Below are 57,671 nucleotides of genomic sequence, written 5' to 3'. Positions count from 1 at the left end.
GACTTTGACCTGAGCGAAAGCCTTGGCGACTCGGATGTGTATCTCCGGTTCGGCGATGCGTTCACGCAGGACGGCTGGGGAGCGGCCGTGCATGAAGTGACGGTGAAAGCGGACGGAGAGACGATCGCCCAATTCACTGCGGGTACTGCGGAGGAAGAAGCGTTCCTGTACGACAGGGACGGATCGCAGGTGTCCGAGGGGCAAGGCGGGCATCGCTTTGCCGACAACGGCCGCTATTTCATCTACAAGTTTACGCCGCCGGCCGGCGCCAAGCAGTTGACCACTTCGGTCGAAATGTGGAATCAATACAAAGTTTCCGTCAGCAGCGTGCAGCCTGTTTCCTCGGAGCAGAAGGAGCCTTACGGCTATCTCCGAGATTATGCGGTAGCCAATAAAGCGATGGTGTTCTGGCTGGATTCCAACGTTCCGGAGCAACGGGAGCTCTTCGAAAAAATATTGTCCGATGTGAAGCCGGGCACGCCTTACCTTGGCTGGTTCAGCAACGACGTCGACGGCGAGTTCAGCGGCGTCGAGATTACTTCGAACCACGGCGTTTACGTGCTGGCTGCGGACTGGTTCAGCAATTTGACCGTATTCTCGGGAACGAAAGCGAATAAGCCGAAGCCTGCCGCAGTAAAGACACCGAAGCTCGAAAATAAAATTTACGTAACCTATACGTTCAGCGAAGGCGACAACTTCCAATACAATCAGCATCGCATGCGGATATTGTGGGATGATCCGAGCCGCGGCAAAGTGCCGCTCAACTGGACGTCCAGCCCGCTGCTCTATGATGCGGCGCCGGCGATGTTGAACTACTTCAACGAAACGGCAACGGCAAATGATCAGATCATCGCGGGACCGTCCGGTGCCGGCTATTTCTACCCGAACGCTTGGCCGGCGCAATCGTTCTCCGCTTTCCTGAAGCAGTCGAATTCGTATATGGAGAAAACGGGAATGACTATCCCTTACGTCCTGAATCGGATCGACAGCCAGAACGTACCGCTGGACGATGCCCACGCGGCGGCATACATGAAGGAATATAAACCCGCAGGGATGTTCCTGAGCTGGGAAGACCGTTACGGCGTCGAGCTGCTCGGCGGCAAGCTTCCCGTATCAACGATTCAAGGCATCAGCACGGCGAAGGACGGAAAAACGATTCTGGACAACGCCAAAGCCGGTTGGGACGGCAAATCTCCTAAGTTCGTTTCGTTGGGGCTGCTTGCATGGAGCCTGACTCCGTCGGATATCGCCGAGCTGCAAGCATCGCTCGGACCCGAATTCGCTGCTGTTCGCGCCGATCAATATTTCTCGTTGATTCGCAGCGCCTACGGATTGCCCGTTAAGCCGTAAGCTTGTCATAACAAGAGAGGACGACGGACATTCCGGTCGTCCTCTCCATCGTTTTTCTTGAAATAGCAAACGAAAGGATATATTATATATAACATAACAAATATACGGGAAATTTTGGTGAGCCAATGAAAAATGAAAGATTGCCTTTATACCAGCAAGTCCAGGATTACATTAAAGAGCTGATCCATACCTCGGGCCTCAAGCACGGCGATCGCATTCCGACGGAGAAGGAACTAATGGAGCTTTTTAATGTGAGCAAAATTACGGTTGTGAATGCTTTAGCCGGCTTGGTTAATGAAGGCTCGATTTCCCGTGTGCCGGGCAGAGGCAGCTTCGTCAACAAAGTAAAGCTGGATTCGTCCGAGCCGATATCCGTCCCGGATCGTCGTTTTGACGAGCGGGAAGGCGGAACCGCGAAGAAGCTGATCGGGCTCGTGATGCCGTCGATTGACGATTATTTTTCCATTCGTTTGATCGAAGGCATCCAGAAAGGGCTGCGGGAGCGCGGGTATCAGTCCGTGATCCAGCTGTCGGACGGCGTGCTGGAGCAGGAGAAGCAGGCGATCAAGCTATTTAAGGAGTTCGGCGTCGACGGGCTGCTCATATTCCCGGTGGACGAGGAGCAATATAACGAAGAAATTTTGAGCATGAAGCTAAGCGGTTTTCCGTTCGTGCTGATCGATCGGTTCCTGCCCGGCGTGGAGACGGATTATATCGCGTCGGACGGCAGAATGGGCACTCAGCTTGCCGTAGATTATTTGTGGGAGCAGGGCCATCGCCAAATCGCGATCTGCTCCGACTCGCCCCTGCAGACGGTTACAGTGCAAGAACGAATCGACGGGTACATGAACGCGCTCAAAAATAAAGGGGCGCTCATTAATCCCGCGCATATCATAACCGAGTTCAGCTTAAGTACGCAGGACGAGGTCCAGACTCATCCTTTGTTCAGATATGTGAAAAACCGGATGGCGACCGCCTATATTACGCTTAACGGCAGATTAGGGGCCCATATTTACCAAATGGCCGAGCAAGCCGGCCTGAACGTGCCGGCGGATTTGTCGATCATTACGTTTGACGATTCCACCGCCATAATGGAAGGGGTCACCGCCTTTACGCATGTCAAGCAATTCGAACACGAAATCGGCTATAAGGCGGCGGAGCTGCTGCTTGGACGCATCCGCTCCGGCGACGAGCCGCGAAGCAAATATAGCAAAATTTTAATCAAACCGGAACTGATTGTCCGTCATTCGACAGGTCCATTCAAGCCTGTGTGACCATCGGACTATGGCAGCCCAAACCAAATGAAAGCTCGTCTCGAGGCAGGAACGCACTGCCTAAGAGGCGAGCTTTTTTGTATGACAGCTTCTGATTGAGTCTTAGGAAGGAGTCTAGCAGTCTCTTAATCGGCTTTAATTAATATATTGAATATATATGTAAAATGAGTGGCGTTATTCGACAAAATGATCGAGTTAACGCTATTTTTCTTTGTTTTTTCTGTGGTTCAAAAGTAACTGAAACCGGCGTAAATACAGGGAATATGCTCCTATAGCCATCTGATGTCGAGAGGGTCGCCGCTAAGGCGAATAGGTCCTTTCAAAAGGTACTAAAAAGAATATTCAAAAATATATTGAATATATACAAATGTGAAGTTATACTGTGGTGGAGAAATACAGTCTTTGGAAAAACCGATGCGGCATGCATCCATCAGGCAAGGAGGACTTGCATATGACCAGAGATCGAAGGGAAGAAAAAACCGGATTTCAGGAATCGGCCCCTTATCGGGCTTCCTATGATTTGCAGACGGATTTTGTGATGGTGTACGGAATCGACGATACGATGCCCGAGCGGATTCGCCAGTGGAAGGAACGGGGTTATATCGTCCATTTGATGACGGGAGTAGCATGGGGCGAGTATCAGGACTACTTGAACGGCCTTGTCGATGGGCGCGACCATTGGGACGAAGCTCAGACCAACCGGAACGGTGAGCGGATCATCCACGGGGACACGCCAGATGTTCCCTACATGGTGCCGACGCTTGCTTATACGAATTTTTTAGCTAAACAAATACGGATTGCGGTAGAGGCTGGCGTCGAGGCCATTCATCTGGAAGAGCCGGAATTTTGGGTGGACGGAGGTTATTCCGAAGCGTTCAAGCGGGAATGGAGGCTTTATTACCGAGAGCCATGGTCCGCTCCGCATTCGTCTCCGGATGCGCAGTTCAGAGCTTCGAAGCTGAAGGCGCATCTGTATACGCGCAGCCTGGACCGGCTGTGCACGGAGATGAAGGAGTACGCCCTCACCGCATATGGCCGCGACTTGCGCTTTTATGTGCCGACCCATAGCTTGATCAACTACACGCAATGGAGAATCGTCAGCCCGGAATCGGGACTGATCGATCTGCCTTCCGTAGACGGTTATATCGCCCAGATTTGGACGGGAACGGCGCGGACGCCCAATGTATATCAAGGTGTGCGTAAAGAACGGACTTTTGAAACCGCTTATCTGGAATACGGAATTATGCAGGAGTTGGTGAGGGGAACTGGAAGGCGCATGTGGTTTCTGCATGATCCGATCGAGGACAATCCGAACCACACCTGGGAAGATTACGAACAAAATTATAAGCGGACGGTAACGGCATCGCTGCTGCATCCCGATGTTTCCCGCTACGAGGTTTCCCCGTGGCCGAGGCGAATCTTTGAAGGAAAATATCCTTCGGAGGACGGCAGCGGGAAAACGACGATTCCGCCGAATTATGCGACGCTGCTGCTGCAAGTCATGCACACGCTCGGCAATATGGAGCAGACGCCGGACGGGGCGGAGCAGACAGAGTCCCGTATCGGCGTATTGATGGCCGATTCGTCGATGTTCCAGCGAATGAAGATGGATGAAGCGTCTTCTGCCAGCGCTGGCAAATATGACGGCACCGATCCGGAAGGGTTCGAGAAGGACGGTGATACGGAGCTGCTGGACTTCTCCCCGTTCTACGGATTGGCGCTGCCCCTGCTCAAGCACGGCATTCCGGTTCGGCCGGTCCAGCTCGACAACGTGCGGAGGTTCGCCCGGTATTTGAACGGCTACCGGGTGTTATTGCTCAGCTACGAATTTATGAAGCCGGAATATCCGGATCTCCATTTTGCCTTGGCCGGCTGGGTCAGAAACGGAGGCGTGCTCGTGTATGTCGGCGATGACGCCGATCCTTATCACGGTATCCGCGCATGGTGGAACGAAGACGGCCTCAGCTACGCATCCCCCCGCGGACATTTGTTCGAGCAGCTTGATGTAAAGGCTGATTCGGGAAGCGGGCTTTACCGCTCCGGCAAAGGCGTTGTCGCCTATCTTCCGGTCGCGCCGGATGAATGCGCCGCATCTGTCGAAGGCGCGAATTCCTTGCGCGCAATCGTAAGAGAGGCGATGGAAGCGCTTGGAGACCCGGCATGCCGCTGGCAGCCGAAACACGATTTCACGCTGCGGCGCGGACCATACATTATTGCGGCAGTACTTGACGAGTCGACCCTGGACTCGCTAGTCACGATTCCGGGCCCCGTCGTCGATTTGTTCGAACCGCTCCTGCCGGTGCGGCAGGAGATGCGGATTGCGCCAGGAGAGCAAGCTTTCCTGTTCGACTTGGAGAGAGGAAGGCCGGCAGATGGCCGCGTTGGCTGCATAGCCGCTTCCTCGCGTATCGAATCGCTAGAGCAGAGCGGAGCGGGATTCTCGTTTCAGCCGAAAGGTCCGGAGGGGATCATGGCGGCGGCAAGATTTTATAGCCCGCGGGAGCCTCTGTCGGCAATGCGCCTCAGCGGAGGCAGCAACGATTCCATTCCGTTCGAATGGGATGCGCCATCGTCGACGGTGCTGCTAAGGTACGAGCATTGCAGCGATGCGGACGTCGTGGTGAACGTCAGTTGGGAAAGCTGAACATTAGCCGAAAAGGAGACATGATATGCCATACGAAACGGTAAAGCCGGAGCGGCTGAAAGCGATGCTGGAAGACTGGAAGGAACGGATCTATACTCCGCTGGAAGTGCTGCGCGTCACGGCTTGGGTCACCTCGGAGCCGGTACCTTATGAAGAACGTATGTCTGGTCGGTGGATGGAGCTGTTCCCGGGAGACCGATGGGGAGGTTTGTGGGATTGCGCCTGGTTCCGCTTCGCAGGCGAAGTTCCCGAATCGGCCAAAGGGGCCAAGGTGGTGCTGCTGATTGACGTCAACGGCGAGCTTTGTCTGGTCGACGAAGATGGTACGCCGAGACAAGGACTGACCAATATCAATTCGGAGTTCGATTATTCGCTTGGCCTTCCGGGCAAGCGGGTCGTCCATGTGAGCGAAGCGTCGACAGGTTCGAAATCGATCGAAGTATGGGGCGATGCGGGCTGTAACGATTTGTTCGGACGGTATCGCAGCGGCACGCTTAAGGAGGCAGTGATCGCCCTATGCCGCGAAAACCTCAGGGGACTGTATTACGACGGGGAAGTGCTGCTGGAAACGGCGGAGCGGCTGCCGGCCGGATCGGCGAGGAAGGAGCGAATTCTGCAAGCGCTGTATGAGGTTTCACTGCTTATGACCGAGCTGACGGATGAACGGATCTCCCGTGCGAGCGGCATCCTTCACGAGCAGTTGGCGAAGCGGGGAGGCGATCCCGTGCTGACGATACACGCTGTTGGTCACGCGCATATCGATCTGGCATGGTTGTGGCCGATCCGGGAGACGATCCGCAAAGGGGCGAGAACGTTCTCGACGGCGCTTCGGATGCTGGAGCGTTATCCCGACTACGTGTTCGGGGCGAGCCAGCCGCAGCTGTACGATTGGATGAAGCGGAGTTATCCGAAGCTATATGAGGAAATCGGTCGGCGCGTGAACGAAGGACGATGGGAGCCGCAGGGCGCGATGTGGGTCGAAGCGGATACGAACGTTCCGGGCGGCGAGTCGCTTGTCCGGCAGCTGCTGTACGGCAAACGGTTTTTCCAACAGGAATTCGGTCAGGAAATGAAATCGTTGTGGATGCCCGACGTGTTCGGTTATACGGCCAGCTTGCCGCAGTTGCTGAAAAAATCGGGCGTCGACTACATGATGACGCAGAAGCTGTCCTGGAGCACCTACAACCGGCATCCGCACCATACGTTCATGTGGGAAGGGATCGACGGTTCACAGGTGCTGATGCATATGCCGCCCGAAGATACTTACAACAGCCCGGCCGCGCCGCGTTCCATTGTGAAAGCGGAGACGGACTATCTCGACAAAAACGTGTCGGAGCATTGCCTGATGTTGTTCGGAATCGGCGACGGCGGAGGCGGCCCCGGCGAAGAGCATCTGGAGCGTCTGTCCCGAGAGAAGAACTTGCTGGGATTAAGTCCGGTCGTTCAGACGCCGTCTTCGCTCTTTTTCGAGAAGCTGGAGCAAAACGCCGAGCGCTACCAAACCTGGAGAGGCGAGCTGTATCTCGAGAAGCATCAAGGCACGCTGACAAGTCAAGCGCGGAACAAACGGTATAACCGGAAGCTGGAGAAGGCGCTGAGGGAGCTTGAGTTCGCGGCTTCGCTTGCCGGGACGCTTTGCGAATACCCGTATCCGGCCGAGGCGCTCGAGGAAATATGGAAGGAAGTGCTGCTGTACCAGTTCCATGATATTTTGCCGGGCTCCTCGATCAAGCGGGTATACGACGAATCGCTGGAACGGTATGCGTTGCTGCAAGAAAGCGTCGATTCGATGATTGCGGATGCATACGGTGCAATCGCCCTCCGGATGCCGCCGGCGCAGTCGCCAGCAATCAAGCCGCTAGCCGTATTTAATTCCTTGCCCTGGAGGCGGGAAGAGTGGGTGAAGGAAGACGGACGATGGATGCGCGTGTCCGTACCGCCGATGGGATATGCGCTGGCGGAGCCAGAGGACACATCCGCGGTCATGTCGGAAACAGCCGCCGCGGCGGAATCGCCAACGGCCGCCCAAGAGCCCCTCGTGGCGACGGAGGGACATTGTCTGGAAAACGAGCTGCTCCTGCTGACCTTCTCGCAGGATGGCTCGATCGTATCCATTTACGATAAAGAGTATCGGCGCGAAATCGTGCTGGCGGGCGGAAAAGCAAACGAATTGCGCGTATTTAGCGATAATGGGGATGCATGGGACTTCCGTCAGGATTACCGGATGACGGGAGGCACGGCGCTCCAGCTGGAGGATGCCGCTTCGTTCGCGGATGGACCGACGGCAGGTCTTGTCCAACGTTACCGAATCGGAGAATCTCGCTTGACGCAGCGGGTCCTGCTAACTCAGGGCAGTCGCAGAATCGATTTTGAGACACATGTCGATTGGCAGGAATCGGGCAAGATGCTGCGCACTTCGTTCCCGGTGAACATCCGTACGGATGTTGTCAGCTGCGACATTCAATTCGGTTATTTGAAGCGGCCGACGCATCGGAACACGATGTGGGATTATGCAAAGGACGAAATTTGCGCGCATCATTGGATCGATCTGTCGGAGCCGGATTATGGCGTAGCGTTGTTGAACGATTGCAAATACGGGCACAGGGCGGAAGGCGGCGTGCTTGATTTGAACTTGCTGCGCAGCCCTTCCTATCCGGATCCCGAGTCTGACCGGGCGGAGCATACGTTTACGTATTCGTTGTATCCGCATCCGGGCGACCATATACAGGCGGAGGTGTACAAGCGAGGTTACGAGCTTAACGTTCCGCTGCAGGTTGTTGCCGTTCCGGAAGGCAGCACGGCGGAGACGCTTGCGGAGACGTTCGCCTTCCTAAGTCTCGATCATCCGAATGTCATGGTGGATGCGGTCAAGCAAGCCGAGGACGGAGACGATCTAATTGTCCGGCTTTACGAAACGGCGGGTACCCGCGTCCATACGGCGCTTCGCCTCGGATGCGAGGCACGGGAAGCATGGCTGACCGATCTGATGGAAAATAAGCTCGAAGCGATGCCGATCGAAGGAGACAAGATTCGATTGACGTTTGCTCCGTTTGAAATTATAACGCTCAGATTAACGGTTCCAGCTGGGACGGCTAAGCGAGGGGGAGGCGTATGACGGCTTCTTTTCTTTGGAAACGAATTTGGAAGCACAAAGTTTTTTATCTGTTCCTGCTGCCGGGGCTGATCTGGTTTTTCATCTTTTCCTACGTTCCGCTATTCGGCATTCAAGTGGCGTTCCGCGATTACACGTTTTCGGGCGGATTTACGGGCAGTCCTTGGGCTGGGATGAAATACTTTCAACAGTTTTTCGATTATTACAAGTCGGAGGAGATTATCCGTAACACCATCGTGATCAGTTTCCTGAAGCTGGCGATCGGCTTCCCGATGCCGATTCTGCTCGCCATTCTGCTCAACGAGGTGCGTGAGCTTAAATTCAAAAAAGTCGTGCAAACGCTTTCGTATCTACCGTATTTCGTATCGTGGATAGTAGTGGTTACGTTGATGCAGCGGCTTTTATCGCCTTACGGAGGGCCCGTTAACGAGCTTCTGTCCCTGTTTGACATCGAACATATTCAGTTCTTATACAATCCGAACTGGTTCTACCAAGTAATCGTCGGTTCGGACGTGTGGAAGAACATCGGATGGAATTCGATCATCTATATGGCCGCAATTGCGGGGATTGATCAGCAGCAGTACGAAGCGGCCAAAATCGACGGAGCGAATCGCTTCCGCCAAATCTGGCATGTGACGCTGCCGGGCGTTCGCAATATCGCCATCATTCTGTTTATTCTGTCGATCGGAAGCCTGATGAGCGCCGGATACGAGCAATTGCTGCTTCTGAGCGGCCCGCCTACGGCCAGCATCGGCAGCGTGCTTGATGTTCATGTCATTACTTCCGGCATTGGCGAAGGCCGATTGAGTTACGCGGCCGCGGTCGGGTTGTTCCAAAGCTTGATTGGCTTGATTCTCATTGTGACGGTGAACCGAATCGCCCGTAAAGTGAGCGACGTATCTCTTTTCTAAAAAAGGAAGTGATTGGATGAAACGCCGATTTTCCGTTTTTACGATACTGAATTATGTGGTGCTTGCGTTGATTGGATTTTCGATGGTATACCCGTTTATCTATATTTTGGCGTATTCGTTGAACGACGGGAAAGATTCGATGATGGGCTCCTTGTACTTTCTCCCGCGCAAGTGGACGCTGGACAATTATGCGGAAGTTTTCGAGAATGCCCGTATTTGGCAAGCGTACAAAATCACCCTGCTGCGCACGCTGATCGGCACCTTCCTGCATGTGGGACTTAGCACGCTGATGGCGTACGCCTTGTCCAAAAAAGCGTTGCCGGGCAGATCGTTTTTTTCCTTCTACATTTTTCTGCCGACCATCTTCAGCGCGGGGTTCATTCCGTTTTTCATTACGTTGCAGAAGCTTCATCTGATCAACACCTTCTGGGTGTACGTCATTCCGATGCTGTTCAGCTTTATGCACATCGTCATTCTCCGCACCTTCCTTCAAGGCATACCCGAGGAGCTGGAGGAATCGGCCCGCATTGACGGTTATGGCGATTTCCAAATATTCGCCCGCATTATTTTGCCGCTGTCCGGTCCGGTGCTTGCGACAATCTCTTTGTTTATCGGGGTGTCCCATTGGAACGACTGGTTTTCGGGCGCCTACTACGTGTCGAATAAAAACTTGATTCCGGTGCAAACGATGCTCCAGGAAATGCTGACGCAAGCGGAAGCGTTCTCGTCATCGGCGCAACGGGCAGCGCAGCAGGGCGGGCAGACGGTTAATACCGGCGTGCAAGGTTCGACACCTGAATCGCTGCGAATGGCTTTGCTTGTTATTACGGTTTTTCCGATCTTGTGCGTATATCCCTTCCTTCAGCGTTTTTTCGTCAAAGGCGTCATGATCGGATCTGTCAAAGGATAAGGGTTCCCTTGAGGACTTTATCATACAAATGACTATTTTCAGGGAGGTTTCTGTATGAAGAAGCTTTACGGAAAAGGCGCAACGGTGTTGCTTGCGGCTGCGCTCGTGATCGGATCTTTGGCTGGATGCACGAACAATGAGGAGCCAGGGAATAAAGGCGGAGAAGGGGGCGCTTCCGGCAACAAAGAAGTGACGCTGCGCGTGCTTCATAACTGGAACGGCTCCACGGGGTCGGAAGTCGACATGACGCCGGTCGAAGAAGTCATCAAGGAAAAAACAGGCGTTACGGTCGAATGGGAATACACGACGGGAAGCGAAACCGAAAAGGTTAATGCGATCTTCGCCACGCAGGATCTACCGGACATTTATACGGGTCCGGCATGGGGCGGTGAACTCGACGGCATCATCAAAGCAGCCAACGAAGGCCAGTTGGTCGACTTCTCGGATAAGCTCGACAAATACCCGAACCTTGCGAAATCGATCGCCAAAGAAAACGTTCCGCCGGCTCTCTACGAGAAGGCGATTGACGCGTATGACGGCAAAAAATATTTGCTGCTCCAGAATCAGCCCGCCACGGACGAGGACGGTATCGATTGGCTGTACGGCTTCTATGTAAGGAAGGACATTGTAGAGCAGATCGGCATCGACCCGCAATCGGTCAAAACGAAAGACGATTTCTACAACTTTCTGAAAAAAATCAAAGATTCGAATTTGGAAGCGAACGGCCAGCCGGTCATCCCGCTGGGCGGCTTCAGCAACGGCTGGGCGGTAGGCATCGGCAACACGATGTTTTACGGCGGCGCCGGTTACGTAGACAAAGGAGACGGCACGCTTGAGAATGCTTTCTTCTCCGAAGGATATGACGAATACACGTTATATTATCGCAAATTGTTGTCCGAGGGACTGCTGGATGCGGAGGCGTTCACGCAGACCGACCCTATTGCCAAGGAAAAAATATCGCAAGGACGCGTCGCCGTCCTGGCCGCGCATTATCCGGCAATTCTTGACGCAACCAAGGAATATGCCAAAACGAATCCGGGCAGCGAGTTCGTGCCGGTAGGCCCGTTGGAGTGGGCAGGAGCGGAGCCTGCCCGACCGGTTGATCTTGGTATTCAAGGAAACAACGTCACGGCGATTACGAAAGCGGTCAAAGATGTGGACGCCGCGCTCCGGCTGCTGGATTATTTGGCATCGGATGAAGGATTTATGCTCACTCGTTACGGCGTGGAGGGCGTTCATTGGGATATGGTAGACGGCAAGCCGACGCCGAAGAAGGAATGGTTCGATAAGTTCGCGAACGATACGTCGGGCAAGCTGATCGAACGCAAAAACCAAGGGCTGGAAATCGGTTTCAACTCCATGTCGGGAATGGACCGAATCAATTCCGTGGGTGCCGGCGACATCTGGCAGGATCAAGAGCGGAAGGACACGATGGATAACGCCCGCAAAATTTTGCGCCCGAACGGCATCAAAGTGATAACCGGCTATAATCCCGGCGATGTCATTATTAAACACGAGAAGTGGGAATCGCTGAAGCCGTCGATGGACAAAACCGGCGATGCCTGGAAAGAGGCCGTATATGCCAAGTCGGATGAAGCGGCGCTGAAAATACTAAACGAGCTTCGCGAGCAGATGAAGAAAACCGGCTACGAGGAAGCGATGCAATATACGAACGAACAATTAAAAGGCAAAGAAGTCGTAACGATGCAGCTGCCGAACTGATTTCGGCCGAGAGGAGAATGGAAAGTGGCACAAACATTAACGCAAACATTAAGACCTCCGTCCGTCCCGCTTATCGCTGTCGATCCTTACTTTAGCGTCTGGTCGGCGGCGGACCGTTTGTATGACGAACATACAACCCATTGGACGAACAAACGCAACAGCATGGCCGGTATTATCCGTATCGACGGCAAACCGAGAAGGTTCATGGGAAAGGTTGATCTCGCCGATCTTGCCCGCGTCAATGAGCTGCCGGCGATGGAACAAATAAGCGTAAAGGTCGAGCCGCTCACAAGCACCTATGTGTTCGAGGCGGACGGAATCGAGCTGGAGGCGGCCTTTATGACGCCGCTTCTGCAGGACGACCTGGAGTTGCTGTCGAGACCCGCGTCCTATATGACGTTCCGCGTTCGCTCTATCGACGGGAAGCCGCATAGCGTCCAGCTTTATATCGACCTGTCGGTGGAGTTATGCGTACACGCGACGGATCAGGCCGTCACCTGGTCGCGAGCGGAGACCGGCGAACGAGTCGCCGCCATGCGCATCGGCACGGAAGAACAGCCGATTCTGGGCCGAGTCGGAGACGACACGCGGATCGACTGGGGATATGTATACTTGGCAGTTCCGCAATCGGAGGGCTTGCAGACGGCGATTCATTCCGCCAAGATGCGCTTGAGGTTTGCGGATTCCGGACAATTGCCGGAGAAGGACGATGTTGCTTATCCGCGCGAGGCTGCGGATGATCCCGTGGCAATGGCTGCCGTCTTCGATTTCGGCGAAACGGTCGAGCAGCCCCTATCGCGATATGCGATCGCGGCATACGACGATATTCATGCCATCGAATATTTCGGCAAACCGCTCGATGCGTACTGGCGGACTACTGGGATGACGTTCGAAGAGATGCTGAACCTGGCGGCGGAGCAATATGACGAGCTCGTCGTTCGCTGCCGCGACTTCAACCGGAAGCTGATCCATGAGAGCACCCAAGCGGGCGGGGAGAAATATGCGGATATGCTGTCGCTCGCCTACCGCCAAGCCATCGCGGCCCATAAGCTGGTTGCCGGCGAGCAAGGGGAACTGCTGTTTTTCTCCAAGGAAAACTTCAGCAACGGCTGTATCGCCACCGTCGATGTCAGCTACCCTTCGATTCCGTTGTTCCTGCACGGCAATCCGGAGCTGGTGAAAGGGATGATGCGGCCGATCTTCAAATATGCAGCCAGCGAAGAGTGGACGTTCGACTTTGCGCCGCATGACGTAGGTTGTTACCCGGCGGCGAACGGTCAAGTGTACGGGGAGAACAAGTTGGAGTACCAGATGCCGATCGAGGAATGCGGCAATATGCTGATCATGGCTGCCGCCGTATGCTTGTATGAAGGGAATGCGGAGTTTGCGCGCGAGCATTGGGAGTTGCTTACCCGCTGGGCCGCATATCTGAAGGAGTATGGCATGGATCCGGCGAACCAGCTGTGTACGGACGACTTCGCGGGGCATTTGGCGCATAACGCCAACCTGTCCATCAAAGCGATCATCGGCATCGGCGGCTATTCGCTTCTGTGCTCGATGCTGGGAGACCCGGAGGGCGAGGCTTATCTTGCGACGGCCAAGGAAATGGCGGCCAAATGGGTGGAGACGGCAAGCGCCGGCGATCACTACAAGCTGACCTTCGACAGCTCGCCGAATACGTGGAGCCTGAAGTATAATCTGGTGTGGGACCGCCTGTTTGGCTTGCATCTGTTCCCGACCAGCGTTGCAGAGGACGAAATTCGGCATTACCTCGCCAAGCAAAACGAGTTCGGTACGCCGCTCGACAGCCGGAGCACCTATACGAAGGCGGATTGGCTGGTCTGGAGCGCTTCGATGGCGACATCGAAAGAGCAGTTCGAGCAGCTTGTCGAACCGCTTTGGCATTTCTTGAACGAAACGCCAAGCCGGGTTCCGTTCACCGATTGGTACGATACGGTCAGCGGCAAGCAGATTGGCTTTCAGAACCGTTCGGTAGTCGGCGGCTTGTTCCTGCCATTATTAAAGGCGTTCTAAAGCGCCGAATCATACGAACACGGATAAAGGTCTCGATTCCGCTTGATGCGGGTCGAGGCCTTTTCGCTGCGATTATTTTTCTCGCAACGCTTGACATGGAAAAATCTGTTCGAATATAATCGTAATAATTACGAATAAGAAAGGGATGAACCTCATGCGCGTTACCATTACGCTTGCTTGCACGGAAACCGGAGACAGAAACTACACGACGACGAAAAACAAAAGAACGACGCCTCACCGGCTTGAGCTTCGCAAATACAGTCCGAGGTTAAAGCGGGTTACTCTGCATAGGGAAACGAGATAGATAGCGGGATTTGATTAGACTGGATTTGATCCAATCTAATAGCTGAATAATCGAAATGTTTGCGGTTAGCATGGATTTTGTACAGCCTAATGGGAGACTTTTGGGGAAAGAATGCAATATGGTCGGATTAGACTGTATATTTTCCAAGCAAAAGTAATTTTTTCGCTGCAAGAATCGATTTGATTGGACAGAATCCATTCAAAGAAATGGAGTGTCTGGTTGTAGGGAGTTCTTTTTTTTGAAATATAATCGTAATGATTACGCTTTAATAGTTGTACTATAGGAGGATTTATTGTGAAAAGAAGAAATAAAACTCGTTTCATGCTTTTGTTTATCGTTTCCATCATTCTGCTAGCCGGCTGCAGCCAAAGCAAAACGGAAGAGGCTGGCGGATCTGCAGATATAGAAGAAGCTGCCGAATTAGTCTATGCGTCGTCCAAAGATATCAATGACATGAATCCCCATTTGTACGCGGGCTCGATGCCGGCCCAAGGCATGGTGTACGAATCGCTGGTCGAGAACACGGCAGAAGGCATCAAGCCTTTGCTCGCCGAGTCTTGGGAAATCTCGAATGACGGCAAAACGTACACGTTCCACCTAAGGAAGGACGTGAAGTTCCATGACGGGGAGCCGTTCAACGCCGAAGCGGTGAAACAAAACATCGAAGCCGTGCAAAGCAATGCGGAGAAGCACGCTTGGATCAAGCTGTCGACGAAATTAGTGAAGGTAACGGCAGTAGACGAATACACCGCCGAGCTGGAGCTGTCGGAGCCCTACTACCCGACTTTATTGGAGCTCTCCATGACGAGGCCGTTCGTATTCCTTTCGCCGAAGGACTTTATTAACGGGGGAACCAAAGAGGGGGTAAGCGGCTATCACGGCACCGGGCCTTACAAGCTCGCCGATCATAAAGTCGATGAGTATGCGACGTTCGAAGCGAATGAGAGCTATTGGAACGGCGCGCCCGCGATTAAGAAGGTGACATCGAAGGTGCTGCCGGCAGGAGAAACGACGTTGCTCGCCTTGCAGAAAGGGGAGGTCAACTTCGTTTTCACGGATGATCGCGGTGCGGACAGCATCGACGTGGAAGCGATGAACCGATTAGTGGAGTCAGGCGATTATCAGCTCATTCGAAGCGATCCCATGAATACGAAAATGATCGTCGCGAATAGCAGCAAGTCGGATAGTCCGGTAAGCGAAACGGCCGTTCGCGAAGCGATTTGGCATGCGATCGATAGAGAAACGATCAGCGACGCTATTTTTAACGGCATGGAGGCAGCGGCGAATACGTTATTCTCTTCCAATGTCAATTATGCGGACGTCGATCTGAAGAAGCGGGATTATGATTTGGATCATGCCAAACAGCTACTTACGCAGGCGGGATGGAAACAAGGGAACGATTCCGCAGTTAGAACGAAAGCAGGCCGTACTCTAACGCTTCAATTGTATTATGATTCGAATTCGCCCTCGCAAAAAACGCAGGCTGAGTTTATCCAAAGCTCATTGCAAGAAATCGGCATGCAGCTGGACATTATCGGCGAGGAATCGACATCGATCGCGAACAGAAGATCAACCGGAGAATATGACCTGTTGTTCAATCAAACATGGGGACTAGCGTATGATCCGCAGAGCACGATCGCCGCATTTACGTCCAGCTCCGCCTATTTGCATACGACGAGCGGCATAGCCGGAGCGGACGAACTTTACGGGAGCATCGAGGAAGTGATGGCGACGACGGACGAGGCCAAGCGGAAGGCGTTATACGCCCGCATCTTGACGATCGTCCATGATGAAGCCGTCTTTATTCCGATTACGAACGGCAGCGTTACGGTTGTGGCGCGGGCGGACGTCACAGGCATATCTTTCAAGCAGACGCAATTCGAGCTGCCGTTCGAACGGCTGAAATTCGAATAAGAGTCTTCGATGGGAACCTATTTGGCTAGAAGGCTGTTCATGGCCGTTCCATTGCTTATCGTGATCTCTTTTTTGACGTTTATATTAATCAATCTATCGCCCATGGATCCCGCCGAGGTTGTCTTGCACGCGCAGGAAATTCCTCAGATAACGGATGAATTGATTGCTCAGACGAACGAGGAGCTGGGCTTCGACAGACCGTTTATGATTCGGTATTTCGATTGGCTTCTATCCTGTCTCCGATTGGATTTCGGAAGCTCGTACATAACGGGGCAGCCCGTCTGGTCGTTGATAGGCCCGGCCTTTCTTAATACGTTGAAGCTGACGATGGTATCCTCTATCGCGATCATTGCTTTGTCTGTTTTATTGGGTGTGATATGCGCGATGAGAGAAGGCGGGGTTGTAGACAAAACGGTCAGAGGAACGGCGTTTCTTCTGACCGCCATGCCGTCTTATTGGCTGGCGGCGATGATGATCTGGTATTTTTCCGTGCGGCTCGATCTGCTGCCGACAAGCGGGATGGACTCTTACCTGAGCTATATATTGCCGGTGACCGTTATTACGATCGGTTATGCAGGCATGTACTTCCGGAACGTCCGAAGCTCCGTAATAAGCAATATGAACGAAGATTATGTGCTGTATGGAAGAGCATGCGGCATATCGGAGAGAAAGATTACGATGCATATTTTGAGAAATTCGTTGCAAGTTTCGATTTCGATATTTTGCATGGCGATCCCGATCGTACTCGGCAGCACGGTCGTTATCGAAAATGTGTTTGCGTGGCCCGGTTTAGGACGGTTAAGCGTCAAATCGATTCTAAGCAGAGATTTTCCGATTATCCAAGCCTATGTGCTTCTATTGGCCGTGGCATTCGTGCTGTTCAATACGGTATCCGATATCGTGGGCGCCGCGCTGAATCCGAAGCTAAGAAGGGATATGTGATGGGAGTAATACGACGTTTGTGCAAGGATAAGCTTGCCGCAATCTCTTTGTTCGTCATTGCGATCGTCTTGGCGGCAGGCGCGTTCTCGCCGGTCATAGCGCCACATGACCCCTATGCCGTCAATATGAAGCTTCGGTTCGCGGGCTCGTCATGGGCGTATTTGTTAGGCAACGATCATTTGGGGAGATGTATTTTATCCCGATTGATTTACGGCATCCGGCCTAGCGTGCTATGGGTGCTTGCGGCGTTGATGCTCTCGGTGGGAGTTGGATCTATAGTCGGCTTTGTCGCCGGATATGCGAAGGGGATTACCGATGCCGTTATCATGCGGATCTGCGATGTGATGCTCTCGTTCCCGGGTTACGTGATGACGTTGGCCGTTGTCGGTATTTTGGGCGCCGGTCTGGAAAATATATTGATCGCTTTCGCGGTCATGAAATGGGCTTGGTTCGCCCGAGTCATTCGAACGTCCGTCATGCAATATACCGAGACGGATTATGTGAGGTTCGCCAAGGCAACCGGCATTAGCCCTATCCGAACGATATACAAGCATATCGTTCCCGTGACGTTATCCGATATCGCGGTCATTGCCAGCAGCTCGATCTGTTCGATGGTTTTGCAAATATCGGGTCTCTCTTTCCTCGGATTGGGCATTCAAGCTCCGCATGCCGAATGGGGGATGATGCTGAACGAGGCGAGGGAGGTCATGTTCACGAGACCCGAGCTTATGCTGGCGCCCGGACTAGCCATTGTCGTCGTGGTGTCGGCTTTCAATTTTTTGGCGGATGGTCTTCAGGCGGCGCTTGATCCCAAGTTAAGGATATCGAAAAACAAGCATCATGAAACCGAGGCAAAGGAGTCCGCTTATGGCTTTGTTAGAGGTTAGAGGCTTAAGGATCCAGGATATGAACAGGGGGAAAGTCGTAATCCCGCAAAGCTCCTTTCAATTAGGGCGGGGCAGCACGCTGGCGATCGTGGGAGAGAGCGGAAGCGGGAAGTCCGTAACCTGCAGAGCCGTGATGAGACTAAACAAACCGTGGCTGCGGCAATCCGGCGACATTGTATTCAAAGGCGACAATCTAAACGAGCTTTCCGAAAAAGAAATGCGAAGAAAACGAGGCAAGCAGCTGTGCATGATCCTCCAAAACGGGATGTCCGCATTTGATCCCTCTTGCGTCGTCGGGGTTCATTTAAAGGAAACGCTGCGCCAGCACTTCGACTGGAGCACCACCGAAACCGTGCATCGGATGAAGCATGCGATGGAAAGCGTCCTGCTCAAAAATCCGCTAGAAATCATGCATAAATATCCGCATCAGCTATCGGGCGGCATGCTGCAGCGGATCATGATCGCGTTATCGTTGGTGCTGGAGCCCGACCTGATTATCGCCGATGAACCGACGACGGCGCTGGATACGATCGCGCAGTACGAGGTCGTCGAGCAGCTGTTGAAGCTAAGGGATAGGGATTGCTCCATGATCTATATTTCGCATGACTTGGCCGTGGTCCGGAAAATAGCCGACGACGTGCTGGTCATGAAGGAAGGGGAAATTGTCGAGCGCGGAAGCATAGCTAGCGTTTTTCGTAATCCCCAGCATCTCTATACCCGGCATTTGGTATCTACCCGATCGGCGTTAAGCAATCATTTTAAAAGTTTGACGAGGGAGGAGATCCATTGCTGAAGGTTGCGGGGGTTCATAAAGCGTACAGAAGGGGAGGATTCTTCGCTAAACAAAAGCAACAGATTTTGCGCGATGTCAGCTTTGAATGCGAGAGCGGGGAATGCCTCGGCATTATCGGAGAAAGCGGGAGCGGGAAGTCTACGCTTGGTCGTTTGATATTGGGCATGGAACGGCCCGATCGCGGAACGATCCTTTTCGAAGGACAGAATGTTGGGGATCGAAAAGTCAGATTAGGGAGCATGAGTGCCGTGTTCCAGGATTATACGTCTTCCATAAATCCTTTCTTTACGGTGGAACAAGCGATTGCGGAGCCGTTGGAAGCTCTGAGAGGGAATAAGGCGGATCGTGAGGGCAAGGTTGATCATTTGCTGAAAGCCGTCGGCTTGAACGCCTCTTACAAAAGCAAATACGCGCATGAGCTGTCGGGAGGAGAGGCGCAGCGTGTCTGCATTGCCAGAGCGCTCGCGACGGAACCCGCGTTTCTTCTATTAGATGAAGCGATCAGCTCGCTCGACGTTTCCGTTCAAATGCAGGTGCTGGAATTGTTGAAGGAGCTCAAGGAAGTCTACCAAATGAGCTATGTTTTTATTACGCATGATATACAGGCAGCGGCTTACATTTGCGATAGAATCGTTATTTTCCGCGAAGGGCAGATCGAAGAAATCGTTCCTGCGAAGCAACTGAGGGACGTTCAGTCTCCCTATGCGAGAAGGCTGCTGCGCCACATCATAACGTTTTAAAGGAGTACTTAAATTGAGCGGAGCGATGTCTTGGCCATTTCTGCGGTTATACCTGTTGGCTTTGCTTTATTTCAGCGCCAATTCCATACTGAATGTCATCATCCCGTTACGCGGTGAATCCGCAGGGGCAAGCAGCACGACCATCGGCTTGATCATGGGAGCCTACATGATGGCCTCGATGTGCTTCCGGCCTTGGGCAGGCGTTATTGTCGAGAAGTACGGGCCGATTAAAGTACTGCGATTTATCCTTATTATAAATGGCTGCGCTTTGATCTTATATACGGTAACCGGATTGGAGGGTTATTTCGCCGCCCGCATGTTGCAAGGCGTATGTACCGCTTTCTTTTCCATGGCTTTGCAAATCGGCATCATTGACGCTTTGCCGGAGAAGGAGCGCTCCCAAGGCATTTCCTTCTACTCGTTGTTTACGTATATTCCGGGCATGATCGGGCCTCTGTTGGCTCTTGGAATCTGGCAATCCGGTACCATGGATGCTTTCTCCATAACGATGGTGGCGATAGCGGTCTTCACGGGTTTGTTCGGTTATACGGTCAAGCTGGATCAATCCGCGAATGTCGCGGCTGCGAATGGGGATCGATCCGAGCATCGAATGAGCACGTTAAGTTCGCTCGGCCAGTTGGTCAAAAATCGCGATTTGTTCAGATGCAGCGTATTGATGGTAGCGGCTTCTATCGTATTTGGCGCGATTACGGCCTTTATGCCTCTGTACGCTGCGCAATTGAAAAGCGGCAATGCGGGCGTCTATTTGATGCTTCAGGCAGGCGCCGTCGTCTTTGCCAGGTACGCGTTAAGTAAGAGAATTCCTTCCGACGGAAGGTGGCATTCCCTGTTCATCATGGGAACGATGTGCTTAATAGCTGTAGCGGCATTATGCGTGAGCGCTTCACTATGGTGGGGAGCCTTTCCGTTCTACGCTGGCGCTTTGCTGATGGGACTAGGGCAAGCGCTGCTCTATCCGACGTTGACGACTTATCTCTCCTTCGTATTGCCCCAGACGAACCGGAACGTGCTGATCGGATTATTTATCGCGATGACCGATTTAGGAGTCTCGTTGGGCGGCATCATTATGGGGCCGGTAGCGGATATATCCTCGTACTCCTTTATGTACTTGGTCTGTGCAGTCTTGGCAGCCGCAACGGTTGTTATTGCTTTCCGAAATTACCACACGAACTTTGAGGGCGGTACTTTGTAATATTTTTTGAATGCCTTCGAGAAGCTGTATGGATCGGGGTAACCGAGCAAACCTGCGATTTGCTGAATCGAATACGTTCTGCTGTACAACAACTCGCGGGCCCGATTCATTTTCAATTGGTAAATATACGAACCCGGCGTAATGCCCAAAGCCTGTTTGAAATAAAGGATGAAATACTTCTCGGACATGCCCGCTAGTTCGGCAAGCTCTCCAATGCGGACCGGCTGATGCAGACGATCTTGGATAAAAGCAAATACAGGCTGCAGCGCCTGCAGATTCGTATTTCGATTCCTGGCAGGGACATGTTTCGCGAACCCCCCTTGGTAATCCCCGCGCCCATAACATTCCAAGATCTTTGCAATTAGAATCGTGAGCGCTCCTTTCAATCTGATCGCCGACATCGGAATGCCGTGCATATGCTGGTCGAAAGAGTCTAAGTACAAGCCCATTTCCTCCTGTACTAGCGAGCTTGCCATAATGCCTTCCAGTGAATAATTGTCTAGTATTCTAAGGTGATTTCCCAGACCAAAATGAAAGTGCGTGAAAATAAAGCTGCATTCGGCACCTAGGTTCGTAGCCGTATAGACAACCTTCGGACTAAAAAGAATCAAATCTCCTTCCGATGCCAGGTGGACTTGTTCGTCAATGCGGATTTCAATGTTCCCTTTGCGAACAAACCATAGGTCGTAATCGGGATGCTGTTTGTTTTCTATCCAACCATCAGGATGAATGGCTTCTCCGCTAGCATAGATGCGAAGCATGACATGCTCTGAAAGCTCATCGAATAAGTTCAAGCTGCTCACGGCCCACGCTCCCTTACGTTTTGACATCGTACGAAATGACATGTTCGGGTTACTATGAAGCATTCCGGTTCCTTATCACCATCTTATAATGGAAGTAAGAAACAAATAAAGGGGCGGTAACATGTATTCGTTCGGATGGTGTAAAGGGATTGATGAGGCGGAGACGCTTCGCTCGCTGGGATTTGACTACATCGAATGCACGGTCACCTCGTTAATGCTCGAGAATCAATCGGAATTCGAGAAGGTAATGCCGAAGTTTATCGATAGTCCGCTGCCGCCGCGTGCATTTAACGTCTTTTTTCCGAACGGCTTACCCGTTGTTGGTCCTGATACCGATTCGGAACGCATTCGCCGTTATGTGTCGAAGGCTGCTTCAGCATTGAACCGAATCGGCGCACGCATCGTCGTACTCGGGAGCGGTCGCGCAAGGCATGTGCCGGACGGCTGGGATAGGGGACGCGCGGAAGAGCAGTTCACGCAGTTGCTTGGCTGGATGGGCGACGAATTCGATGGAACCGGCGTTACGGTAGCGATTGAACCGCTGAATAAGAAAGAAACGAATCTAATCAATAGCGTTGCTGAGGCAGTCGCTTTCGCGGGGCAGGCCAACCGCCGATCCATACGAGTATTGGCCGATTTTTACCATATGGATGAGGAGAACGAACCGCTGGATACGATGGTCGAGCATAAGGACTGGTTGGCCCATATTCATTTGGCGGATACAGGCAGATTAAGTCCGGGTACGGGGCAATACCCTTATGGACCATTCGCAGAGTCGCTGAAGAAGGCAGGTTACTCCGGTCTTATTTCCGCAGAATGCAATACGAATCACCCGGAGGAAGAGCTTCCGGCGGCTTTGGCTTTTATGAAAAAGAAGTTTAAGTGAATAGTAGATGGCAGTCTGACCTCAGGGTCAGGCTGTTTTTTTTTAGTTCAAATGAAGTCCTAAAATTATGCGCAACGATCAAAAATATGACGGTATACTGCCCTGTTTTGCGAGTGTTAGTATTATCACAGCAAAAGGAAAGGGGAGAGCAAAAACGGGTTTTCACGGCGAAGCATCAAGGGGCAGGTAATCCTGCAGGAGCTTTGTTATTTTGGAAATACTACCCTATTTAGTCGTAGACCTACCCTTCATGGGTAGGTCATTTTTTTGGATTCAAACCCTATAATTGAATTTGGATTTGTTATGGGAACGTCGATTTTCTTTCGTAAAAACATTCGATTATAAGGAGGAGTGCGGTTATTATGAAGCTTCTAATGCGCAGAACGATGATATATCTGTTATTGGCAAGTCTAATTATTCCCTTTCTACCGCCCGGAACGGCAAAGGCGGCAGCTTCTAACTGGGTGATGGCGGATGGCGGCGGCGCTAACGGCTTGAACGTGAATCCGGCTTATGGCTCATGGCTAAATACGCGTACTGCCGTATACAACAATGTCCTTTATGCGGCATGGACCGAAAAGTCCGCAACAGTCGATCAGATCCGCGTTAAGAGCTATAACGGGTCAACCTGGAGCAGCGTTGACGGCGGCGGTGCGACCGGATTGAATATCGATACGTCGCAGTCAGCGATTAATCCTGACCTGGCTGTCTACAGCAACGTCTTATTTGCGGCATGGCAGGAAAGCGGGAAAATTCGAGTAAAGAGGTATAACGGCGGCAGCAGTTGGACCAGCGTAGATGGCGGAGGGCTTATCGGGAACGCATCGGGAAGCGCAAACGCTCCCCGTCTGGCCGTGGCAAATAACGTCTTATATGTCACTTGGTATGAGTCGGTTAACGGTGTCTATCAAATTCGTGTGATGAGCTTTAACGGCGCCAGTTGGATCAGCGCAGACGGCGGAGGCCTAACCGGGTTGAACATCAATACAGCCAATTCCGCGATGTATCCTACATTGGCTGTATTCGGCAATGTCTTATATCTAGCTTGGTATGAAAGCGATACTGCCTTCTTCCAGGTACGAGTGAAGAAATATAACGGCACTAGCTGGACGAGCGCGGATGGCGGCGGGGCAACCGGCTTGAACGCGGATCCGGCTTATGCCCACGGAATAATGCCCGAATTGGTTGAATTCAACGGCGCTCTATATGCAACATGGACGGAAAGTAATCAGATACGGGTTAAGAAGTATGATGGAGCGAGCTGGGCGAGCGCAGACGGAGGCGGTTCGAGCGGTTTGAACGTAAATGCCGCGAGGAACGCATCCGTACCTAAATTGACCGTGTACAATAATGCTCTATATGCAATATGGCTTGAAAGTAACGGAACGATCGCTCAGGTTCGGGTGAAAAAGTACGACGGTACGACTTGGTCAAGTATGGATGATGGCGGTACGACCGGTCTTAACGTGAATACAGGCATCAACGCAGCGTACCCTTCCCTTCAAGTATTTAATGGTAGTTTATATGCATTTTGGATGGAGAATAACGGATCCAATGGTCAAGTCAGGGCTGCTACGATGTTGACCAATGCAGCAACGCCGAGCATTGGGACGCAGCCGACGGCTAAGACGGTGAACGTTGGCGGAACGGCGACGCTTAGCGTGACGGCCAGCGTCAGCGATGGCGGAACGCTCAGCTACCAGTGGTACAGCAACACTTCGAACAGTACGTCCGGCGGCACGCTTGTGAGCGGAGCGAGCAGCGCGAGCTATAACGCGCCGACGACAGCGGCGGGGATGAGATATTACTATGTGGTGGTGACGAACACGAATGCGAGCGTGAACGGGACGAAGACGGCGACGGCGACGAGCAGCGTAGTTTCGGTTGTTGTAAACCCCATTGTGAATGCGGCAACGCCGACGATCGGAACGCAGCCGACGGCTAAGACGGTGAACGTTGGCGGAACGGCGGCGCTTAGCGTGGCAGCCAGCGTCAGCGACGGAGGAACGCTCAGCTATCAGTGGTATAGCAACACTAGCAACAGTACGAGTGGCGGCACGCTTGTGAATGGAGCGACGAGCGCGAGCTATAATGCGCCGACGACAGCGGCGGGCACGAGATATTACTACGTGGTGGTGACGAACACGAATGCGAGTGTCAATGGGACGAAGACTGCTTCGGTGACGAGCAGCGTTGTTTTGGTGACGGTGAACGCCATCGTGAACGCGGCAACGCCAACGATCGGAACGCAGCCGACGGCTAAGACAGTGAATGTAGGCGGAACAGCGACGCTAAGCGTGGCGGCAAACGTTAGCGATGGCGGAACGTTAAGCTATCAGTGGTACAGCAACACTTCGAACAGTACGAGTGGCGGCACGCTTGTGAATGGAGCGACGAGCGCGAGCTATAACGCGCCGACGACAGCGGCGGGGACGAGATATTACTACGTCGTGGTGACGAACACGAATGCGAGTGTCAATGGCACGAAGACGGCTTCGGTGACGAGCAGCGTTGTTTTGGTGACGGTGAACGCCATCGTGAACGCGGCAACGCCGACGATCGGAACGCAGCCGACGGCTAAGACGGTGAACGTTGACGGAACGGCGGCGCTTAGCGTGGCGGCCAGCGTCAGTGACGGAGGAACGCTCAGCTACCAGTGGTATAGCAACACTAGCAACAGTACGAGCGGCGGCACGCTTGTGAGCGGAGCGAGAAGCGCGAGCTATAACGCGCCGACGACAGCGGCGGGGACGAGATATTACTATGTCGTGGTGACGAACACGAATGCGAGTGTCAATGGGACGAAGACTGCCTCGGTGACGAGCAGCGTAGTCTCGGTTGTTGTGAACCCCATTGTAAATGCGTCGACGCCGACGATCGGAACGCAGCCGACGGCTAAGACGGTGGATGTGGGCGGAACGGCGACGCTTAGCGTGGCGGCAAGCGTCAGTGATGGCGGAGTGCTCAGCTACCAATGGTGCAGCAACACGACGAATAGTACGTCCGGAGGCACGCTTGTGAGCGGAGCGACGAGCGCGAGCTATAACGCGCCGACGACAGCGGCGGGCACGAGATATTACTACGTGGTGGTGACGAACACGAATGCGAGCGTGAACGGGACGAAGACGGCGACGGTGACGAGCAGCGTAGTCTCGGTTGTTGTAAATCCCATCGTGAACGCGGCAACGCCAACGATCGGAACGCAGCCGACGGCTAAGACGGTGGATGTGGGCGGAACGGCGACGCTTAGCGTGGCGGCAAGCGTCAGTGATGGCGGAGTGCTCAGCTACCAGTGGTACAACAACACTAGCAACAGCACTAGCGGCGGCACGCTGCTGAACGGAGCGATGAGCGCGAGCTATAACGCGCCGACGACAGCAGTGGGAACGAAGTACTACTATGTCATAGTGACGAACACGAATGCGAGTGTCAATGGGACGAAGACTGCTTCGGTGACGAGCAGCGTTGTTTTGGTGACGGTGAACGCCATCGTGAACGCGGCAACGCCAACGATCGGAACGCAGCCGACGGCTAAGACAGTGAATGTAGGCGGAACAGCGACGCTAAGCGTGGCGGCAAACGTTAGCGATGGCGGAACGTTAAGCTATCAGTGGTACAGCAACACTTCGAACAGTACGTCCGGCGGCACGCTTGTGAGCGGAGCGAGCAGCGCGAGCTATAACGCGCCGACGACAGCGGCGGGGACGAAGTACTACTATGTCGTGGTAACGAACACGAATGCGAGTGTCAATGGTACGAAGACAGCTTCGGTGACGAGCAGCGTAGTCTCGGTTGTTGTAAATCCCATTGTGAATGCGGCAACGCCAACGATCGGAACGCAGCCGACGGCTAAGACGGTGGATGTCGGCGGAACAGCGACGCTAAGCGTGGCGGCTAGCGTCAGTGATGGCGGAGTGCTCAGCTACCAGTGGTACAGCAACACTAGCAACAGTACGAGTGGTGGCACGCTTGTGAGCGGAGCGAGCAGCGCAAGCTATAACGCGCCGACGACAGCGGCAGGAACGAAGTACTACTATGTCGTGGTGACGAACACGAATGCGAGTGTCAATGGGACGAAGACTGCTTCGGTGACGAGCAACGTCGTGCTGGTGACGGTGAACGCCATCGTGAACGCGGCAACGCCAACGATCGGAACGCAACCGACGGCTAAGAGCGTGGATGTGGGCGGAACGGCGACGCTAAGCGTGGCGGCTAGCGTCAGTGATGGCGGAGTGCTCAGCTACCAGTGGTACAGCAACACGACGAACAGCACTTCCGGCGGCACGCTGCTGAGTGGAGCGACGAGCGCGAGCTATAACGCGCCGACAACAGCGGCGGGGACGAAGTACTACTATGTCGTGGTGACGAACACGAATGCGAGCGTGAACGGCACGAAGACCGCGACGGCGACGAGCAACGTCGTGCTGGTGACGGTGAACGCCATCGTGAACGCGGCAACGCCAACGATCGGAACGCAGCCGACGGCTAAGACAGTGAACGTAGGCGAGACAGCGACGCTGAGCATAGTGGCGAGCGTTAGCGACGGCGGAACGTTAAGTTATCAGTGGTACAGCAACACGACGAACAGTACATCCGGAGGCACGCTTGTGAGCGGAGCGAGCAGCGCAAGCTATAACGCACCGACGACAGCGACGGGAACGAAGTACTACTATGTCGTGGTGACGAACACGAATGCGAGCGTGAACGGCACGAAGACGGCTACCGCTACGAGTAACGTCGTGCTGGTGACGGTGAACGCGATCGTGAACGCGGCAACGCCGACTATAGGAACGCAGCCGACGGCTACGACGGTGAATGTCGGCGGAACGGCGACGTTAAGCGTGGCGGCCAGCGTCAGTGATGGCGGAGTGCTCAGCTACCAGTGGTACAACAACACTAGCAACAGCACTAGCGGCGGCACGCTGCTGAACGGAGCGATGAGCGCGAGCTATAACGCGCCGACGACAGCAGTGGGAACGAAGTACTACTATGTCATAGTGACGAACACGAATGCGAGCGTCAACGGCACGAAGACGGCGACCGCGACAAGTAATGTTGTCTTGGTGACGGTGAACGCGATTGTGAACGCGGCAACGCCGACTATAGGAACGCAGCCGACGGCTACGACGGTGGATGTGGGCGGAACGGCGACGCTTAGCGTGGCGGGCAGCGTCAGCGACGGAGGAACGCTCAGTTACCAGTGGTACAGCAACGCTACGAACAGCACCTCCGGCGGCACGCTTATAGACGAAGCGATCTTCGCAGACTATAACGCACCTACCGCAACGGAGGGAACAACGTATTACTACGTCGTGATAACGAACACGAATGCGAGTGTCAATGGCACGAAGACGGCCAGCGCAACGAGCAGTATCGTCGCTGTCACGGTATCCGAAGAAATTACGTATGAGATTGAAGCGATAGACAATCAAACGGGAGAAGTCTTGACGCTAGGTTATGAGCCTAATACACAGCAGACCCTTATCATCCCTATTACGAATATCGGATCTGGCGATTTAACGGACTTGTCCGTATCGACAAGCGGGTCTGACGCGGAGTCCTTCGAGATCACTCAACCGGCATCGACCTTGAATAGCGGTTCGCCGCCCACCAGCTTTACGGTAAAAGCAATGAATGGTCTAGCCGCAGGGACGTATACGATGACCGTGACCGTATCAGCTGCCCAAATGGACGACATCACTTTTACGGTTACGCAAGTCGTAAACCTTCCTGGCGTTCTTGCAAGCCCTGATCATCTACAGGCTGCAGCCGGAAACGAGAGCGTTGCCTTGCAATGGGATGCCGTGGAGGAGGCCGACGAATACGAAATCTATGTAGCTACGGCATCTGGTCTTTACGACGACTCCGCGGTTGCAACAGTGAGTGGAACGAGCTACAGCGTGACAGGTCTAACTAATGGCATTACCTATTATTTTGCGGTCAAAGCAGGCAATTCGGGAGTATGGAGCTCCTTCTCAGGCGAAGTCAGCGCGACACCTGCTACCGTTCCTTCAGCACCGACGAACGTACAGGCACGCGCGGGCGATAAGAAAGCGACCGTTAGTTTCGAAGCGCCGGAGGACAACGGGGGGAGCGCCATTATTCGCTATGAAGTCACGGCGTATCCGGGCGGGATTACGGCAACCGGAACGACAACCCGAATCGTGGTTTCGGGGCTAAGCAACGGCAAGGCTTATACGTTTACGGTTCGTGCGATCAACGGTGTAGGACCAGGCGAAGTATCCGCTGTTTCCAATTCGGTAAAGCCTAGCAAGAGTACAACAACTCCGCAGCCGCCGACTCCGCCTGTTGACGGGGTGAGGTGCTTGGTGAACGGCCAGCTGGCAGATATACTTGGAAAAGTAATATCAACGACAACGAATGACCGTACGGTCCTCACTTTGGAGCTTGATTCCGAGAAGCTGACTGACTGGTTGAAGAAAGAAAAACAAGGAGCAGTCATTACGCTTGACGCAGGCAAGGGCTTTAATGCTGTAATCGTCAAGTTGAACGGCGAAATGATTCGAAACCTGCAGTTGAAGGAAGCCACTCTTGTTGTACGTACGGAGAAAGCGGTCAATACGATCGCTGCGAAGCAGATCAATATCGACGCGATTGCAGAGCGCTTCGGCAACAAGGCACAGCTTCAAGACATAATCGTACAAATTTCAGTAGCCAACTCGTCGGATGACATGGTCAAAAAACTGCAGGACGCTGCCGATCGGATGCATCTGGTGATCGTCTCGCCTGCGATAACGTTTACGATCCAGGCGGAGTACGATAACAAGACGTATGAGCAAGCCCGGTATAAAGCTTATTCAGAGAGACTGATAGCGATAGCTCCGGGAGTTAACCCGAGCAAAGTCTCGACGGCTGTCGCTATCGAGCCGAATGGAGAGTTCCGGCATGTTCCAAGCAAGATTATCCTTATCGACGGCAAGTATTACGTGCAGTTGAGCGACTTGTCGAATGGCACCTTCGCAATTGTTTACCATTCAGCAAACTTCTTCGACGTCGAAGGTCATTGGGCTGAAGCGGCAATAAATGACCTAGGCGCGCGATTGGTCCTGCGTGTCCCGGCAAGCGGTTTGTTCCAACCGAATCGCGACATTACGCGAGCTGAGTTCGCGGACATGATCGTTCGTGGGCTAGGGCTAAGTGTAGAGCAAGGTACGACGAGCTTCGTCGACGTGAAGGAGGGCGATTGGTACAGCGGCGCCGTCCAAACCGCCTATTCATACGGCTTGATCGAGGGATTCCCTCGCGACAAGTTCAGACCGAACGACCGAATAACGCGCGAGCAGGCGTTTGTCATTATGGCCAAGGCGATGAAGCTGATTAATCCGGATAAAAACCTGCAAGCAATTGATGTTGCTGCTCAGCTTCATCGTTATTCGGATGCGGACAGCGTATCGGAATGGGCGAAGAACGGGCTTGCGAATTGTTTGGAAGCCGGTATCGTATCGGGACGCGCAGGGAATAGGCTTTCGCCCAAGGCGTATATAACCCGAGCTGAAGTTGCGACAATGGTATTACGATTTTTGCAGCAGTCTAAACTGATATAGACAACTCTAAGCGTTCACGAACAATGACGGTGCCTCGTGCCCGTCATTGACGTGAGCGTTATTTTTTCGCCGAACCGAAGGGTAGTTACCTTAGGTATAGTAGGTATATCCGATATAATATAGTGATCTTTATTTCACTACTTTCGTCGCGATACAAACTTCTCTAGAATAGAGAGGCAGGCTTAAGAAGCCTTCTTAATGTTTGTACACTATTCTTTAGGAGCTGATTAGAGATGCAATTTCGTCAGTTGGGAAACAGCGGATTGAAGGTTAGTGAAATTAGTCTTGGAAGCTGGTTGACATACGGAGGATACGTAGAACGCGAAAATGCGATGAAAGCGATACAAACGGCCTATGGTCTGGGCATTAATTTTTTTGATACTGCAAACGTATACGAAAGAGGGGCGGCGGAGAAGCTGATGGGCGAGGCGCTGCGTGCCTTTCCTCGTGAATCCTATGTGCTTGCGACCAAGGTGTTCGGTCAGATGGGCGACGGCCCCAATGACCGCGGCTTGTCCCGCAAACATATTAAGGAGCAATGCGATGCCAGCCTGAAGAGGCTAGGAGCGGACTATGTGGATCTGTATTACTGCCACCGCCATGATCCGAGCACGCCGCTCTATGAGACGCTCCGGGCGCTCGACGATCTGGTTCGTCAAGGCAAGGTGCTGTATGTAGGCGTCAGCGAGTGGACGACTGCCCAAATGGTGGAGGCTCATGCGATTGCGGACCGTTATTTGTTGGATCGAATCGTCGTCAACCAACCGATCTACAACATGTTCAATAGGTATATTGAGAAGGAAGTTATTCCTTACGGCGAACGAGGCGGCATCGGACAAGTCGTATTCTCGCCGCTCGCTCAAGGGTTGTTGACCGGCAAGTACAGCTCGGTGAACGAGCTGCCCGCAGATAGCCGTGCCGCGAAGCTCGATGGCATGCGCAAAAATGTAACCGAAGAGAAGATCAACAAAGTAATCGAGCTGGGCAAAGTAGCTTCCGAGCTTGAGCTTACAGTTGGCCAATTGGCGCTTGCATGGATTTTGCGGCAGCCGAATGTGTCGAGCGCGCTGGTTGGCGCCAGCCGTCCCGAGCAGGTTGAAGAGAACGCGAAAGCGGCCGGTATCGTGCTAAGCGCCGACGTGCTCGAGCGAATCGAACAAATTATAGCCGTGTAGAAGGGAGTAAGCGTTGTGCCTAAAGTAGTAGTAACAGGCGGAAGCGGGATGCTGGGCAGATGGGTGGTCAAGCATTTTGTAGAACAGGGGTATGAGGTCGTCAATGCGGATGTCAAACATCCGGCGGAGCCGCTCAGCCGAACCGTCATCGTCGATCTGAACCAACTTGGCGAAGTTTACGGAGCATTGGCCGGGGCGGATGCCGTCGTGCATTTGGCGGCTATACCCGTCGCTTACTCGCATCCTAACGAGGTAACGTTCCACAATAATGTGATGTCCACATATAACGTGCTTGAGGCTGCGGCGGGATTGGGGATACGCAAGGCCGTCATTGCATCGAGCGAATCGTCCTATGGAATCGTCTTTGCCCTTGAGCGGTTTGGGCCGCTATATGTCCCCGTCGATGAGGAGCATCCTCAGCTTCCGCAGGACAGTTACGGGTTATCCAAGATCGTGAATGAGCAAACGGCCGACATGATCCATCGCAGAACGGGCATGCAGGTGGTTTCTTTCCGGCTGGGCAACGTAATAGCGCCAGAGGCATATGAGCGGTTCCCGTCCTTTATCCATGATCCCGAGCAGCGCGAGCGTATCTTGTGGAGCTATATCGATACACGGGATGCGGCGGAAGCTTGCAGGCTGGCGGTGGAAGCCGAAGGACTTGGAAGCGTGGCGCTCAATGTGGCGGCGGATGATTCCAGCATGGCGGTTGCGAGCCGCGACCTGATGGCTGCGCGATTCCCGGAGGTCAAGGACTTCCGCAAACCGCTGGACGGTCATGAGTCGCTGCTGAGCAACGAGAAAGCCAAGCGGCTGCTGAACTGGCAGCCGAAGCATGCTTGGCGCAATTATGTTTAGAGCTGAGCTTATCGTTTAATAAGAAAGGAGCAGTCGCCTAAGGCAGACTGCTCCTTTCTTATTGTTTAGGAAATTATGGAACTCTAAGACTTGTGGATAACTTGTGGTGCGATTTGGTGCTTAAATTAATGGAAAGGGGGGTGAGCTCCTACACGGCATAAGGAGGTACGCTCCAAAAGACAGCTAATCCGCTATAGTGTCATTCTAGGCAACTAATTAGTCTTGTACCAAGCGAGCTGCCTGTATAGTTCGATATCAGGCAACTAAACGGGCTAGTTTGGTGAGTGGGTGGTGAATCGGCCGAATTAGTTCGATGAAAAGCAACTATCGAGCTCGCAACCGTGCGGCAACTAAGATTAGTTCGACGAAATGCACCTAATAAGCTCTGTAACCGTCGGCTAGTACGATAATCCATTTGACTACACAAAATCCAATCAAACTCCGATATCTCCTCGTTCCTAGCTCTTTGACTGTATGAAATCCATGCAAAAGGCTGCTGCACCTCGACGAGAACCGAATGAATCGACAGTCTGCAAACCCATAGCATAACTCGCGTTAAACCCTGCATACCTCCAACGGACAGTTCTCGCATTTGCATATTTGTCGCAAATAAGCAACATCTTTGACGAATATCGTTCCATGCTCGATGCTGATCACATCCTCCTTGCGCATATCGTTCAGAAGCCTATTCACGCTTTCGCGCGTGGCTCCAATCATTTCGGCCATTTCCGAATTGTTCATTTTTTTATCGATGCGGATCATGTTCCCTTGCTGGACACCATAAGAATTGCAGAGCCTGATTAACAGCGAACATAAGGCACCGGTCTTCCCGTAGAGCATCAGATCGCGAAACTTGGATTGCGTCATACGATGCATCACGCCCATCCATTTCATGAAGGCGATAGCAAGATCCCTATGCTGCCATAGCAGCAGCTCGAGATCCTTCTGCTCAATAATGCCAAACTCGGCATCTTCGATGACTTCCGCATTAAAGGTTTGAGTATTCGTTTGAAAAGGATCCATCTGACCAAACAGGTCGCCCGCGTGGTGGAGATACAAGGTCATTTTGTTGCCGCTATCCGTCGTTTTGGTAAGCTTTACGCGTCCTTTTTTTACATAATAAAGATGGTCCGCCGCATCCCCCTCCCAGAACAAGTACGATCCCGACATTACAGTTTTGTTGTTCATAATGCTGCTCAGTTTGCTGAAGCTGTCAGGCGAGAAGAAAGCGTCAATCCCGTTGCTCCGATTCTCCGGTTCATTCCCTTTCGATGTCTCTTTTTGCGTATATGCGTTAATGGCCATTCCAGCCATCCCCTCTCCGATTGTTTCTACCCTAATTTTACCTTTTGCGATGTGAGGTGAGCATCGGGGGATCTCCCTATCTTTGAGGGGGAAAATCCCTGATTTATTTGTGATCAACGTCACAGCGTGCAGAGTACAGGGAGTGTTTTAATAGATGCAGAAGCTCGGCATAAGAAATCGGCGGAAAGGATGTGGGTGTGTATGGAGCAACTTCCATTACGGCGCATCGAACAGCTGGCGCTTAAGAAATACAAACTGTTCCATTCAAGCAAACTGCGCTATCTTCTGCGATCCATGCTCGCCAGTATGTTTATCGGGTTTGGCGTAATCGTGGCCTTCAAGACAGGCAGCTTCTTTTATACGGAACATTCTCCGCTTACGTACCCGATGGCAGCGATGACCTTCGGAGCCGCGATCATACTGATTTCCTATGGCGGGGGCGATCTGTTTACCGGCAATACGTTTTACTATACCTACGCGGCGCTTCGCCGTCAGATGAGCTGGGCCCATGTGGGGAAACTGCTGACGGCTAGCTATATCGGGAACGTTCTCGGAGCTTGCGCGTTTGCGCTGCTTATATGGGGAACGGGACTGTTTCAATCCGCTGAGGTCAACGGCTTTCTGCTAAGCGTGGTGGAAAAGAAACTGCATGCGCCGACGATGGAGCTTTTTTTCCGCGGCTTATTGTGTAACTGGCTCGTCTGTCTGGCGTTCTTCATCCCGATGTCGTTAAGAGGAGACGGTCCCAAGTTGTTCGCTATGATGCTGTTCGTCTTCTGTTTCTTCATTTCCGGATACGAGCACAGCATTGCCAATTTATGCACGTTTGCTATCGCGCTTGTTCTCAACTATCCGGATACCATCACGTTTGGCGGCATGATCCATAATCTCGTTCCGGTTACGCTTGGCAATTTGTTCGGCGGCTCGGTGTTAATGGGCGCGATGTACTATTTTGTGAATAAACCAACCGAAGAGGAGCAATCAAAATGAAAAAATCCAAAGTTGTTGTCATTGGCGTAGGTGCTGTCGGTTCCACAACCGCGTACACACTGTTGCTGAGAAGCCGGATGGACGAACTCGTGCTTATCGATGCGAACGTGAACAAAGCAGTCGGAGACGCGCTGGATATGAACCACGGGATGCCGTTTCTCGGCCAAGCGAAAGTATGGGCGGGAAGCTATGAAGACTGTAAGGACGCGGATATCGTCATTATTACCGCTGGAGCGGCGCAAAGGCCTGGAGAGACGCGGACGGATCTGTTGAAACGCAACGCGGCGATCTACGAAAGCATTATAACGGAGGTTTTAAAATATAACTCGGACGGCATTTTGCTGATCGCAACGAATCCGGTCGATATTATGAGCTACTTTACGTGGCAAAAGTCGGGATGGCCGATCAACCGGGTTATCGGCTCGGGAACGCTGCTCGACAGCGCGCGTTTCCGATATTTGATCGGGCAGCAGCTGCACATCGACCCGCGAAGCGTACACGCGCACATTATCGGCGAACACGGCGATACCGAGCTGCCGGTATGGAGCCTCGCTAATGTGGCAGGAACGAATTTCTCGCTTACCGACGCTGCGAAGTCCGAGATTTTCGCGAATACGAGGGATGCGGCTTATCAGATTATCGAGGCCAAAGGGGCTACCTATTACGCGATCGCGCTTGCGCTGGACCGTATCGTAACCGCCATTCTTCGAGATGAATCCGCCGTTCTTAATGTATCTACGCTGCTCGACAACTACCACGGCGTGTCTGATGTGTTCATGGGCGTGCCTTGCATCGTAGACCGGCAAGGGGTTCGAGAGGTGTTGGATATCCGAATCAGCGAGGAAGAGAAGGCGCTTCTCCACCGGTCCGCCAATCACTTGAAAGAGCTCATTGAAACCGTCAAATAAACGAGAATAATCGAATAGCCCCTTATCTCGCGTTTCGGATAAGGGGCTATTTCTTAATCAAATCATGTTACAATTCGTATGAAGGGTGAATAACGATGAGAAATTTTGAAGCTGACACAATAAGCCGTGCCGTTCATTATATACGAGTTACTTCATTAAGCGACTTTACGGCTTTGGCTCTCCCGATCGACGATGGCAGCAAGTACCGCTGGCGATATGCAAGCGGCAATATGAATCATCGTTATGAGCATATGATCGTTAAGCGAGGCAAGGGCCTGCCAGGCATGGCCCTTCTATTGGGACGAAGCTTGATTAAGGATATTGCATCGAAAGAAGCAAACAAACCTCGCTTCGAATGTTCATTAATGCTGGCCGAGGGCCTTCACACGGCGGCAGCTATTCCGATTCCTGATGGATTCGGCTCTGCCGGCGTTCTAATGGTTGGCGTACGTCATCCTCATAGCTATACGGATACTAATCTTATCTATCTGGAGCAGTGTGCTATCGAGCTTTCGAATCTAGTAGAGATCTCCAGATACAAAACATAATCGGAGGGGAACTATGATTAAGCTTTGCATTGTCGACGACCATGCGATGGTACGATCCGGGCTTAAAATGCTGTTGAACGAAAAAGAACGTATAACGGTTATCGGTGAGGCATCGGAAGGTGACGAAGCGATTAAGCTTGCCTTGCTGTTGAAGCCTGATGTTGTGTTAATGGATCTCAGCATGCCCCATGGCAAGGACGGCTTAACCGCGACCAAGGAACTTAAGCAGCTGCTTCCTGCTGTAGCGGTTCTCATCCTTACGATGCACGACGATGACGAGTACTTGTTCCAAGGCATTCATGCCGGCGCCTCTGGATACATATTGAAGAGTGCTCCCCATGAAGAGCTGCTAACCGCGATTCGAACGGTAGCCGAGGGAAATGCCTATCTGTATCCCACAGCGACTAAGCGATTAATGAGCGAATATTTGGAGCGTTCCGCAGCTGGCGACAACGGAAGAGCGTTGGATATGCTGTCAGAACGAGAGAAGGAAGTTGTATCTTTGGTTGCCAAAGGCTACAGCAACAAAGAAGTCGCCGAGCAACTCGTCATCAGCATAAAAACGGTCGAATCCCACAAAGCGAATGTGATGGATAAGCTTGGATTAAAGACGAGACCTGATTTGGTCAGGTATGCGATGAAAAAGGGGCTGTTGAACTTTGAATAATCCGGGCTGGGAAGAGAAACGTCCAGAAGTCATCGGACAGCGCGTCGTCTCTTTGATTTCCAAGCTGGATGAGCATATGGAGGATCCGGCCGTTAGAATGGAGCTGAAGCATGCGCTTCTCCACCTCGCAGATATCAAGCTCGCGTTAAATGAATCTTCCATCGTAGCCGTCACCGACCATAAGGGCATCATCCAATACGTAAACGATAAATTTTGCGCAATCTCGAAGTATGAACGCGAGGAACTGATGGGCAAGGATCATCGGATCATTAATTCGGGTTATCATAGCAAAAATTTCATGAACGAGCTATGGAAATCGATTGCATCCGGAAGCGTCTGGCGAGGCGACATTAAGAACCGGGCCAAAGACGGCAGCTATTATTGGGTAAACACGACGATCGTTCCTTTCCTTAACGCGAAAGGGAAGCCGTATCAATATTTGGCCATTCGCAACGAGGTGACCGAGCTGAAGCGCGTGCAGGAGGAGCTTCAGCAAATGATGAAGCAGGTAATGATCATTCAGGAAGAGGAACGCAGACGATTATCCCGCGAGCTGCATGACGGTATTGGGCAGAGCTTGTTCTCCCTTCTCATTGGCATGGATAAGCTGATTCAAGACGGTTCGCTAGACGACGCGGAGCGTCTTCGTACAAGCGTATCCCATCTGATGGAGGACGTCCGCAGTCTTGCTTGGGAATTGCGTCCTTCCGTTCTAGACGATCTTGGCGTAGTGCCGGCTATTCGTACTTATACGGACAATTTCACGAATCATTACGGCATCGGAGTCAAGCTTGATATCCATTTGCGCGGACGACTGGGACCTCAGGAAGAAACAACGATTTATCGGATCATACAAGAAGCGCTTACGAATATCGGCAAGTATGCCGATGTTGATGAATGCTTCATTACGTTATCGGATTTGCCCGACCGGATCGAAGTGAACGTCGTGGATGAGGGCAAAGGCTTTCAACGCGATAGCAGCACCAAAGGAGTGGGGCTGTTCAGTATGGAGGAGCGGGCTCGCGCGATAGACGGGCATTTAGTCGTTCAATCACAACCCGGGCAAGGAACGAAAATCCTATTGATCATACCCAAAAAATCTTGAATAGAGAAAGCCCAGATCATCCGCATAGGATGATCTGGGTCTTTTTTAGAGCTAGATGATTAATTCATGTCCGTTGGGCGGTTTTGCGGATTGCGCTTGAACAGGTTGTTGAACACTTTATTCAGCAGCGGAAGAACGTAGCGGTCTAATCCGTAACGACCGCCGTTGGTGCCTGCTACGACGACCAGCATGCCTAGCAGCATCAGCCAAGGGTTCGTGCTTACGGTTCCGGCGAACACGAACATGAAGTTCATCAGTAAGCCGAAGAACGCGGCGGCGGCTGTCAGAGCACCAAGTATAAGACCGAGGCCGACTAGAAATTCGCCGAGAGGGATCATTACGTTAATGAGCTTGACGTTCGGCAGCGCGAAGTTCTCTAGGAAGGCGTTAAAGGTCGGATATACCGCTTCGCCGGTTGCCTTATCCATTACCGGAGTTTCGATCGCCTTATTAAGGAATCCCGCTGCATCGAATCCGTCCGTCAGTTTATGCCATCCTGCGGTAAGCCATTGGTAGCCAAGCACGATTCTTATTACGGTTATGATGGCAGCGGCCCAATTATTTTCTCTCCAAAGTTTCATCATCATGATAGAACACTCCTGTCTTTGTATTTAATAGGGTTATCGAACGAATAATTGTGATGCGGATGCTCTGGAGTATTTCGTTTCCATCGCTCTCACCTTCTTCTGTGATTTGATAGTTCAAGCATAAACCGTTTTGAAAGGGATGTATGTGATCTATTTCACAATCTCATTATTTATCAAGCCCAAAAGTTTGCTATGCCGGTTTCTCCTTCGACTGGGCGTCGGTGACGAACGAGCTTGCGCAGCTCGGTGCAAGAGGAATATCTGATACAAATAGGTTTCTATTCGCAGTGAGGACCGTAAAGACCTTAACTGCGGTTTCCCCCTCCGATTCCCGTCTTAACGGACTCATCGGACTCTAACAGAAGCTATCGGCACAAGTTTGTTGAAAAAGGGAGCCCATAAAGTCACCTTGGTCCGTAACCACGCAATAAGATTGAAATATGTCCTAATACTGTCGCCTGGGTCCTTAACAGACGAAGGAATGAAATGAGTTTGGCCCTATTGAGGTTGACTGAAGCCATGGTACTAAAGTAAATTGAACGAAATCGATATGAAAGAAGAGCGGAGAATGATGATGAGTAACTATGTAATTGGAATCGACCTTGGCGGAACGAATATCAAGTCTGCGATTTTCGACTCGGAGTTTCAAACCGTACATGAAAGAAGCGACCTTACGGAAGCAGCCAAAGGTCCTGACCATGTGTTGAACAGAATGAAAGAAATCATTCAACAGATGCTCACGGACGAAGGAATCGATCATGCATCCATAAAGTGCATGGGTATGGGGATTCCCGGGTTACTTAACCCAGACGAAGGTCTCTCTATATTTTCGCCAAACTTTCCGGGGTGGGAGAACATCCATGTCGTCGATTTTATGAAGCGATATTTTGATTTTCCTGTATTCATCGACAACGATGTGCGGGTCAATCTGTATGGCGAGTGGCTGTTTGGTGCGGGTGTCGGTTACAAAAACATAGTATTGATCACATTAGGCACCGGGTTAGGATCGGGTATTGTTAATGATGGGAAAGTGGTCTACGGTACTACCTCCAGTGCTGGGGAAATCGGGCATATGAACATGTACCGGGAAGGCCGTCCTTGTCGTTGCGGAAGCTCTGGCTGCTTGGGCAGATACGTGTCCGCTATCGGAATGGTCAGAACTTTCACGGAGAAGCTGGAGGAAGGCCGAACGAGCATCCTGACGGAATGGACGGAAAATGATCCGGCCGCCATTACGGCCCGTATGATATCGGACGCTTACGACCAAGGAGATTCACTGGCAATAGAGGTCATGCATGAGACGGGGGGGATTCTGGGTTTTGGCCTCGGAAATGTCATCAACCTGCTGAACCCTGAGCTGATTATAGTTGGTGGTGGAATGTCGGCTGCTGGCGATCGCTTGCTCAATTCAGTTCGCGATACCGTTGCGAAGCATGCCTTGAAGCTTTCTTCGAGCGCATGCAAGATCGAACAAGCGAAGCTGGGCGGACAAGCCGGCGTGATCGGTGCGGCTGCCTACGCGAACAGCAAGCTGTCATAACGTGCAACGCTCCATATCCTTTAGTCGAGCTTCGTGACCGGCTCCGAGACTTCTCTGCGCAGCAGCGCTATCTCGTGCTTGTACGGGGCGTCTTTATATTTGATCTTGCCGATCGAAGGCGTCTCTAATAGCTTTGGCAAGAGCTTCATCTGCGGGTGGTGAACAATATAGTCGAGCGCTTTAAGGCCAATGTGGCCGTGACCGATATTTTCATGGCGGTCTTTGCCTGAGCCCCGTTCGTTCTTGGAGTCATTGACATGAATCACTTTGAGCTTATCGAGCCCGATGATTCGGTCGAATTCATTCAGAACGCCGTCGAAGTCGTGAACGATATCGTAGCCGGCATCATGGATATGGCATGTATCGAGACAGACGGACAGCCGCTCATTGTGGCGGACGCCTTCAATAATCATCGCAAGCTCTTCAAAGGTCCGGCCGATCTCAGAGCCTTTGCCTGCCATCGTTTCCAGCGATACCTGTACTTGTCGATGCCGTTCCTCCGACAATACTTCGTTTAATCCCTCAATAATTCGTTTGATGCCTGCTTCTGGACCTGCGCCGATATGCGCGCCGGGATGAAGCACGAGCTGCTCCGAGCCTAGCGCCGCCGTGCGCTCTATTTCATCGCGAAGAAATGAAATACTATGATTGAATACTTGATCTTTACGCGTATTCGCCAGATTAATGAGGAAGGGAGCATGCACGACAATGTTCGAGATTCCATGCTCTTTCATATGGGCATGGCCAGCCTCAATGTTGTAGGCCTCGATTGCTTTGCGCCGCGTATTCTGTGGAGCGCCTGTATAGATTAGAAAGGTTGAAGCGCCGTATGAGGCTGCTTCCTCGCTCGCTTGGAGAAGCATCCCCTTCCCGCCCATGGAAACATGGGAACCGATTAATAACATCAGACCTTTCACCTCCCATCGATCAATAGAATCTATTGTTGCACGGCTGAAGCCGATTATTCAAAGGTAAATTCAATTGATACAAAAATAATATTTTAATTCAACATTATTGATATAAATGACGTTATCATATAAAATAATTGTAATTAATCATAAATAAGGAGGTGTCAAACTATAATGCTGGAGTTAAGCTTTCAAGATCCAGATAAGCTTGTCCAAGTTTCGCATGCGTTATCTACCCGGGCTCGCGTCGATATGCTTCGGCTTCTCAGTACAAGGAATATGAATGTGGTTGAAATTGCAGAGACGCTTAAGCTGCCGGTATCTACCGTCGCCAATAACGTTAAAGTGCTGGAGGCAGCCAAGCTGATCAATACCGAGCTGCTGCCGGCATCGCGCGGAGCCATGAAGGTGTGCAGCCGCAATTATGACGACATTCACATCGCCTTCAACGTGGAGAAGACCATTCCAAGAGGAGCGCTTCTCATCTACGAGATGGAAATGCCAATCGGCCACTACAGCGACTGCGAGGTTCACCCAACCTGCGGCATGGCTAACGTCGACGGGATGATCGTTCGGGAGGACGAGCCGGCAAGCTTCTATCACCCGAAGCATATCGGAGCGCAGATCATTTGGCTTCGCAAAGGGTATTTGGAATATTTGATGCCGATGGAAGTTCCACCGGAAGCGCGGATTGACGCTTTGGAGCTATCGATGGAGCTATGCTCGGAAGCGCCTAACTACGATAATAATTGGCCTTCGGATATTACGTTATGGATCAATGGCGTTGAGATCGGTACCTGGACGAGTCCAGGCGACTTCGGTGATCGACGCGGCAAGATGACGCCTTCTTGGTGGCCCGACTGGTGCACGCAATACGGATTGCTCAAAAATTGGCGAATCGACAGGAATGGCGCATCACTGGATATGCAAAAAATTTCCGACATCACGATCAGCGACTTAAAGCTGATGCAGCGCCCTAATATTAGGCTTCGGCTCGGTGTGAAGTCGGATGCCGTTCACCAAGGCGGCATGAACTTATTCGGCAAACAATTCGGTGATTACGAGCAGGATATTGTCGTTAAAGTGTATTATGCGGCAGATCAGGACGAAACGAAAGACCTTTAATTACAGATTCCTTGTAATTGAAGGTCTTTTTTTTATTATTTAATTACACAAATTTGGTTTGAAACCGTTGACAAAATCGTAAATGGGGGATAATATGAGTTTGTGGTACAAAATTATTGTAATAAAGTGAGGAAAAAGTTTTGTGCCTGAAAAATGATTTTAAATCATAGGGGAGGCTAAACATGAAAAAGGGTTATGTTTTGACTTTGGCTACGCTGCTGACAGCTTCGCTGGTGCTTAGCGCATGCGGGAGCAATAACGGCGGCAACAATGGCGGTAATAACGGTGGCAGTGGCAATACTTCGGAGAACAATGGAAGCGCTTCAACTGGGGATTCCGGCGGAAGCAAGGTGACGTTGTCCTTCTGGACATTGTTCAGCGGCGGCGACGGCGACAACATGCAGAAGCTGATCGATGATTTCAATAAAAGCCATCCCGACATTCAAGTGAAAAACACCAAGCTTGAGTGGGGCGAATACTACACGAAGCTAATTACGGCTGTCGGCAACGGCAACGGTCCGGATGTCGGCATCTCTCATACATCACGCCTGCCTGACTTGATCAATCAAGGGGTAGTTTCCGAGCTGGATGAAGTGGCGGAAACCGCTAGCGTTGATTGGGGCACATACAACCAGAATTTGCTTAATGCGGCAGTAGTAGACGGCAAGCATTACGCAGTGCCGATCGATACGCATCCATTCATTATGTACTATAACAAGAAGCTGTTGAAGGATGCCGGTCTGCTCGGCGATGACGGCAAGCCTGTGTTGGAGCAATCCGCTGACGGCTTCGTCTCGTTCCTCGATACGCTGAAGCAGAAGCTTCCGGCTAACGTTACGCCGTTCGCGTTGTCGAACAGCAACGACGACCCGTTCCGTCTATGGTGGGCGCTGTATCACCAATTGGGCGGCAATGACGTCGTATCCGACGATCTTGCAACAGCTGCGCTTGACACGGAGAAAGGCGCGAAAGCTGCCGAGTATCTCCAGAACATCTATACAAAAGGTTATATCAAGAAAAACGATCCTGACTTCTACAAAAACTTCCAAAGCGGCACGGCTGCCATTATGATGACGGGCGTATGGGCAACCGGAACTTGGGAATCGACGGAAGGCCTTGATTTCGGCGCTATGCCGATTCCGAAGATTTTCGACCAAGAAGCGACTTGGGGCGATTCGCACACGATCATTCTTCCGGTGACGAAGAAGGAAGATCCGGAGAAACGCAAAGCGGCTATCATCTTCGCGGACTGGGTTGCCGAGAACGGCCAAGTATGGGCGAAAGCGGGACATATTCCTTCGAAACCTTCCGTGTTCGAGAAGCAAGAGTTCAAAGATCTGCCAAACCGCGCCGATTACGCGTCCGTTGCCGACACAGTTAAGTTCAGCAAGCCGTCGACGAAAAACTGGACGATTCGCGACAACGCTTTGTTCAAATTCCTTAACGAGGTATGGGCTAGCAAAATGACGCCGGCTGACGCAATGACTAAGATGCAGGACGCCATTCAGAAAGTGCTCAGCGAATAGGTTCATAATGCAAGGGCATCTGCAGGCTTTCGGCTATGAGCCGGAAGCTTGCAGATCCATTCTTGATGAGGTGAGGCGCATATATGAGAATAAGCAAGCTTAGAGCGGATATGCTCGCATTATTGTTTTTGCTCCCCTTCTTGATCGTCTATGTGCTTTACACCATTTGGCCGATGATTAAGGGCGTCGAGATGACGTTCTATAAATGGACGCTTATTAAGAAGATGTCGTATATCGGATTGGACAATTACAAGAGGCTGTTTCAAGACCATGAGGTCTGGGCTGCCATTGGGCATTCTTTCACATTTGTCATTATTACGACGCCGACGATGCTGGTGCTGGCGATCGTGCTGGCATTGATCGCTAACCGCAGATCGAATCTTCAGAAGCTTTATCGGAGCGTGTTTTTTATTCCGAGCGTGCTTTCGGTTGCCGTAGCTTCCTTCCTGGGGCTATTTATTTTTCAGCCGTATATGGGATTTATTAATACTTTTCTTCACTTGTTTGGTCTGCTTCCGCAGGGCACCGAAATATTTTGGTTATCGGAAAAATGGTTATCCTGGATTGCGGTCGCCGTTATTACGCTTTGGTGGACGGTTGGCTTTAACTTCATCCTTTATTTGTCGGCTATGCAGGAAATTCCTGATGAGCTTTATGAGGCAGCCCGCCTCGACGGCGCGAATGATTGGCAAGTGTTCTGGCGCATTACGCTGCCGCATTTGAGCCCGATTACAAAGACGATAACGATGCTGCAAATTATAAGCTCCTTCAAGGTTTTCCTCCAAATTTACATTATTACCGGAGGCGGGCCGCTCGATCAGACAAGGCCGATCATTCAGCTCATCTATCAGACGGGCTTCCGCAAAAACGATCTCGGCTACGCCGCGACGATGTCGTATGTCGTGTTCATCATCCTGCTTGTGCTATCTGCCATTCAATACTGGATTAACAATCGGAAAGGAGAGCAAGCGTAATGAAATGGGTCTATCGCTTATTATCGCTTGTCGTCGCTTTCTTCTTCCTTGCGCCGATTGTCTGGATGATGGTGGTGTCCGTGAAGAAAGAGGGAATGAAAATCGTATCGTTGATCGACTGGTTCACGCCTCCGTATTCGTTCGCCGTATACGATGAGATATTGTCGACGACGAAGCTGACGAACTGGACGCTTAACAGCTTCATGATCGCCGTCTGCGTGACGATTCTGACGGTGGCGTTTGCGGCATTGGCCGGCTTTGCCTTATCGAAGCTTCCCTTCCGCTATCGTTCGTTTATCTTCTTCTTCATACTTGCAGGCTTGCTCGTTCCAGGGGAGGCTACCATTATCCCCCTTTATCAAGTAGCGAAGGACATGGGCATTCTCAACAGCTATCAAGGATTAGTCCTGCCAATGCTTGCATCGCCCGTGGCGGTTATCGTGCTGAAGAGCTTCTTCGACGGCATTCCGAAGGATCTGCTGGAAAGCGTGCAGATCGACGGCGGCGGAGTATGGCGCATATTCTGGTCTATCGTCCTTCCGCTTACGCGGCCGGCTCTCGCCTCGATGCTCATCTTGACGTTCATCGGTTCGTGGAACAACTTCTTGTGGCCGTTCCTATCCGTAACCGACGACAACCTGTTCACGCTGCCGATGGGTATTCCAACGCTGATGAACCAATATTCAGAGGATTATGTGAAGCCGATGGTCATCAATACGGTTGCTTCGCTTCCGATTCTACTGCTGTTCGTCATTTTCGAACGACAAATCGTGAAGGGCGTCAGCCTATCGGGGATTAAAGGATGAGTGCAACCGGTTCGGCGGTCAAAAAACGCGAGCGGGCCATCGATATGTTCAAGGGTCTGCTTGTGCTGGGGATGGTTTATTGCCACACGCTGCAGTTCTTCAGCGATGGAGAGCTGTACCCGAACGGCCGACCTTTTATTGAAATCATTAACTTAATAACGTTCTCGGGGTTCGTCTTCAGCTTCGGTTACGTATCGCAGCTTGCTTATTATTCGAAGCCTTTCCGCCAAGCGGCGCCTCGCATGCTGGTGGCAGCGGTCAAGACGCTGGCGGCGTTCTACGTATCAGGCATGGCGTTCCGGGTGTTTATCGACGGCAGGGAGGCCAGTTGGTCGACCTTAAAGCCGATACTATTGATCCGGGACATGCCGGGCTGGTCTGAGTTTCTTATTTCTTTCACGTATCTCATGATTATTGGACTGGCGTTGTTCGTGCCGTTTCGCTGGTTGGCGTCACGAAAGGCAATCGGCTTCGGAATTAGCGGCCTGATGCTTGTATTCACGTTCATCCCGTATGGCTCGATTCATGTGATGCAGCTTGGGCCGCTAATCGGGACGCGTGATTTCGCTTCGTTTCCGGTGCTTCAATATTTGCCTTATTACATCATAGGCATCTTGTTTGCCAAACATCGCATAACGTGGGACTGGCGGGTATTCGTTGCAGCGCTGATCGCGACGGGAGGTTTCGTGTGGCGCTGGCTGTCGGTAGACGGGCAGCCGCTGCCGGAACGGTTTCCGCCCTCCGTATGGTGGATTGTCGGCCCAGCGCTGCTAATGTACGGCTATTACGGATTGGCTCGTCTGATGGAGCGATATCCAGTCCCGTTCACCCTGTTTGAAGCGATGGGGCGCAATGTTCTATCGTACTTGGTGATGAGCAACGTGCTTATCTTTGCGCTTAAGAGCAGCCAGCAGCAGAAATTGCTGGTGGGCGCTGGGGAAGGTTTTTGGCTGGCCTGCGTCATCGTTGCGATCGTAACATTCTGCGTGTGGATTATTACGAAGCCTCCGCAATCCAAGCGATCTCAACCGTCATCTACAACTACAACATCTTAGACTGTAATCGAAAAAGGAGCAGGAGACAGAGATGAACCAACAACCACAACAGCTAAGAAACGAGTATCCGCGTCCGCAGTTCGTCCGCGAGCAATGGATGTCCTTGAATGGAACCTGGGATTTCGATTTTGACGACGAGAATGCAGGAGAACGCCAAAGATGGCAGGAGGGCGGCAGCCGCTTCTCCAAGAGGATAGAAGTTCCGTTCTGTCATCAAAGCGAATTAAGCGGCTTAGCCGACACTTCGTTCCATGATATCGTGTGGTACAGCCGTACCTTTGCCGTTCCCGAAGCTTATGCAGGGCAGCGCTTGCTGCTTCACTTCGGTGCGGTCGATTATGAAGCCAGCGTTTGGGTAAACGGGAAGCTCGTGGTGAAGCATGAGGGCGGACATACACCTTTTCATGCCGACATCACAGACGCCTTGATCGACGGAGACAATACCCTTGTCGTCAAAGCGGTGGATTTCAGCAAGGATGTAACCTTGCCGAGAGGCAAGCAGTTCTGGGAGGAGAAGTCAGCAGGCATCTTCTATACACGGACGACGGGCATTTGGCAGAGCGTCTGGCTGGAGCCGGTGTCGCCGCAGCATATTAGCCGCATTCGCTTGACGCCGAACATTGATCGCAATGAGCTAAGTCTGCAAGCGTTCATCGGCGGATTCAAGGAAGGGGCGAACGTATCACTAAGAGCTACCATTACATTCGATGGCCAGCCGGTCGCACAGGACGAATTCGCCGTAACGCGAGCGTCCCAATCGCGTACGTTAGCCCTCCACGACTTCAACGATCATGGACTCGGACGCTGGTGGACGCCGGATCGACCGAATCTGTACGACTTGTCGCTCACGCTTGTTGTCGACGGCAAGGAGGCCGACCGAGTAGCGTCGTATTTCGGCATGCGCAAAATATCAATTGAAGACGGCGTTGTACTGCTGAACAACCGTCCTTACACGATGAAGCTGGTGCTCGATCAAGGTTATTTCCCGACAGGATTGCTTACTGCTCCAAGCGATGAGGACCTGCGCCGCGATGTTGAGCTTACGAAGGCTATGGGCTTCAACGGCGCACGCAAGCATCAGAAGATTGAGGATCCGCGATACCTCTATTGGGCGGACCGGCTTGGTCTACTCGTGTGGGGCGAGATGGCTAATGCCTATCATTTCTCGGAAGATTACGTCGGACGCGTTACGAGAGAGTGGCTGCAAGCCGTGGAGCGGGACTATAACCATCCGTGCATCGTGGCTTGGGTGCCAATCAACGAAAGCTGGGGCGTAACGAATATATTGATCGACAACCAGCAGCAGCAGCACGCTCTCGCGATGTACCATATGACGAAGTCGCTGGATCCGACGCGGCCGGTCATATCCAATGACGGCTGGGAGCTTGTGAAGACAGATCTCGTTACCATTCATGACTATGAATGGCGCAAAGAAGTGTTGGCGGATCGTTACTCGGATACTGGCAAAGCGTTGAAGGCTCGTCCCGGCAATCGTTGGATACTTGTGCCTGGCTACGAGTACGAGGGACAGCCGCTGCTATTGACCGAGTTCGGCGGCATTTCCTTTAAGAAAAGCGGCTGGGACGGTTGGGGCTACTCCGGCGCCCAGGATGAAGATGATTTTGCCAAGCGACTGCAGGATGTTGTTGGGGCTGCGCACCAGTCTCCTGTCCTCCAAGGCTTCTGCTATACCCAACTGACCGATGTCGAGCAGGAGATCAATGGTCTCTTGACGTATGATCGGCAGCCCAAACTACCTCTTGAAACCATCCGACAAATCATTCAAGGGTAGGATCTCTGAGACGCTGGAAAGAGTAGAACACAAATTCGATGAATGAGTCAGCAAAGGATAGGTGGAGACAGATGAGCTTGAAGCATTATAGAAAAGAGTATCCGAGACCGCAATTCGTGCGGGAGAATTGGGACAACTTGAACGGGGAATGGGATTTCCGTTTCGATGACAACAATGTCGGCGAGCAGGAGCAATGGTTCAAGCCAGGCGACTTTGGCGGCAATATGAAAATTCAAGTTCCGTTCGTATACGAGACGAAGGCGAGCGGTATTGAAGAAGCGGCGTTCCATCCGTATGTATGGTATCAGCGCCAGTTCAACGTTCCGGCCGAGCAGCGGCAGAAGCGGGTCAAGCTGCATTTTCAAGCGGTGGACTATGTAGCGAAAGTGTGGGTCAACGGTAAATTTGTCGGCAAGCATGAAGGCGGCTATACGGCATTTTCTTTCGATATTACGCCTTACTTGTTAGAAGATGCAGGAGCGAATAACCAAATCGTCGTCAAGGCGGAAGACAGCAACGATTGCACGCAGCCGAGAGGCAAGCAGCGCTGGCGGGATGAGAACTTTGGCTGCTGGTATGTGCAGACGACGGGCATCTGGCAGACCGTATGGGTAGAGTACGTGGCCGAGCAGCATTTGGAATCGGTCAAAATCACCCCGGATCTCGATACGAATTCCGTCCGGTTCGATTATCGTCTTCGTGAAGGTATTGCATCGGCCGATCTCCGGTTGACGACGACGATTAGGATGGACGGCCGACTCGTGAAGGAAACAAGCGTGACGGTGGACCGCTCGCAGTTGACGGCAAGCGTGGAATTGATCAGCGAAACGCGGGAGTGGAAGGTAGATTCATGGCGTCCGGAGCATCCGAAGCTCTATGAGGTGGAATTCGTATTGACGTTGGCAGATGCCGTTGTCGACCAGGTGAATTCGTACTTCGGGCTTCGTAAAGTGTCTATCCAGAAGGGCAAAGTGCTGCTGAACAACACGCCGATCTACCAGCGGTTGATCTTGGACCAAGGTTATTGGACGGACAGTCATCTGACGCCGCCTTCCGAAGAAGCAATCATAGAGGATATCGACAAAATATTGGCGATGGGCTACAACGGCGTACGCAAGCATCAGAAGATCGAGGATCCGCGTTTCCTATACTGGTGCGACGTGAAAGGCTTATTGGTATGGTCGGAGATGGCAGCCACTTATGAATTCAATGATCTGGCAGTAGATCGGTTCACCAAAGAATGGCTGGAGATTGTGCAACAGCAATATAACCATCCTTGCATCATTACATGGGTCCCTTTCAATGAGTCATGGGGGATCGGCAACGTGTTCGTCGACCGCAAGCAGCAGCAGTTCACGGAAGCGATCTATTATTTGACCAAATCAATCGATCCTTATCGGCCAGTTGTATGCAATGACGGATGGGAGCATACGATTTCCGATATTATCACCTTACATGATTATGAGGAATCGGGCGCCAAGTTCAGCAAGCGTTACGCTGACAAGGATGCAATAACGAGCAACGAAATCTCGCATATGAATTGGAAGTATGCGATGGCGCAAGGCTACGAATATCGCGGACAGCCGATTATCGTAAGCGAGTTCGGCGGCATTGCCTTTAAGACGGAAGCGGGCTGGGGCTACGGCAATCAAGTCGAAGGCGAGGAAGCTTTCTTCGAACGGTTCCAAAGCATTACGCAAGCGATCAAGGATATCGATTACATTTGCGGCTATTGTTATACGCAGGTCACCGACGTGCAGCAAGAGGTGAACGGTCTGTTGACAGAAGATCGGCAGCCTAAGGTGCCAATCGACAGAATTAAAGCGATTAACTTGGCATGATAAAAGGCCTTCGTCCTATATTCCATGGGACGAAGGCCTTTTTGCTGTTACTGATATTACGTTTGCCTGTATTTCATACAGTCTAATTAGCCCCATTCGCTGGTAGGGGGAAGTTTGAGTGGAAAACATACAGCCAAAGCCTACGATTTTAGCCTCCGGTTGCCTAAAGTGCTTATTTGACTGCACAAAATCCAATCAAACTCTGATAACGTCTCGTAACCAGCGTTTTGATTGTATGAAATCCAATCAAAACGCTGGTTATTAAAATTCATAGGGATGAGGAGGGATTGGGACATTATTTTTATTTTTGATTGAAGCAGCAGTAATCATCAAAAATATGGCGCTTAATATATGCAGCGTCAAACCTACGAATGGTATCCATCCAATAACGGATGCTACAATTCCTAATATTGATCCGTGATAGGGTTCATTATTTTTTATGGATATAGCCAATGTGATTATATGCAGAATTAGCATTACTACGAGAGGTAACCACATAAAACTTATGATTATAACGGCTCCAAGTATCGGAATGCCAAGAATGGCCTCTAGCGATCCGGTAATCCATTTTAAAATCCTGGATGTACTCAACCTCAATCCCTCCTTCTAATATTTTCCTTATCAGTTTACTATATACTTCGGTTCTCTCCTAGTAGTTTCATCAATGCCGTCACCGCACATACTCAATAAACTTGCGAGAGCTGCTGGACAGCGGCATGTTGCGGATCGTCAAGAGACCGACATGGGCAGGCGGGAGCTCTACATCAAGCTGGATCTCGAAGAGCGATCCTTCCTCCAGCTCCTTCTTTACGAACTCCCTCGTCACATATGAGATGCCTAGTCCACGCTTGGCGAACTCGATCAGCAAATCCACGCTTCCGACCTCTATCTCCGGCTTCAGATTGTAGCCATAGTTTTGGAAAATCTCCGATATCGCCATCCGCGCCCGGCTGTTGCGGGAGAATAGAATAACCGGATATTGAAGCAGCAGATCCATCGTCATGACGACGCCCTTCAGCTCGGAATAGCGAGAACCGGCAACGAAACAATCCTGCAACTGAATGCTCTCCCTCACTTCAAGCTGCGGATCGACGATCGGCATACGAACGACTCCAAGATCGATGCGCCCTTCCTTCAAGAACGTAATGACCTCCGGCGTCGTGCCGTGATTCAAATGAAGCCTGACGCTGGGATGCTTGAGGTGGAATTCTTCCAGGTAAGGCAGCAAATAATGCTTGAACAGCGAATCGCTGCCGCCGATGCGCAGCTCGCCGCTATCGAGGTTCTTTAGTGCGGCCATCTTCTCCTCGGCCAGCGAGATGAGCACTTGAGATTGCTCGATGTAAGAGTATAGGATTGTTCCTTCTTGTGTCAGCGCAACTCCTTTGGATGTGCGGTAGAACAGCGTGAGGCCGAAGCTTTCCTCCAGCTGTTTGATCGCATGACTGACGCTTGGCTGGGTCAAGTAGAGCGCTTTGGCGGCTTGCGTCAAGCTGCCCGTTTTGGCTGCCCAATAAAAAACTTTATACAATTCATAATTGTTGGTCATAGACGCCATCTATAGCTCCTGTGAAATATATTAATTACTTGTATAGCTGTTAAACGTATTATAGTGGAATTACAGAAAAGAAACCAGTGCATGCGGATTAGCGATTACATAAGCCGCAATAGCACATTTGGAAGGAGAAAGGAACATGGAGCCAACTACATTCGTTCTATTCGGAGCGACAGGGGATTTAGCCAAAAGAAAAATATACCCTGCCTTATACAATTTGTTTATTGATAAGAAGCTGCCGCAATCCTTTTCATTATTCGGTCTTGGAAGAAGAGAATGGACCGATGCGACGTTCCGGTCGAACGTCGAGCAATCGATTCGCGACTTCTCCAGACGCAAAGACACTGACCCGGTTCTACTTAACGAGTTCCTGCAAGCCTTCCGCTACAGCGTCCTCGATATAGATCGCAAGGAAGATTACCAGAAGCTGCTGCTGCTAATTGAGCAACGTGAGCAAGAGCTTCGCGCCACACCGAATCGTCTATTCTACCTCTCCGTAGGACCGGAATATTTCGAGAAAATAGCATCCCATATTCAAGGCAGCGGACTTGGTTCCGCTGAAGGCTGGAAACGTCTCGTTATCGAGAAGCCGTTCGGCCACGATCTTCAATCGGCGCGCGATCTCAACGAGAAGCTGAGCCAATCGTTCGCGGAAGAAGAGATTTACCGCATCGACCATTACCTCGGCAAGCCGATGGTACAGCGTCTTGAAGCGTTGCAGCAAACGAATCCGGTTATCCAAGCCATCTGGAACAATCGTTACATTGCGAACGTGCAGATTACGGCTAACGAAACAGTAGGCGTTGAAGAACGCGCTGGCTATTACGACCATGTCGGCGCCATTCGGGACATGTTCCAGAACCATATGCTGCAAATGCTTATGATGACGGCCATTCAAGTGCCAAGCAAAAGCGCGGCTGACCGCGTGCGGTTCAAGAAGAAGCAGGTAATGGAGGCGCTCGAGCCGGTACAAAAGCAAGACGTGAGCGCAAGCCTTATCCGCGGCCAGTACGCGGCGGGAACCATTAATGGCAAGCCGGTCGTCGATTATCGCTCCGAGCCCGGCATTGCGCCCGAATCGATGAACGATACGTTCATCGCCGCTAGGCTGCAGATCGATAACTCGTTCTGGCGCGGCGTTCCATTCTATATCCGTACAGGCAAGCGAATGAAGGAGAAGTCGACGCGGATCGTCATCGAGTTCAGCGAGCCGTTGAAGCATTCTACATCTGCGAATGAGCAAGCAGCGCCTAATCTTCTCGTTATTGAGATGAGTCCTAATGAGAAGATTATGCTTCAAATAAATACGAAAGATACCGAGAACAAAGGGGAATTCAAACCGATCCAGATCGACCTTAATCCAGGCGATCACGATTTCCCCGAAGCTTACGAAAGCTTGATTCAAGACGCCTTGCATGGCGACGCTACTTTCTTCGCGCATTGGGACGAAGTAGAGCTGTCATGGGCATGGGTTCAGCCGGTGCTGGAAGCGTTCGAGGAGAACCTCGTACCTCTTCATAAGTATGCATCGGGCACTTACGGACCAGCCGAGGCCGATGCGCTTCTTGCGCAGGATGGCTTCCACTGGTGGTTCGATTCGAAGCTGGAACAAAATAATGAAGCAGAGGAAGGAAAACAATATGCCTATCACACAAACCATTGAACAACTTTCGATCGATACGATCCGTACGCTTTCCATTGATGCAATCAATGCGGCGAACTCGGGTCACCCGGGATTGCCGATGGGAGCAGCGCCTATGGCGTACACGCTCTGGTCGCAGTTCCTTAACCATAATCCAGGCCATGCAAAATGGTTCAACCGCGATCGCTTCGTCCTCTCCGCAGGACACGGTTCGGCGCTTCTATACAGCCTGCTGCACTTGTCCGGTTACCAAGTATCGATTGACGATCTGAAGCAATTCCGCAAGCTGAACAGCAAGACGCCTGGCCATCCTGAATTCGGCCACACGGACGGTGTAGACGCAACAACCGGTCCGCTCGGCCAAGGCATCGCGAACGCAGTCGGCATGGCAATGGCTGAAGCTCATCTTGCAGCGAAGTTCAACCAGGACGGCTTCCCTGTTGTCGATCATTACACGTACGCGTTAGTCGGAGACGGCTGCTTAATGGAAGGTATTTCTTACGAAGCGATGTCCATGGCTGGCCATATGAAGCTGGGCAAGCTCGTTGTGTTGTACGATTCGAACGACATTTCGCTTGATGGCGAATTGAACCTGTCGTTCGGCGAAAATATCCAGAAGAGAGCGGAATCGGCGAACTGGCAATACCTGCGCGTCGAGGACGGCAACGATATTGCGGCAATCGCGGCGGCGCTAGCAGCAGCGAAGGCGAACGAATCGCAGCCTACGCTTATAGAAGTTCGTACGATTATTGGATACGGCAGCAAAGCTGCGGGAACGAATAAAGTACATGGCAATCCGCTTGGCAAGGAAGAAGCGAAAGCAACGAAAGAAGTGTACGGCTGGAAGTACGAAGAAGAGTTCACCGTTCCTGAAGAAGTGAAAGCTCACTATGCACAGCTTAAATCAGGCGGCGAAGCGAAGGAAGCAGCTTGGAACAAGCTTCTTGTATCCTATTCGGCGCAATACCCTGAGCAAGGCAAGGAGCTAGCAGGAGTTATCGCGGGCACCGTAACGATCGACGCAGCTAACCTTCTTACTTTCGATTCTTCGAAATCGATTTCGACTCGCGTAGCAAGCGGCGAAGCGATCAATCATTATGTGAAGACCGTTCCTTCGATCTTCGGCGGCAGCGCCGATCTATCGCACTCCACGATGACCGATATGAAGGGCGAAGACATATTCGCAGTGAAATCGTATGCGGGACGCAATGTATACTTCGGCGTTCGTGAGCATGCGATGGGCGCAGCCGGCAACGGTATGGCGCTGCATGGCGGCGTGAAGCCTTTCGTCAGCACGTTCTTCGTATTCAGCGACTATCTGCGTCCGTCGATTCGTCTGGCTGCGCTGCAGAAGCTGCCTGTCATCTACGTGTTCACGCATGACTCCATCGCTGTCGGCGAAGACGGTCCTACGCATGAGCCTGTTGAGCACTTGGCCGCGCTTCGCACGATTCCGGGTCTTACGGTTATCCGCCCATCGGATGCGAATGAAACAGCAAACGCATGGGCATATGCTTTGCAACAAAACGACGGTCCTGTTGCCCTCGTACTGAGCAGACAGAACCTGCCGATCTTCGAGCAAACGAAAGGCAACGTGCAAGCCGTTTCCCAAGGCGCTTATGTTCTAGAAGAAACGAATGCACAGCCGGATGTTATCCTGATCGCTACAGGTTCCGAGGTATCGCTGGCAGTTAGCGCGAAGGCTGAGCTGGAGAAAGAGAATGTATCGGTTCGCGTTGTAGCTATGCCGAGCAGAGAGCTGTTCGACCGCCAGTCGGAATCGTACAAGCAAAGCGTGCTTCCTGACTCGGTAACGAAACGTCTGACGCTTGAAGCGGGCATCTCCCTTGGCTGGGAGCGTTACGCGGGACATAGCGGCAAAGTGTTGTCGATCGACACGTTCGGCGCATCCGGCCCAGGGCCGCAAGTTATGGAATATTTCGGGTTCTCCACAGACAATGTGGTTCGCTTGACGAAAGAATTGCTTAAGTAATACGAACTTATCCAACTATAATCGGAGGTCGTTACTATGAAATTTTTTATCGATACAGCTAACCTGACTGATATTAAGAAAGCATACAAGATCGGCGTTCTTTCCGGCGTGACGACTAACCCATCCCTCGTTGCGAAGGAAGGCGTGAAGTTCGAAGACCGCATCGAAGAGATCTTGAAGGAAGTACCTGAGGTAGAATCCGTATCCGCTGAAGTAACGCCTGATGCGATTACGGCTGAAGAAATGATTGCGCAAGCGAATGAGCTTATTAAGATCAATGACTACGACAAAAACATCACGATCAAGCTTCCAATGACGCTGGCAGGTCTCGAGGCTTGCCGTTACCTTACGAAAAAAGGCGTGAAAACAAACGTAACGCTTATCTTCACGGTGAACCAAGCGCTTCTGGCTGCTCGCGCAGGCGCTACTTACGTCTCGCCATTCCTTGGCCGCTTGGATGATATCTCCGAAGACGGCGTGCTGCTTGTTGCGAAGATCGCCGAGCTGTTCCGCGTACACAACCTGGATGCGCAAATCATTGCTGCATCGGTTCGCCACCCTGACCATGTTACTCGCGTAGCCTTGGCAGGCGCACACATTGCAACGATTCCGTTCAGCGTAATCGAGCAATTGACGAAGCACCCATTAACGGATCAAGGCCTTGAGAAATTCGCTGCCGACTGGAAAAAAGCGGTTCAATAATAGAAAAAGCATGTATAGAGATGCGGATAGGAGACGTTACAAATGACGATTTCATTCGATTATTCCAATGCATTATCTTTTATCGGGCAGCATGAGGTTGATTACTTCAGCGAGTTCGTCGGCACCGCCCACCGCATGCTTCACGAGAAGCAAGGCCCGGGTTCGGACTATGTAGGCTGGGTCGATCTTCCGCATCAATACGACAAAGAAGAGTTTGCTAGAATCAAGGAGGCTGCGAAGCGCATTCGCAGCAACTCCGAGGCGCTGGTCGTCATCGGTATCGGCGGCTCGTACTTAGGCGCAAGAGCGGCAATCGAGGCGTTATCGCATACGTTCCACAATCAGATGAGCGGGAATACGCAGGTGTATTTTGCCGGTCAAAATATTAGCTCGACGTATATTACGCATCTGCTCGAGCTGTTAGAGGGCAAAGATATTTCCTTGAACGTCATCTCCAAGTCCGGTACGACGACTGAGCCAGCCGTTGCTTTCCGCATTCTACGTGATTATATGGAGAAAAAATACGGCAAAGACGAAGCGCAAAAACGGATTTTCGCGACGACCGATGCATCGAAAGGCGCGCTTAAGACGCTGGCTGACGAGGAAGGCTACGAAACATTCGTAATCCCCGACGATGTTGGCGGACGTTATTCCGTACTTACGGCTGTAGGCCTGCTGCCGATTGCGGTTGCTGGACTCGATATCGATCAGATGATGGCTGGAGCGGCTGCAGCTGCGAAGAAATACAGCAATCCGGACCTCGCTTCCAACGAGAGCTACCAATATGCGGCCGTTCGCAACGCGCTCTACCGCAAAGGCAAGACGATCGAGTTGCTGGCTAACTTCGAACCGTCCTTGCACTATGTTTCCGAATGGTGGAAGCAACTGTTCGGCGAAAGCGAAGGCAAAGACCAGAAGGGGCTATATCCAGCCTCCGTTGACTTCTCGACGGATCTGCATTCGATGGGCCAATACGTCCAAGAAGGCCGTCGCGATCTGATTGAGACGGTTCTGGCTGTCGCTAAGCCGCGCATCGAGCTGACGATTGAGGAAGATGCGGGCAACCTGGACGGGTTGAACTTCATCGCCGGCATGACGATGCATGAAGTGAATCAGAAAGCGGCTGAAGGAACACGCCTCGCTCATGTTGACGGCGGAGTGCCGAATCTGATCGTTGAACTTGACGAGCTTAATGAATATACGTTCGGCGAAATGGTTTACTTCTTCGAGAAAGCATGCGGCATCAGCGGCTTGCTGCTCGGCGTTAATCCATTCGACCAACCTGGCGTAGAAGCATACAAAGTAAATATGTTCGCTTTGCTGGGCAAGCCAGGTTTCGAAGCTCAGAAAGCCGAGCTGCTTAAGCGTTTGAACGCAAACGGGTAAACATTTATTATAGCCTCCGATTTCACATTTGCTGTGAAGTCGGGGGCTTTTTCGTTGTTTAGGAAATTATGGACCTCTAAGATTTGTGGATAACTTGTGGTGCGAATTGGTGCTTAAATAAATCAAAATGGGGGTGAGCTCCTACACGGCATAAGGCGGTACGCTCCAAAAGACAGCTAATCCGCTATAGTGTCATTCTAGGCAACTAATTAGTCTTGTACCAAGCCAGCTGCCTGTATAGTTCGATCTCAGGCAACTAAACGGGTTAGTTTGGTGAGTGGGTGGTGAATCGGCCGAATTAGTTCCATGAAAAGCAACTATTGAGCTCGCAACCGTGTGGCATCTAAGATTAATTCGATGAAATGCACCTAATAAGCTCTGTAAGCGTCGGCTAGTACGATAATTCACCGCTAGATGATTTTGTTCCTCTCTAAGATTGATCTCGTTGCAGTTTCTGCAACAGATGGGAGGGATGGGCAGCATTTGGCGCACGCCTGTTGCAGTTTATGCAATTGATTAGCTTATTTTGCGCTTAGGAGGCTGCTATTGAGCCAATCTGTTGCAGTTTTGGACCTCTGTCAATAAAGTGGACACCCCTTAATGCACCTAACTTGCTCGTTTGTAATACATCGATTCGAATTGATTCGGTGACAAATACCCTAAAGTACCATGAATTCGC

At 51.8% G+C, this 57,671-nt stretch carries 42 protein-coding genes (1 of these 42 running past the window's edge); 36 read left to right on the top strand and 6 right to left on the bottom strand.

Annotation, left to right across the window (positions count from 1 at the left end; genetic code table 11):
• The 15 genes from AC0YN0_RS21480 to cntE all read left to right on the top strand — a co-directional run.
• A protein-coding gene (locus AC0YN0_RS21480; protein WP_475823080.1) for a GxGYxYP domain-containing protein crosses the window boundary here: on the top strand, positions 1-1,350 show its 3' portion. The gene continues 714 nt to the left of window position 1, outside the view; only the last 1,350 of its 2,064 coding nucleotides appear in the window; its start codon lies beyond the left edge, outside the window; its stop codon occupies positions 1,348-1,350.
• Between the two features lie 125 nt (positions 1,351-1,475).
• A complete protein-coding gene (locus AC0YN0_RS21475; RefSeq protein WP_475823079.1) occupies positions 1,476-2,624 on the top strand; it encodes a GntR family transcriptional regulator in 1,149 nt (382 codons plus the stop codon).
• A gap of 451 nt (positions 2,625-3,075) precedes the next feature.
• Positions 3,076-5,268 (top strand): hypothetical protein, encoded by a 2,193-nt coding sequence (locus AC0YN0_RS21470; protein WP_475823078.1) that lies wholly within the window; start codon positions 3,076-3,078, stop codon positions 5,266-5,268.
• 25 nt (positions 5,269-5,293) lie between these two features.
• Positions 5,294-8,383 (top strand): alpha-mannosidase, encoded by a 3,090-nt coding sequence (locus tag AC0YN0_RS21465; RefSeq protein ID WP_475823077.1) that lies wholly within the window; start codon positions 5,294-5,296, stop codon positions 8,381-8,383.
• Positions 8,380-9,291: an ABC transporter permease gene (locus tag AC0YN0_RS21460; RefSeq protein WP_475823076.1), complete on the top strand. Its 912-nt coding sequence runs from the start codon at positions 8,380-8,382 to the stop codon at positions 9,289-9,291. Before AC0YN0_RS21465 ends, AC0YN0_RS21460 begins: the two co-directional genes overlap by 4 nt.
• 16 nt (positions 9,292-9,307) lie before the next feature.
• Positions 9,308-10,201, top strand: a complete 894-nt coding sequence (locus AC0YN0_RS21455; protein WP_442048876.1) for a carbohydrate ABC transporter permease — start codon at positions 9,308-9,310, stop codon at positions 10,199-10,201.
• Between the two features lie 54 nt (positions 10,202-10,255).
• Positions 10,256-11,923: a type 2 periplasmic-binding domain-containing protein gene (locus AC0YN0_RS21450; RefSeq protein WP_475823075.1), complete on the top strand. Its 1,668-nt coding sequence runs from the start codon at positions 10,256-10,258 to the stop codon at positions 11,921-11,923.
• 24 nt (positions 11,924-11,947) lie between these two features.
• Positions 11,948-13,957 carry a glutaminase family protein gene (locus AC0YN0_RS21445; RefSeq protein WP_475823074.1) on the top strand — a complete coding sequence of 670 codons (2,010 nt, stop codon included), beginning with the start codon at positions 11,948-11,950 and terminating at the stop codon, positions 13,955-13,957.
• Positions 13,958-14,111: 154 nt separating this feature from the next.
• A complete protein-coding gene (gene rpmG / locus AC0YN0_RS21440; RefSeq protein ID WP_337099846.1) occupies positions 14,112-14,261 on the top strand; it encodes a 50S ribosomal protein L33 in 150 nt (49 codons plus the stop codon).
• A 294-nt stretch (positions 14,262-14,555) separates the two neighbouring features.
• Complete coding sequence (cntA, locus tag AC0YN0_RS21435; RefSeq protein ID WP_475823073.1) at positions 14,556-16,175, top strand: staphylopine-dependent metal ABC transporter substrate-binding lipoprotein; 1,620 nt, start codon at positions 14,556-14,558, stop codon at positions 16,173-16,175.
• Between the two features lie 9 nt (positions 16,176-16,184).
• Positions 16,185-17,117, top strand: coding sequence for a nickel/cobalt ABC transporter permease (gene opp1B, locus AC0YN0_RS21430; RefSeq protein WP_475823072.1), 933 nt, complete (start codon positions 16,185-16,187; stop codon positions 17,115-17,117).
• Positions 17,117-18,004, top strand: a complete 888-nt coding sequence (cntC, locus tag AC0YN0_RS21425) for a staphylopine uptake ABC transporter permease subunit CntC (protein WP_475823071.1) — start codon at positions 17,117-17,119, stop codon at positions 18,002-18,004. Before opp1B ends, cntC begins: the two co-directional genes overlap by 1 nt.
• Entirely contained in the window at positions 17,985-18,797 is an 813-nt protein-coding gene (gene cntD, locus AC0YN0_RS21420) for a staphylopine uptake ABC transporter ATP-binding protein CntD (protein ID WP_475823070.1), read from the top strand. Before cntC ends, cntD begins: the two co-directional genes overlap by 20 nt.
• Positions 18,791-19,537 (top strand): ABC transporter ATP-binding protein, encoded by a 747-nt coding sequence (locus AC0YN0_RS21415; protein WP_475823069.1) that lies wholly within the window; start codon positions 18,791-18,793, stop codon positions 19,535-19,537. The genes cntD and AC0YN0_RS21415 overlap by 7 nt, the downstream gene beginning before the upstream one ends.
• Before the next feature lie 13 nt (positions 19,538-19,550).
• Positions 19,551-20,750 carry a staphylopine family metallophore export MFS transporter CntE gene (cntE, locus tag AC0YN0_RS21410; RefSeq protein WP_475823068.1) on the top strand — a complete coding sequence of 400 codons (1,200 nt, stop codon included), beginning with the start codon at positions 19,551-19,553 and terminating at the stop codon, positions 20,748-20,750.
• On the opposite strand, the gene AC0YN0_RS21405 is transcribed toward cntE, so the two are convergent.
• Positions 20,717-21,553 (bottom strand): helix-turn-helix domain-containing protein, encoded by an 837-nt coding sequence (locus AC0YN0_RS21405; RefSeq protein WP_475823067.1) that lies wholly within the window; start codon positions 21,551-21,553, stop codon positions 20,717-20,719. The two genes, cntE and AC0YN0_RS21405, sit on opposite strands and share 34 nt — an antisense overlap.
• A gap of 121 nt (positions 21,554-21,674) precedes the next feature.
• Here AC0YN0_RS21405 and AC0YN0_RS21400 point away from each other — a divergent pair, with 121 nt between their 5' ends.
• The 4 genes from AC0YN0_RS21400 to AC0YN0_RS21385 all read left to right on the top strand — a co-directional run bounded on the left by AC0YN0_RS21400 (position 21,675) and on the right by AC0YN0_RS21385 (position 32,037).
• On the top strand, positions 21,675-22,439 hold the full coding sequence (locus AC0YN0_RS21400; RefSeq protein ID WP_475823066.1) for a sugar phosphate isomerase/epimerase family protein: 765 nt from the start codon (positions 21,675-21,677) through the stop codon (positions 22,437-22,439).
• A 362-nt stretch (positions 22,440-22,801) separates the two neighbouring features.
• Positions 22,802-30,004 carry an S-layer homology domain-containing protein gene (locus AC0YN0_RS21395; protein WP_475823065.1) on the top strand — a complete coding sequence of 2,401 codons (7,203 nt, stop codon included), beginning with the start codon at positions 22,802-22,804 and terminating at the stop codon, positions 30,002-30,004.
• A gap of 233 nt (positions 30,005-30,237) precedes the next feature.
• Positions 30,238-31,179, top strand: a complete 942-nt coding sequence (locus AC0YN0_RS21390; protein ID WP_475823064.1) for an aldo/keto reductase family protein — start codon at positions 30,238-30,240, stop codon at positions 31,177-31,179.
• A 15-nt stretch (positions 31,180-31,194) separates the two neighbouring features.
• The gene (locus AC0YN0_RS21385; RefSeq protein ID WP_475823063.1) at positions 31,195-32,037 is read left to right on the top strand and encodes an NAD-dependent epimerase/dehydratase family protein; all 843 of its coding nucleotides are present in this window, start codon (positions 31,195-31,197) and stop codon (positions 32,035-32,037) included.
• A gap of 555 nt (positions 32,038-32,592) precedes the next feature.
• Here AC0YN0_RS21385 and AC0YN0_RS21380 read toward each other — a convergent pair.
• Complete coding sequence (locus tag AC0YN0_RS21380; protein WP_475823062.1) at positions 32,593-33,342, bottom strand: Crp/Fnr family transcriptional regulator; 750 nt, start codon at positions 33,340-33,342, stop codon at positions 32,593-32,595.
• Positions 33,343-33,543: 201 nt separating this feature from the next.
• On the opposite strand from AC0YN0_RS21380, the gene AC0YN0_RS21375 reads away from it, so the two are divergent.
• The 5 genes from AC0YN0_RS21375 (at position 33,544) to AC0YN0_RS21355 (ending at position 37,560) form a co-directional block, all read left to right on the top strand.
• Positions 33,544-34,332: a formate/nitrite transporter family protein gene (locus AC0YN0_RS21375; RefSeq protein WP_475823061.1), complete on the top strand. Its 789-nt coding sequence runs from the start codon at positions 33,544-33,546 to the stop codon at positions 34,330-34,332.
• The gene (locus AC0YN0_RS21370) at positions 34,329-35,240 is read left to right on the top strand and encodes an L-lactate dehydrogenase (protein ID WP_475823060.1); all 912 of its coding nucleotides are present in this window, start codon (positions 34,329-34,331) and stop codon (positions 35,238-35,240) included. The genes AC0YN0_RS21375 and AC0YN0_RS21370 overlap by 4 nt, the downstream gene beginning before the upstream one ends.
• A 95-nt stretch (positions 35,241-35,335) precedes the next feature.
• Positions 35,336-35,788 (top strand): GAF domain-containing protein, encoded by a 453-nt coding sequence (locus AC0YN0_RS21365; RefSeq protein WP_475823059.1) that lies wholly within the window; start codon positions 35,336-35,338, stop codon positions 35,786-35,788.
• Between the two features lie 13 nt (positions 35,789-35,801).
• Entirely contained in the window at positions 35,802-36,455 is a 654-nt protein-coding gene (locus tag AC0YN0_RS21360) for a response regulator transcription factor (protein ID WP_475823058.1), read from the top strand.
• Complete coding sequence (locus AC0YN0_RS21355; RefSeq protein ID WP_475823057.1) at positions 36,448-37,560, top strand: PAS domain-containing sensor histidine kinase; 1,113 nt, start codon at positions 36,448-36,450, stop codon at positions 37,558-37,560. Before AC0YN0_RS21360 ends, AC0YN0_RS21355 begins: the two co-directional genes overlap by 8 nt.
• Before the next feature lie 59 nt (positions 37,561-37,619).
• Here AC0YN0_RS21355 and AC0YN0_RS21350 read toward each other — a convergent pair whose 3' ends face one another.
• On the bottom strand, positions 37,620-38,144 hold the full coding sequence (locus tag AC0YN0_RS21350; protein WP_475823473.1) for a DoxX family protein: 525 nt from the start codon (positions 38,142-38,144) through the stop codon (positions 37,620-37,622).
• A gap of 577 nt (positions 38,145-38,721) precedes the next feature.
• On the opposite strand from AC0YN0_RS21350, the gene AC0YN0_RS21345 reads away from it, so the two are divergent.
• Positions 38,722-39,687: an ROK family protein gene (locus AC0YN0_RS21345; RefSeq protein ID WP_475823056.1), complete on the top strand. Its 966-nt coding sequence runs from the start codon at positions 38,722-38,724 to the stop codon at positions 39,685-39,687.
• 20 nt (positions 39,688-39,707) lie between these two features.
• Here the strand turns inward: AC0YN0_RS21345 and AC0YN0_RS21340 are convergent, their stop codons facing one another.
• Positions 39,708-40,592, bottom strand: coding sequence for a deoxyribonuclease IV (locus tag AC0YN0_RS21340; protein WP_475823055.1), 885 nt, complete (start codon positions 40,590-40,592; stop codon positions 39,708-39,710).
• Between the two features lie 177 nt (positions 40,593-40,769).
• Between AC0YN0_RS21340 and AC0YN0_RS21335 the strand changes: the two genes are divergently transcribed.
• The 7 genes from AC0YN0_RS21335 to AC0YN0_RS21305 all read left to right on the top strand — a co-directional run bounded on the left by AC0YN0_RS21335 (position 40,770) and on the right by AC0YN0_RS21305 (position 49,714).
• On the top strand, positions 40,770-41,720 hold the full coding sequence (locus AC0YN0_RS21335; RefSeq protein ID WP_442050901.1) for an ArsR/SmtB family transcription factor: 951 nt from the start codon (positions 40,770-40,772) through the stop codon (positions 41,718-41,720).
• Between the two features lie 182 nt (positions 41,721-41,902).
• On the top strand, positions 41,903-43,246 hold the full coding sequence (locus AC0YN0_RS21330) for an ABC transporter substrate-binding protein (protein ID WP_475823054.1): 1,344 nt from the start codon (positions 41,903-41,905) through the stop codon (positions 43,244-43,246).
• 83 nt (positions 43,247-43,329) lie between these two features.
• Positions 43,330-44,220 carry a carbohydrate ABC transporter permease gene (locus AC0YN0_RS21325; protein WP_475823053.1) on the top strand — a complete coding sequence of 297 codons (891 nt, stop codon included), beginning with the start codon at positions 43,330-43,332 and terminating at the stop codon, positions 44,218-44,220.
• On the top strand, positions 44,220-45,026 hold the full coding sequence (locus AC0YN0_RS21320; RefSeq protein ID WP_475823052.1) for a carbohydrate ABC transporter permease: 807 nt from the start codon (positions 44,220-44,222) through the stop codon (positions 45,024-45,026). The genes AC0YN0_RS21325 and AC0YN0_RS21320 overlap by 1 nt, the downstream gene beginning before the upstream one ends.
• The gene (locus AC0YN0_RS21315; protein WP_475823051.1) at positions 45,023-46,081 is read left to right on the top strand and encodes an acyltransferase family protein; all 1,059 of its coding nucleotides are present in this window, start codon (positions 45,023-45,025) and stop codon (positions 46,079-46,081) included. Before AC0YN0_RS21320 ends, AC0YN0_RS21315 begins: the two co-directional genes overlap by 4 nt.
• A 31-nt stretch (positions 46,082-46,112) precedes the next feature.
• A complete protein-coding gene (locus AC0YN0_RS21310) occupies positions 46,113-47,873 on the top strand; it encodes a glycoside hydrolase family 2 protein (protein ID WP_475823050.1) in 1,761 nt (586 codons plus the stop codon).
• Positions 47,874-47,944: 71 nt separating this feature from the next.
• Positions 47,945-49,714 carry a glycoside hydrolase family 2 protein gene (locus AC0YN0_RS21305; protein WP_475823049.1) on the top strand — a complete coding sequence of 590 codons (1,770 nt, stop codon included), beginning with the start codon at positions 47,945-47,947 and terminating at the stop codon, positions 49,712-49,714.
• Positions 49,715-49,975: 261 nt separating this feature from the next.
• Here AC0YN0_RS21305 and AC0YN0_RS21300 read toward each other — a convergent pair whose 3' ends face one another.
• Positions 49,976-50,305 (bottom strand): hypothetical protein, encoded by a 330-nt coding sequence (locus tag AC0YN0_RS21300; protein WP_475823048.1) that lies wholly within the window; start codon positions 50,303-50,305, stop codon positions 49,976-49,978.
• A gap of 79 nt (positions 50,306-50,384) precedes the next feature.
• Positions 50,385-51,263 carry a LysR family transcriptional regulator gene (locus AC0YN0_RS21295; protein ID WP_442050909.1) on the bottom strand — a complete coding sequence of 293 codons (879 nt, stop codon included), beginning with the start codon at positions 51,261-51,263 and terminating at the stop codon, positions 50,385-50,387.
• A 145-nt stretch (positions 51,264-51,408) separates the two neighbouring features.
• Between AC0YN0_RS21295 and zwf the strand changes: the two genes are divergently transcribed.
• The 4 genes from zwf to AC0YN0_RS21275 are packed head-to-tail and all read left to right on the top strand — an operon-like array spanning position 51,409 to position 56,992.
• Positions 51,409-52,932: a glucose-6-phosphate dehydrogenase gene (gene zwf / locus AC0YN0_RS21290; RefSeq protein WP_475823047.1), complete on the top strand. Its 1,524-nt coding sequence runs from the start codon at positions 51,409-51,411 to the stop codon at positions 52,930-52,932.
• Positions 52,910-54,904 (top strand): transketolase, encoded by a 1,995-nt coding sequence (gene tkt, locus AC0YN0_RS21285; protein WP_475823046.1) that lies wholly within the window; start codon positions 52,910-52,912, stop codon positions 54,902-54,904. Before zwf ends, tkt begins: the two co-directional genes overlap by 23 nt.
• A gap of 36 nt (positions 54,905-54,940) precedes the next feature.
• The gene (fsa, locus tag AC0YN0_RS21280; RefSeq protein ID WP_442050912.1) at positions 54,941-55,606 is read left to right on the top strand and encodes a fructose-6-phosphate aldolase; all 666 of its coding nucleotides are present in this window, start codon (positions 54,941-54,943) and stop codon (positions 55,604-55,606) included.
• A gap of 42 nt (positions 55,607-55,648) precedes the next feature.
• Positions 55,649-56,992, top strand: coding sequence for a glucose-6-phosphate isomerase (locus tag AC0YN0_RS21275; protein ID WP_337103627.1), 1,344 nt, complete (start codon positions 55,649-55,651; stop codon positions 56,990-56,992).
• The last annotated feature ends 679 nt before the right edge of the window (positions 56,993-57,671 follow it).

Source organism: Paenibacillus sp. J22P218, assembly GCF_056269195.1.
Note: the sequence above shows the minus strand (reverse complement) of the source record. Positions and strands in the feature narration are given on the sequence as shown.

Bases quoted from the DNA above. Each gene is read 5' to 3' on its own strand.
- AC0YN0_RS21475 (WP_475823079.1), top strand. From the start codon at position 1,476: ATGAAAAATGAAAGATTGCCTTTATACCAGCAAGTCCAGGATTACATT.
- AC0YN0_RS21470 (WP_475823078.1), top strand. From the start codon at position 3,076: ATGACCAGAGATCGAAGGGAAGAAAAAACCGGATTTCAGGAATCGGCC.
- AC0YN0_RS21465 (WP_475823077.1), top strand. From the start codon at position 5,294: ATGCCATACGAAACGGTAAAGCCGGAGCGGCTGAAAGCGATGCTGGAA.
- AC0YN0_RS21460 (WP_475823076.1), top strand. From the start codon at position 8,380: ATGACGGCTTCTTTTCTTTGGAAACGAATTTGGAAGCACAAAGTTTTT.
- AC0YN0_RS21455 (WP_442048876.1), top strand. From the start codon at position 9,308: ATGAAACGCCGATTTTCCGTTTTTACGATACTGAATTATGTGGTGCTT.
- AC0YN0_RS21450 (WP_475823075.1), top strand. From the start codon at position 10,256: ATGAAGAAGCTTTACGGAAAAGGCGCAACGGTGTTGCTTGCGGCTGCG.
- rpmG (WP_337099846.1), top strand. From the start codon at position 14,112: ATGCGCGTTACCATTACGCTTGCTTGCACGGAAACCGGAGACAGAAAC.
- opp1B (WP_475823072.1), top strand. From the start codon at position 16,185: ATGGGAACCTATTTGGCTAGAAGGCTGTTCATGGCCGTTCCATTGCTT.
- cntC (WP_475823071.1), top strand. From the start codon at position 17,117: ATGGGAGTAATACGACGTTTGTGCAAGGATAAGCTTGCCGCAATCTCT.
- cntD (WP_475823070.1), top strand. From the start codon at position 17,985: ATGGCTTTGTTAGAGGTTAGAGGCTTAAGGATCCAGGATATGAACAGG.
- AC0YN0_RS21400 (WP_475823066.1), top strand. From the start codon at position 21,675: ATGTATTCGTTCGGATGGTGTAAAGGGATTGATGAGGCGGAGACGCTT.
- AC0YN0_RS21395 (WP_475823065.1), top strand. From the start codon at position 22,802: ATGAAGCTTCTAATGCGCAGAACGATGATATATCTGTTATTGGCAAGT.
- AC0YN0_RS21390 (WP_475823064.1), top strand. From the start codon at position 30,238: ATGCAATTTCGTCAGTTGGGAAACAGCGGATTGAAGGTTAGTGAAATT.
- AC0YN0_RS21380 (WP_475823062.1), bottom strand. From the start codon at position 33,342: ATGGCCATTAACGCATATACGCAAAAAGAGACATCGAAAGGGAATGAA.
- AC0YN0_RS21375 (WP_475823061.1), top strand. From the start codon at position 33,544: ATGGAGCAACTTCCATTACGGCGCATCGAACAGCTGGCGCTTAAGAAA.
- AC0YN0_RS21370 (WP_475823060.1), top strand. From the start codon at position 34,329: ATGAAAAAATCCAAAGTTGTTGTCATTGGCGTAGGTGCTGTCGGTTCC.
- AC0YN0_RS21365 (WP_475823059.1), top strand. From the start codon at position 35,336: ATGAGAAATTTTGAAGCTGACACAATAAGCCGTGCCGTTCATTATATA.
- AC0YN0_RS21360 (WP_475823058.1), top strand. From the start codon at position 35,802: ATGATTAAGCTTTGCATTGTCGACGACCATGCGATGGTACGATCCGGG.
- AC0YN0_RS21350 (WP_475823473.1), bottom strand. From the start codon at position 38,144: ATGATGAAACTTTGGAGAGAAAATAATTGGGCCGCTGCCATCATAACC.
- AC0YN0_RS21345 (WP_475823056.1), top strand. From the start codon at position 38,722: ATGAGTAACTATGTAATTGGAATCGACCTTGGCGGAACGAATATCAAG.
- AC0YN0_RS21340 (WP_475823055.1), bottom strand. From the start codon at position 40,592: ATGTTATTAATCGGTTCCCATGTTTCCATGGGCGGGAAGGGGATGCTT.
- AC0YN0_RS21335 (WP_442050901.1), top strand. From the start codon at position 40,770: ATGCTGGAGTTAAGCTTTCAAGATCCAGATAAGCTTGTCCAAGTTTCG.
- AC0YN0_RS21330 (WP_475823054.1), top strand. From the start codon at position 41,903: ATGAAAAAGGGTTATGTTTTGACTTTGGCTACGCTGCTGACAGCTTCG.
- AC0YN0_RS21325 (WP_475823053.1), top strand. From the start codon at position 43,330: ATGAGAATAAGCAAGCTTAGAGCGGATATGCTCGCATTATTGTTTTTG.
- AC0YN0_RS21320 (WP_475823052.1), top strand. From the start codon at position 44,220: ATGAAATGGGTCTATCGCTTATTATCGCTTGTCGTCGCTTTCTTCTTC.
- AC0YN0_RS21315 (WP_475823051.1), top strand. From the start codon at position 45,023: ATGAGTGCAACCGGTTCGGCGGTCAAAAAACGCGAGCGGGCCATCGAT.
- AC0YN0_RS21310 (WP_475823050.1), top strand. From the start codon at position 46,113: ATGAACCAACAACCACAACAGCTAAGAAACGAGTATCCGCGTCCGCAG.
- AC0YN0_RS21305 (WP_475823049.1), top strand. From the start codon at position 47,945: ATGAGCTTGAAGCATTATAGAAAAGAGTATCCGAGACCGCAATTCGTG.
- AC0YN0_RS21295 (WP_442050909.1), bottom strand. From the start codon at position 51,263: ATGACCAACAATTATGAATTGTATAAAGTTTTTTATTGGGCAGCCAAA.
- zwf (WP_475823047.1), top strand. From the start codon at position 51,409: ATGGAGCCAACTACATTCGTTCTATTCGGAGCGACAGGGGATTTAGCC.
- tkt (WP_475823046.1), top strand. From the start codon at position 52,910: ATGCCTATCACACAAACCATTGAACAACTTTCGATCGATACGATCCGT.
- fsa (WP_442050912.1), top strand. From the start codon at position 54,941: ATGAAATTTTTTATCGATACAGCTAACCTGACTGATATTAAGAAAGCA.
- AC0YN0_RS21275 (WP_337103627.1), top strand. From the start codon at position 55,649: ATGACGATTTCATTCGATTATTCCAATGCATTATCTTTTATCGGGCAG.